Origin of the sequence: Streptomyces sp. NPDC086023 (genome assembly GCF_044540325.1) — a bacterium.
Taxonomy (GTDB): domain Bacteria; phylum Actinomycetota; class Actinomycetes; order Streptomycetales; family Streptomycetaceae; genus Streptomyces.
The window spans coordinates 378-56674 of the sequence record NZ_JBITRX010000003.1; the positions used below are offsets into that span (position 1 = coordinate 378).

Genomic DNA, 56297 nt, shown 5'->3' on the forward strand with positions numbered 1-56297 from the left:
GTTTTCCCCGTGCTGGTGGGTGTTTCATGCGGGTCCGAGCCCTGCCGGCGTCTGGGCCCGCGGATGACCTGTCGACAGTTCCGCTCAGCGGACCTCAGGGCCCGGGAGGTGCCGGTTCGCTGGTGCCGGGAGGCCGCGGCGGGGTTTTCCCCGTGCTGGTGGGTCTTTCATGCGGGTCCGAGCCCTTCCGGCGTCTGGGCCCGCGGATCACCCGTCGACAGTTCTGCTCAGCGGGTCTTGCGGGGCGGTCGGTGCCCGGCTGCCCGTTGGGGTGGCGCAAGGTGCCCGTGATCGGGGTGATCCGTTGTCGTCCGGGCACGGCGTGAGCCGGTGTCTTCGGTGGTCGTTTCGGGTGGGGCCGGGCAGGCGTTGGTGCAGGCAGTGGCGGTCGGGTGGGCGGGGTTCGTGCGGGGCGCGGGTCGGTAGGACTTGCGGCCGTCCGGGTGGCGTACAGAATGGTCCGCAGGAGTGAAGAAGTCCGGTTTGTCCCCCCAGGGGCCCGTCTGGAAGACCGAATCCTCCGCCTGGGAAGAAGAGCCCGTGACCACACAACCCTCCGGCCGGCCGTCTTCCGGCCGTCCCTCAGGTCCCCCTTCAGGTCCGCTCTCCGGACCCTCGCAAGGGGGCGCCGCCACGCCTCCTCCCGGCACCCCGCCCGGACCGCCCCCTTCGGGGCCTTCCGGGCCGTCCGGTCCGTCCGGCGGCGGGGAACCCGGAGGGAAGCCCTGGTGGAAGTCGGTGCCGCGGATCGCCACCGCCGCCGTCGCCGTGGTCGCGGCGGCCGTGCTGGCGATCGTGCTCACCCGTCCCGACGGCGGCGGGGGCGACACCCCGCAGGCCAGTGGCGAGGTCTTCCTGGAGCCTGCGGCCTCGGCCGGTGAGGCGCCCTTCACCGAGTCCACGGCCCAGGGCTCCGTCATCCCGGAGTCCCAGGGCACACAGACCACGCAGCCCGCCTCCCCGACCGCCACCGGCCAGACCACGGCCACCCGCAGCGTCAGCGGCTCCGCGCCCGGCCTGTACGGCGGCACCCAGAACGTGGCCGCCTGCGACGTCGAGAAGCAGATCACCTCCCTCACCTCGCAGCCCCCGAAGAACGAGGCGTTCGCCTCCGCCCTCGGCATCCAGTCCTCGGACGTCCCCGACTACCTGCGCTCCCTCACCCCGCTCCAGCTGCGCAGCGACACCCGGGTGACCAACCACGGCTACGAGAACGGCAAGGCCACCGCCTACCAGGCCGTGCTCCAGGCCGGCACCGCGGTGCTCGTCGACGACCGCGGCGTGCCCCGGGTGCGCTGCGCCTGCGGCAACCCGCTCGGCCAGCCGGTGCCGCTCCAGGTCGACCCGAAGCGGTACGGCGAGCCCTGGGCGGCGTACCAGCCGCAGAAGGTCGTCGTGATCGCGCCGTCCACGACCGTGGTCTACAAGTTCGTGATCTACGACCACAAGGACCGCAAGTGGTTCGAGCGGGAGCACGGTGGCCACGGCAAGCACGACCGTCCGGTCCCGCCGCCGAAGCCGTCTCCGACCGTCACTCCGACGAGCACCTCGCCGTCCGTGTCGCCGTCGGTGTCCCCCTCGGTGTCCCCCTCGGTCTCGCCTTCGGTGTCGCCGTCGGAGTCCACGTCCGGCTACCCGTCCGGGTCGACCTCCGTCTCGTCGCCCCCGACGCCCACGCCCAAGCCGTGCCCGTCCCTCGACGGCACCGTCATCGTGACCCCGTCGCTGAAGCCCGGGGAGACGCCGCCGACGCCCTGTCCGCCGCTGAAGCCGCCGCCGGGCGAGACGACACCGGCCTCGCCGGACTCGCCCGTCCCCTACTCGGAGACCCCGGCGCAGTCATCGGCGCCCGCCCCGCCGGCCGAGCAGCGGCCCCTGTCGCAGCCGCCGGCCTCCACCTCCACCCCGCCGGCCCCGCAGAGCTCCTCCGTGCCGGCACCCGCCGAGCAGCCCGGCTACTGAACCACCGAAGGGCCCGGGGCGTCCCGGAGGCCAAGCGCCGGCCTCCGGGACGCCCTCGCGTGTGGCGAGCGCGCCGGATGCTCCGGGGGCCCTACGCCGTGCGGCCCTCGACGTGTGCGGCCACGTCCGCCAGGTCCTTCTCGATGGCCTTCGCCACCGCCCGCCGGCCCAGCCCGCCCAGCAGGCGCGCGAGCAGCGGCATCCTGTGGCCCTCCCGAGGACGGGCGGAGAAGACCATCCGGATGTTGGTCCGGCCCGGTCCCGTCTCCGTCAGCACGAACTCCGACACGTAGTGCATCCCGGAGTTGTCCGCCTCGGCCACATAGCGGGTGGGGGCCTCACAGGCCGTCACCCACATCTCCTCCGTGGCCTCCCTGCCGAACATCCGCCGGGTCTCCCGCCATCGGGTGCCCAGGCCGAAGGGGCCCGGTGTGAGCACCTCCACGCCTTCCACGCCGCTCAGCCGGGCCGGCATGGACTCCAGGTCGGTCATGGCCCGCCAGACGCGCTCCAGCGGTGCGTGGACCTGCCGGTCCACCGAGACTTCAGGGTTTCCCATGAACCGGATTGTCTCCCTCCGCTCGGCCCCCCGCGCAGCGCCGATCGGTGAGACAGTTGCTGCATGGCCGAAAGGGGACTGCCCCGGACCGCCGTGCCGGCACCGGACGAGTGGCCCGCCCGGCCGGAACAGAGCCTCGCGCTCACCGGTCTGGGCACCTTCGACTGGAACCTCGACAGCGGACAGATGCACCTCGATCCCACCGCGCTCGAGGTGTTCGACCTGCGCCCGTACGAGTGGGGCGGCACGGCCGGCTCCCTGCGCCAGCGCATCCCGCCCGGCGAGGACGCCCGGCTCGACGCCCGTATCGCGCAGGCGCTCAAGAACGGCCGTGCCGAGTACGGGGCCTACTTCCGCATCCGGCTCCGCGACGGCAGCCCCCGCTGGACCCACACGCAGGGCCACATCCTGCGGCACGCCGACGGCCGTCCGTTCCGCATCATCGGCATCGTCCGGGACGCCTCGCTCGACCCCCGCCACCCGGGCGCCCGCACGGAGCTGGACGAGGGCCGGCGCCGGATGACCGGGGTCGTCGAGCGCACGACCGCGATCCTCGCCCACGCCCGTACGGTCAACGACGTCACCGACATCCTCAAGGACCCCGAGGCCCTGGGGCACCTGGGCGCGGTCAGCGTGATGCTGGGCGTCGTCGACGGCGGCCGGATCCACCTCGTGGCCGAGGGGCAGCTCGGCTCGTACGTGCCGGAGATCGAGTACACCCGGATCGACGCCGAGTTCCCGATGAGCGAGGCGGTGCGCACCATGCGGCCGGTGCTGATCACCTCGCGGGAGGAGTTCCAGGTCCGCTTCCCGATGCTGTGGCCGTACATCGCGCCGCTGGAGGTGTGCAGCGGCGCCTACCTGCCGCTGATCGCCCAGGGCCGGCCGATCGGCGCGCTGGGGCTGCTGTACGTGCGCGACGGCGAGTTCACCGCCGAGGAGCGGAACCTGCTGGTCGCGCTGAGCAGCGGCATCGCGCAGAGCCTGCAGCGCGCGATCCTCTTCGAACAGGAACACGACCTCGCCGAGGGCCTCCAGCGGGCCATGCTGCCCCGCAGCATCCCCACCGTGCCGGGTGCGCAGATCGCCGTGCGCTACCGGGCGGCCCGGATGGGCCGGAACATCGGCGGTGACTGGTACGACGTGATCCCGCTGCCGGACGGCCGCGTCGGCGTGATGATCGGGGACGTGGAGGGCCACGACACGGACGCCGCCGCCGTGATGGGCCAGTTGCGGATCGTCCTGCGCGCGTACATCACCGAGGGCCACACCCCGGGCACCGCGATGGCCCGGGCCTCGGCCTTCCTGCGTGAACTCGACACCGAACGCTTCGCCACCTGCACGTATGCGGAGGCCGACCTGAACACGGGCCTGCTCCAGCTGGTGCGCGCCGGGCACCTGGACCCGGTGGTGCGGCGCGGCGACGGCAGCTGCCACCGCGTCGTGGTGGCCGGTGGTCTGCCGCTGGGCCTTGCGCACAAGGAGGGCCGGCCCCCCGGCGACGGCTACCCGGTGACTGCGCTCGAACTCCACCCCGGGGAGACGCTGCTGCTCTGCACCGACGGGCTGATCGAACGCCCCGGCCTCGACCCGGACGTCGGCATGCGGGAGTTCATGGCCGCCGTGCGCGACGGGCCCACGGACCTGGAGGAGCTGGCGGACCGGGTGTCCGACCTGGTCGGAGATGCCGGCGGCGGGGACGACATGGCCCTGCTCCTGCTGCGCCGGCACGGCACAGCGGGCCCGCGCGGCGGCGGACCGCTGCGCCAGCACCTGACGCCGGGGGACGCGGACGCCCCGGCCAGTGCCCGGCACCTGATCCGGGCCGCGGCAGCCGCCTGGGGTGCCTGGGAACGCGCCGACGAGATCGAGCTGGCCGCCGACGAGCTGATGACCAATGCCCTGGTCCACACCGACGGCGGGGGCACGGTGACCCTCCGGCTGACGGCCGAGGGCCGCATCCGCGTGGAGGTGGAGGACACCTCCAGCGCGCTGCCGCGCCGCCGCGAGGCCGACGACTTCGCCGTGTCCGGGCGCGGGTTGATGCTGGTGGACGGGCTGTCTGACGCGTGGGGCGTGGAACCGCGGGGCGGCGGCAAGTGCGTGTGGTGCGAGTTCGCCGTACCGGCCGCCGGCTAACCCGGCTGACGCGCGGTCAGGCCGCGGCGACGGGCCCTTCGGTGGCCTTGCGGTGCTGCATGGCCGTCAGCTTCCGTACGAAGAGCAGCGCGAGGACGGCGGCGACGGCGTCGAGCAGGTCGCCGGCGATGACCAGGCGCACGCCGGACACGACCTCGTCGGCCGTCTCGGCGGCCTCGTACGCGCGCACGGCGAACCGGGCGAAGAGCAGCCCCCCGACGTACACCGCCCACCAGGCGTTCACCGGCGCGGCCGACACGTGGCGGTACTGGCCGCCGGGGGCGGCCTGGGTGCTGGCGCCCCAGATGTCGACGGCGTTCTGGTACGGCAGCCAGAGGTTGGCGATCGGGATGAACCAGCAGCCGACGGACCACCCCGGCCGCATCCGCAGCCCGCCGGGCAGGAACACCTCGGCGTTCCCGCGCACCCGCCTGAACCAGACGATGAACACCACGCCCGTGACGAGGAAGGCCAGCATCTGGGGGCCGCCGGAGAACGAGTGCAGCGTCTGCGCCCGCGTCGCCTCGGCGTCGCCGACCGCCGGCGACGAGTACGCGAAGTGGACGTTGAGCCCCGCGGCGACCGCCAGCAGGTCCGTCATGATCACGACGGCGAACAGGACGGTGAGCGCCGTCGCCAGACCGGCGGGCGACTTCAGCCGCGCCGGTGCCGGTGGCGTGTAGGCGGGCAGGTGTGAGGCGTTGAAGGACACGACGAAGGACCCCCCCCGGGCCGGAAGACGGGAAACCGCCCGTGGAGCGTGGGCGCCGGAGGAACATACGTCAGCCGGGCGGCGGCCGTCCACAGCAATCACTGCAGGTCCGAGGGGTGGCAGGGGGAGGGCCCGGCCGCGCGGCAGGCGCGGCCGGGCCCGGTCAGGGGAGGGGATGGGCGGGGTGCCGGATCAGCACTCGCCGCGCCAGCGGACTCCGGTCAGGGTGATGTTGTCCCAGTTCGCCTTGTACTCACCGGGGCCGGGGTTGTAGTGCATGCACGCGGTGTAGGCGCCGGTGCGCCAGCGGTAGGACTGGTCCACGTGGTCCGCCCCGGCGTCGGGGAGGCCGTTGTTGAAGGTCGACTTGACGTTCGGGATCCACCCCGACCAGTTGCCCCAGGTCTTCAGCAGCAGCGTCCCGGACTGGTCGTATCCGGAGTACGCGCAGAAGTAGCCCTTGGGACAGCCGGGCGGGTCCCCCTCGGCGGAGGCCGACGGGGCGGTTGCCATGACACCGGCGAACGCGGCGGTGGCCGCGAGGACGCCGAGGACACGAGTGCGCACGATGAAGTTCCCCCTTCTGGTGCGGCGTGCTCGGTCGAGCGCCTTCGACGCTAGCGGGGTCCGTGAGCGCTTCTCGGGGGTTTGCGAACGAATGGCCGAAGCCGCACCCCCGTGGGGTTTTGCGCTCTTGTGTCCCGGGCCGGCAGCCGTTCCGGGACGGGGTACGCCCTGCCGCGGCCGCGCCGCTACAGCGCGACCAGGGTGACCTCGGTGGCCTTCACGCTGGTCCACACGTCCGTGCCCTCCACCAGTCCGAGTTCGGCCGCCGCGGCCGGCGTGACCTCGGCGACCAGGTCCGGCGCCTCGGCGGAGGCGACCAGCACGCGCAGCCTGCTGCCCACGGCGGTGACCTCGCGGACCGTGCCGGACCAGACGTTGCGGGGGCTCCCGCCGGGCTTCTCGCGGTGCAGGGCGACCGCCTCCGGCGCGATGATCGCCAGCGCCCGGCCGCCCTCCGGGGCCCGGTCGGCCACGATCAGCCGGCCGCCGCCCTCCAGGGCCAGACCGTCCCCGCGGAAGGTGCCGGGCCAGGCGTTGCGCCCGAGCATCCGGGCCACCCAGGGCGACCTGGGGTGCCGGGTGACCTCGGGCGGCGGCGCGTCCTGGAGGGCCCGGCCGCCGTCGAGTACGAGGACCCGGTCGGCGAGCGAGACCGCCTCCACCGGGTCGTGGGTGACGATCAGGCAGACGCCCCCGAAGCCGTCCAGGTGCGTGCGCAGCATGTGGCGGACGTGGGCCCGCGTGGTCTGGTCGAGGGCGGCCAGCGGCTCGTCGAGCAGCAGCAGCCGGGGCCGGGCGGCCAGCGCCCGGGCGAGGGCCACCCGCTGCGCCTGCCCGCCGGACAGCTGGGCGGGCTTGCGGTGGGCCAGGTGGCCGACGCCGAGCCGGTCCAGCCAGTCCTGCGCGGCCTTCCGGGCACCGGCCCGGGGCACTCCGCGGGCGCGCAGTCCGTACGCCGTGTTGGCCAGGGCGGTCAGGTGCGGGAAGAGGGCGCCGTCCTGCGGCACCCAGGCCACGCCGCGCCGGTGCGGCGGCAGCGCGGTGACGTCGGTGTCGCCCAGGCGCAGCACGGCGTGGGCGCGGGGGGTGAGGCCCAGCAGGGCCCGGAGCAGCGTGGTCTTGCCCGCGCCGTTCTCGCCGACGACAGCGATGGTGGTGCCCGGATCCGCGTCCAGGGTCAGCCGGTTGAAGCCGGTGACCTCGGCGTGCAGCGGCCAGGACCCGTCGGTGCTGGGCACGGGCGCGGGCTCGGGTACGGGCTCGGGTACGGGCGCCGCGGCGGGCCGGTCGCCCGTACCTGCGCCGGAAACGGCGACGGGGGACTCCGGTTCTTCCGCCACCACCTGTTCCCCCGCCCGCCCCGCGAGCGGCGTGCCGGTCCAGCGGCCGCGCAGCGCGATCAGCACCGCCATGGCGATGGCGAGCAGCAGCAGGGAAAGGGAGGTCGCCGCCTCGGGCTGGTCCTGCAGCAGCAGGTACACCTGGAGCGGGAGGGTCTGGGTGGTGCCGGGCAGGTTGCCGGCGAAGGTGATGGTCGCGCCGAACTCGCCCAGGGCGCGGGCCCAGGTGAGCGCGGCACCGGCGACCAGGCCGGGCGCGACCATCGGGAGGGTGACCGTGAAGAAGACCCGTACCGGCGAGGCGCCGAGGGAGGCGGCCGTCTCCTCGTAGCTCACGCGGAGACCGCCGAGCGCGCCTTCCAGGCTGATGACGAGGAAGGGCATGGCGACGAAGGTGGCCGCGACCACCGCGCCCGAGGTGTGGAACGGCAGGGTCACCCCGAAGGTGTCCTCCAGCCAGGGGCCGAGCAGGCCGCGCCGGCCGAAGCCGAGCAGCAGGGCCACACCGCCGACGGTGGGCGGCAGCACCATCGGCAGCAGCACCAGCGAGCGCACCACCGCCTTGCCCGGGAAGTGCACCCGCGCCAGCAGCCAGGCCAGCGGCACGCCCAGCAGCAGCGACAGCACCAGTGCCCAGAAGGAGACCAGCAGCGACAGCTTGAGGGCCTCGACCACGCCGGGGCTGCTCAGGTGCGCGCCCAGCTCGTCCCACTCGGTGCGGGCCAGGATGCCGATCAGCGGCAGCAGCAGGAACGCCACGGCCAGCAGGGCGGGCAGCGCCAGGGCCAGCGGGGCACGGGGGCGGCCCGGGGTGCGGGTGCGGAGGGGGTTCATGTGGCGGGTCGTTCCTGGTCGGCGCCGGGGGCTGGGGGACGTACGGGGGCAGCGTAGGCACACGGCGGGTCTGCCCGTCCCCCCGGTCCGGGCAGACCCGCTCCCCCTCCTCGGGACTACGGCTTCTGGAAGCCCGCGTCCCGGAGGATCTTCTGCGCCTCGGGGGAGCTCAGCCACGCGACGAACGCGGCGGCGGCCTCGGAGTTCTCGGAGCCCTTCAGCGTGGCGGCCGGGTACGAGGCCACGGCGTTCTGGTCGTCCGGGATCTCGACGGCGTCGACCTTGTCCGCGGCGGAGGTGACGTCCGTCTTGTAGACGAGGCCGGCGTCGGCCTCACCGAGCTCGACCTTGCTCAGCACGGCGCGGACGTTCGGCTCCTGCGAGACCGGCTTCACGACGATCTTCTGCGCGTCGAGGATCTTCTTGCTGTAGCGGCCGACCGGCACCTCCGGCGCGGCCAGCACGACCTTCAGCCCGGTGTCGGCGAGGTCCTTCAGGGCGCCCACCTTGTGCGGGTTGCCCTTGCCCGTGGCGATGACCAGGCGGTTCCTGGCGATGACGGCCGGCGTGCCGGTCTCCGCCGCCAGGCCGTCCATCGTCTTGGTGTCGGCGGTGACCAGGGCGTCGGCCGGGGCGCCCTGCCTGACCTGCGCGGCCAGCTCCTGCGAGCCGGCGAAGGAGAAGGTGATCCGCGTGCCCGGGTGGGACTTCTCGTAGGACGCCTTGGCCTTCTCGAAGACGTTCGTCAGCGAGGACGCGGCGAGGACGGTGAGCTTCGCGCCCTTCGCCTCGGCCGACGGGGACGTGGTGGAGTCCTTCGCGGCGTCCTTGCCGCCGTCACTTCCACAGGCGCCGAGCGGCAGGATCAGCGCGGCGCCGAGCAGGGCGGCGGTGGCACGGCGGCGGGTCGTCGTCGGGGACATGAGGGTGGCTCCTCGGAGGTTGCGGCCGGTGCGTGCCGGTCCGCGCAGCGGGTGAACCCCGCCGGTGACGGGCGGCGCGGGCTCTTCATGACCGAGCGGGTGGTACGGCGTGTCGCCGCACCTGCGACAAGTTAGGGGGATGGTCGCTGCATTTGCAATTCTGTCTTGTAGATATACATGGCAGATGCTGTCCACTTGGTTAATCCCACGAAGGCCGGGACGATCCGGGCTAGAGTCGCCGCATGTCCGCACAGACCTCCTCCGCCGCCCCCGACCAGGGCGGCACCGCGCGCGTCGACGCCTGGATCTGGTCCGTACGCCTGACGAAGACCCGGTCCGCCGCGGCCTCCGCCTGCCGGGCCGGCCACGTCAGGGTCAACGGCGACCGCGCCAAGCCCGCCCAGACCGTGAAGCCTGGCGACGAGGTCCGGCTCTTCCACGAGGGCCGTGAGCGCATCGTCATCGTCCAGCGGGTGATCACCAAGCGGGTGGGCGCGCCGGTCGCCGCCGAGTGCCTCATCGACAAGAGCCCGCCGCCCCCGACCCGGGTCGAGGCCGGTGCGACAGGTCTGCGCGACCGCGGCGCCGGACGCCCCACCAAGCGCGAACGCCGCGACCTCGACCAGCTCCGCGGGCGGTAGACACGTCGCCGGGCCCGCGCGCTCGGCGGGCGGCCCGTACGACAAGAGCCCGGCACCCCCTCGGGAGGGCGCCGGGCTCACGTCGTGGGCGGGGGAGGCGGTCAGATCTTCCGGTACGCGTACGCCTCGGCCGCCGAGGCGGCCACCGCCTCGACGCCGGCGCCGGCCGAGGCCGTGACGACCGCCGAGACGGCGCCCTCGACGAACGGCGCGTCCACCAGCACGGTCCCCTCGGGCAGTTCGCCCTCCTCGGCCAGCAGGGCCTTGACGGTCAGTACGGAACTGCCGAGGTCGGCCAGGAGCGCGACGCCCGCCCCCCGGTCCACCGACCGGGCGGCGGCCACGATCAGTTCCGCGCTCGTGCCCAGGCCGCCGTCCAGCGTGCCGCCCGCCGTCGCCAGCGGTACCGGCGGACCGCCCGCCGCGAGCCCCCGGGCCAGCTCCGCCACCGATTCGGCCACCTGTGCGCTGTGCGAGACCAGCACGATCCCGACCTGTGCCTCCGTGCTCACGCGCCGCCCTCCCCGTCACCGGCCGCCTCGGCGGCCTCGGCCAGCGCCGCCAGCAGCAGCGCCGAGGAGGTGGCCCCGGGGTCCTGGTGCCCGATGCTCCGCTCGCCCAGGTAGCTGGCCCGGCCCTTGCGGGCCTGGAGGGGTACGGTCGCCAGCGCGCCGTTCTCCGCCGCGTTCCCGGCGGCCCGGTACGAGGTGCTCAGCGCGGCCACCCCGGGCACCAGCGCGTCCAGCATGGTCTTGTCGCCCGGCGCGGCCCCGCCCAGCTGGGCCACCGCGCCGACCCCCGTGTACAGGGCCTTCCGCACCTGATCGTCGGAGACCTCCGCGGCCTCCCCGAGCTCCTTGCCGGCCCGCCGCAGCAGCGTGCCGTACAGCGGTCCCGACGCGCCGCCCACGGTGGAGATCAGGGTGCGTCCGGCGAGCTGCAGCACCTCACCCGGCCGGTCCGGCCGCTCCGACTCCAGCGCCGCCGTCACGGCCGTGAACCCGCGCAGGAGGTTGCTGCCGTGGTCGGCGTCGCCGATGGGGGAGTCCAGCTCGGTCAGCCGGTCCGCCTCCCGCTCCACGGCCGCCGCCGTCGCCGCCATCCAGCGGCGGAAGAACTCCGCGTCGCGCACCCGGCCACCTCCGTCGTCCGTCGTCGCCGCCCAGCCTACGGACTCGGGCCGCTCACCGCCCCCAGCGCAGCGCCGGGGTGGACACCGGCGCGTCCCACAGCCGCAGCAGCTCCTCGTCGACCGCGCACAGGGTGACCGAACAGCCCGCCATGTCCAGGGCGGTGACGTAGTTGCCGACCAGGGTGCGGACCACCGGCACGCCGCGCTCGCCGAGCACGCGCTGCACCTCCGCGTTGAACCCGTACAGCTCCAGCAGCGGGGTGGCGCCCATGCCGTTGACGAGGGCGATCACCGGCCCGCGGGGCTCCAGGTCGTCCAGGACGGCGTGCACGGCGAAGTCCGCGATCTCGCCCGAGGTCATCATCGGGCGACGCTCCCGGCCGGGCTCGCCGTGGATGCCGACGCCCAGCTCCAGTTCCCCCGCGGGGAGTTCGAAGGTGGGGCTGCCCTTGGCGGGCGTGGTGCAGGGGGACAGCGCCACGCCGAAGCTGCGGGAGGATTCGTTGACCCGGCGGGCGACGGCCGCGACGTGGTCGAGCGGCGCGCCCTCCTCGGCCGCCGCGCCGGCGATCTTCTCGACGAACAGGGTGGCGCCCGTGCCGCGCCGGCCGGCGGTGTACAGGCTGTCGGTGACGGCCACGTCGTCGTTGACGAGCACCCGCTGGACCCGGATGCCCTCCTCCTCGGCGAGTTCGGCGGCCATCTCGAAGTTCAGCACGTCGCCGGTGTAGTTCTTGACGACGAAGAGCACGCCCTCCCCGCTGTCCACGGCTGCCGCTGCCCGCACCATCTGGTCCGGCACGGGCGAGGTGAACACCTCACCGGGGCAGGCCGCCGCCAGCATGCCGGGCCCCACGAACCCGGCGTGCAGCGGCTCGTGCCCGGAGCCCCCGCCGGAGACGAGCGCCACCCGCCCCGCCACGGGCGCGTCGCGGCGCACCACCAGCCGGCGCTCGACGTCCACGGTGAGCTCGGGGTGCGCGGCGGCCATGCCGCGCAGTGCGTCGGCGACGACGGTCTCCGGAACGTTGATCAGCATCTTCACGGACGTCTCCTCAACGGGTGTGCGGGGCACCTGCCGCCGACTGTACTGAGGATCCGTCAGCGCGCGTACCGCAACCGGCCGGTCGGCCGGTCGGCCGGGTGGCCCCGGTGCGCGGCCGGATGCGGCGCCGCCGCCGTCCCCGGGCGAGGGGCGGCGGCGGGCCGGGGTACGCGGGGCGGGGTCAGCAGATCCCGCGGGCGTAGTCGTACGTGGCCGTGGCGGCGGAGTACCGCCACTGCGGGGCCAGCAGGTCCGTACGCAGCTGGGCCGCGGCCCGCGGGCTCTCGACGACGTAGCCGAAGTCCTGCAGCCAGGACGGGTAGAGGTTCTTCGAGCCGATGTAGAAGGCCGAGTCGTCGACCGAGACCAGCTTGTGGTGCTGGGCGTACGGGCGGCCGTCCGCCCAGCGCGGCGCGTCCGCGGCGCGGAAGGTCGCCAGCTGCAGGTTGGCGCACATCGCGGCGCGCGCGGCGGGCTCCCCGCCGGGCAGCAGCGCGAGCCGGCCGCGCAGCGCGTCGCTCACCTCGGACAGCGACTTGATCTGCGAGTAGCCGTTGCTGCCGACCGCACCCCGGTTCGCCGGGTCGCTGACCACGATGCGGACCTTCACGCCCGCCGCCAGCTTGGCGGCGAGGGTGTCGTACAGGCGGATGTCGTAGCGGGGCAGCGGCGGGCAGGTGGCGTTGACGTCCTGCTGGGAGATCTCGACGTGGCTGCGGGCGCTCGCGACGAGCGCGCGCAGGGCGCTCTCCTCAGGGTTGACCGTGTCGTAGTCGCGGTCGGCATTGGTGTTGTCGTGCAGGCCGACCGTGCACTTGGTGTCGGGCGCGGTGGGCAGCGTGGGGCGGAACGCCGAGGCCGGGTCCACGGACTTGATGCCGACGCCGAGGCCGCCGACCGCGATGACCGGTACGTCGCCCTCGCTCCCCGCGGAGGCGGTACGGGCGGCCGTCCCCAGCGTCGGCATGCAGCCGGCGCCGTTGGTCGAGGCGAACCAGACGCTCATGAAGTTGGACTTGTTCTGGCAGGTCCAGGCCCACAGGGTGTCGAGGTAGCGGCTCGCGGAGCCGGCCGCGGGGCCGGTGAGGGCCAGGTCGACGTCGGCCACCGGGTGGGTGGTGTCGAGGTAGTCGTCCTTCCAGCTGTTGATCCCGCCGGTGATCACGGAGCGGCCGTCGACCACCACCAGCTTGGAGTGGTTCCAGGAGAAGGCCGTCTTGGACGTGGTCATCGAGGCGACGTTGAGGGTGACGGACGGGGCCGCCGCGCCCAGGTCGGCCACCAGCTCGTCGCGGTACTTCGAGGGCACCACGTTGGCGTGGTAGAGCGGCGCGGCACCGACCATGATCCGGACGACCGGCTTGTTGCCCTTGGCCACCGAGGCCTTCAGGCCCGCGACGATCGCCTCCTTGAAGGCGCCGTTGGGGAAGGGGGCCAGGGTCGATATGTCGACGGTGCGGGTCGCGGCGGCGATGTTCTCCGTCGTCTTCGCCAGCAGCCGCCGGGTGCCCGGGCGGTCGGCGCAGGTGGCGTCGCCCCAGCAGCCGGGCGTCTGGAGCAGCCAGTCCGCACCCTCGGGGGCGGTGGAGTCCAGGCGGTTGCCCGCGGTGCGCTCCCAGACCTGGCCCTCCAGGCCGGGGGAGACCTGGCGCAGCACCTGCTCGATGCCGTCGAGGTACGGGGTGGGAGTGCCGGAGTCGGCGGCGGCGGGGTGCGCCGGGAGGGCGAGCACGGTGGCGAGGGAGAGGGCGGTGACCGCGGTGCGGGCGGCGGGGTTGGTGCGGCGGAGCCGGTGGGCAGCCAAGGGAGCTTCCTTGCGTGAGGGGTTTCCGGGCGCGCGCGAGAGCCGCCCGGCAAGATCGAACAACGGAAGCTACCAGTGGGTAGAAAGGGTTCCGAAAGGCTCCGAAAGGTTTCGGCCACCCCGCATTTCCCCTGCGTACGGCCGGGGTTCAGGCGGTAGCGGCGAACGGCGGACCGGCGTCGGCGGCCCGTGTGAGTGCCGCGCAAGGCCTGGATTGAAGCACTGAATCAATGCTTCAATCCTTCGTATGCCCTACCGCAGGACCCCCGCCGTCCAGGCCCGCCTCGACGCACGCCGCGACCAGGTGCTCGAAGCCGCCGTCCGCCTGCTCTCCCGGGAGGGGTACGCCGGCTGCTCCGTCGCCGCCATCGCGGCCGAAACCGGCATCGCCACCGGCAGCGTCTACCAGTCCTTCGCCGGCAAGTCCGAGCTGGCCACCGCCCTCTTCCGGACCCTGGCCGCCCGCGAGGTCGAGGCGGTCGCCCAGGCCGCCGCCCGCCCCGGCACCGCCGCCGAACGCACCGCCGCGGCCGTGGAGACCTTCGCCACCCGCGCCCTGGCCGCGCCCCGCCGCGCCTTCGCGCTGCTCGCCGAGCCCGTGGACCCGGCCGTCGACACCGAGCGCCTGGTCTTCCGCCGCGCCTTCCGCGACGTGTACGCCGGCCTGGTCGCCGAGGGCGTCGCCTCCGGCGAACTCCCGCCCCAGTCACCCGAACTGACCGCCGCCGCCCTCGTCGGCGCCGTCGCCGAGGCCCTCGTCGGCCCCCTCGCCGACGGCGACGCCGCGGCCGGGGAGCTCGTACCCGCCCTGCTCACCTTCACCCAGCGCGCCCTTGGAGGACACGTTGCCCAGCACGCATGAGGTCACCAACCAGGTCCCCCCGCACCACGGGTACGACGCCGCCGCGGACCCCGCGCTCGTCGAGGCCCTGCACCGCGAGGGAGCCGGCTGGGCCGCCGGCGAGGTCCACGAGCTGGGCGTGCTCGCCGGCTCCGAGGAGGCCGCCGAGTGGGGCCGCCTGGCCAACGAGAACCCGCCCGTGCTGCGCACCCACGACCGCTACGGCCACCGCGTCGACGAGGTCGAGTTCCACCCGTACTGGCACGAGCTGATGGACGTCGCCGTCGGCCACGGCCTCCACGCCGCCCCCTGGCAGGAGGCCGGCCCCGGCGCCCACGTCGCCCGCGCCGCCAAGTTCTACGTCTGGGGCCAGGCCGAGGCCGGCCACTCCTGTCCCGTCTCGATGACCTACGCGGCCGTGCCCGCCCTGCGCACCACGCCCGAACTCGCCTCGTGGCTGGAGCCGCTGCTCGCCTCCCGCACCTACGACTTCGGGCTGCGCGACCCCCGTACCAAGCGGGGCCTCATCGCCGGCATGTCGATGACCGAGAAGCAGGGCGGCTCCGACGTACGGGCCAACACCACCAAGGCCGTGCCCGCAGGCGACGGCACGTACCGGCTCACCGGCCACAAGTGGTTCACCTCCGCCCCCATGTCGGACGTGTTCCTCACCCTCGCCCAGGCGCCCGGCGGCCTCTCCTGCTTCCTCCTGCCGCGGGTGCTGCCCGACGGCACCCTCAACGCCCTGCGCCTCCAGCGCCTCAAGGACAAGCTGGGCAACCGGTCGAACGCCTCCGCCGAGATCGAGTACGAGCAGGCGTACGGGCTGCTCGTCGGCGAGGAGGGCAGGGGCGTCGCCACCATCATCGAGATGGTCAACATGACCCGGCTCGACTGCGCGCTCGGCGGCGCCTCCGGCATGCGCCTGGGCCTGGTCCGCGCGGTCCACCACGCCACCCACCGCCGCGCCTTCGGCAGGGCACTCGTCGACCAGCCGCTGATGCGCAACGTGCTCGCCGACCTCGCCCTGGAGTCCGAGGCCGCCACCGCCGTCGCGCTGCGGCTGGCCGGCGCCACCGACCGGGCCGTCGCCGGCGACGAGGGCGAGGCGCTCTTCCGCCGCCTCGGGCTCGCCGTCACCAAGTACTGGATCTGCAAGCGCGCCCCGATGCACGCGGCCGAGGCGCTGGAATGCCTCGGCGGCAACGGCTACATCGAGGACTCGGGCATGCCCCGGCTCTACCGTGAGGCGCCGCTCTCCTCGATCTGGGAGGGCTCCGGGAACGTCGCCGCGCTGGACACGCTGCGGGCGATGGGCCGGTCGCCCGAGTCCGTGGAGGCCTTCTTCGGCGAGGTCGAGCTGGCCGCGGGCGCCGACCGGCACCTCGACACCGCCGTGGCGGAGCTGCGCAAGGAGCTCGCCGACCCGGCCGGGGCCGAGTACCGGGCCCGGCGGATCACCGAGTCGATGGCGCTGGTCCTCCAGGGCTCCCTGCTCCAGCGGCACGCGCCGGCCGCGGTGGCCGACGCCTTCTGCGCCGGCCGCCTCGGCGGCGACCACGGCGGCGCCTTCGGCACCCTGCCGCCCGGCGTCGACACGGCCACCCTCATCGACCGCTCGCGGACGATCCCGGCCTGAGCCCCGGGTGCGGGCCCGGCTCGCATGGGCGGGCCCGCACCCCGCGCCGTGGCTCTGCCCGCACCTTGCCGCCTGGCCGCCCCCTGCACCCCGCGCCGTGGCACCGCCGCCCGCCCCCTGCACCCGCGCCGTGGCACCGCCGCCCCCGCGCCGTGCTCCGCCCCTCAGATCGCGCCGCGCCAGCCGCCCGTCGCCGCGCCGCGCTTCTCGATGAACGTACGGAACGCCTCCAGGTCCACCTTGATCCGGCGCTGCACCACGCCCAGCAGCGCCGCGGTCCGCTCCGCCGGCCCCGAGGGGTGGAAGTCCAGCTGCACCACCAGTCGGCAGTCCGTGTCGCCCAGCGGGTGGAAGGTCACCGAACCCGAGTGGCTGACCTCCCCGCCGACCGTCGTCCAGGCCACCCGCTCGTCCGGGCTCTGCTGGGTGATCCGCGCGTCGAAGGTCCGCCGGACGCCCTGGAGGTCGACCACCCAGCGGGTGAGGTCCGGGGCGCGCTGCGTCACGCTCTCCACGCCCGGCATGAACAGGGGGAACTCCTCGAACTGCGTCCACTGGTCGTAGGCGGTGCGGACGGACACGGCGACCTCCACCGCCACCAGCACGTGTGCCATGCCCTCCGGCTGCCCGGGGCGGGGGTACGTAAACGGTGCCGCGCCGGGCAGGGGCGGGGGGACACGGAGGACGCGGGCGAGAGGAGTGGTGACGATGAAGGGTCTCGACGGCATGCGGGTGGCGTTCCTGTGCGCCCCCGAGGGCGTGGAGCAGGTCGAGCTGACCGAACCGTGGCGTGCGGTCACCGAAGCGGGCGGCCGGCCGGAGCTGCTCTCCACGGAGAGCGGGAGGGTGCAGGCCTTCCGCCACCTGGACCGGGCCGACACCTTCCCGGTGGACGCGCTGGTGGCGGAGAGCTCGGCGGAGCACTACGACGCCCTGGTCCTCCCGGGCGGTGTGGCCAACCCGGACTTCCTCCGCACGGACCGGTACGCCGTCGGCTTCGCCCGGCACTTCTTCGGGCTGGGCAAGCCGGTCGCGGCCATCTGCCACGCGCCCTGGCTGCTGGTCGAGGCGGACGTGGTCCGCGGCCGCACCCTGACCTCCTGGCCGAGCCTGCGCACGGACATCCGCAACGCGGGCGGCACCTGGGAGGACGAGGAGTCGGTCGTCTGCCACGCGGCTCCCGGCCCGCTGATCACCAGCCGCAAGCCGAAGGACCTGGAGGCCTTCTGCGCGGCCTTCCTCACCGAATTCGGCGCGGCGCGGCGCGGCTCTCTGGCCGCCTGACCCCCTGGCGGAATCGGTGGCCGGCCGGACGGCCGCAGGGCCGGGAACGGCCCGCGCCGGCCGGGCGCGGACCCGGCAAGCACGTCCGAGGGGTAAAACCGCGGGCAGAGTGACCCGGTGCGTTGGTTACGATGGCGGCGGCCGCCCGACACGGCCCGTCACCCCCTTATGCGAAATGGAGCATCCCAGGATGGCTCGACACTTGGTCACCAGCGCGCTTCCCTACATCAACGGGATCAAGCACCTGGGCAACATGGTCGGGTCGATGCTTCCCGCTGACGTCTACGCGCGGTACCTGCGCCAGCGCGGCCACGACGTGCTGTACATCTGCGCCACCGACGAGCACGGCACCCCCGCCGAGCTGGCCGCCAAGGAGGCCGGGCTCTCGGTCTCCGAGTTCTGCGCCCAGGCCCACGACGCGCAGAAGGCCGTCTACGAGGGCTTCCGGCTCTCCTTCGACCACTTCGGCCGCAGCTCCTCGGAGCAGAACCGCGAGATCACCCAGCACTTCGCCCGCCAGCTGCACGCGAACGGGTTCATCGAGGAGCGGGCGATCCGCCAGGTCTACTCGCCCGTCGACGGCCGCTTCCTGCCGGACCGCTACGTCGAGGGCACCTGCCCGCACTGCGGCTACGACAAGGCCCGCGGCGACCAGTGCGAGAACTGCACCCGCGTGCTGGACCCGACCGACCTGGTGAACCCGCGCAGCGCCATCTCCGGCTCCACCGAGCTGGAGGTCCGCGAGACCAAGCACCTCTTCCTGCTGCAGTCCAAGCTCCAGCACGAGGTCGAGGACTGGGTCTCCCGCCACGAGGACCAGTGGCCGCAGCTGTCCTCCTCCATCGCCCGCAAGTGGCTGACGGAAGGTCTGCACGACCGCGCCATCACCCGCGACCTCGACTGGGGCGTGCCGGTCCCGGCCGACACCTGGCCCGAGCTGGCTGCCGAGGGCAAGGTCTTCTACGTCTGGTTCGACGCCCCGATCGAGTACATCGGCGCCACCAAGGAGTGGGCGGACGCCGCCGGCGACGGCGAGGCCCGCGACTGGAAGTCCTGGTGGTACGAGGCCGACGACTCCGTCCGCTACACGCAGTTCATGGCCAAGGACAACGTCCCCTTCCACACCGTGATGTTCCCCGCCACCGAGCTGGGCGTGCGCGAGCCGTGGAAGAAGGTCGACGTCGTCAAGGGCTTCAACTGGCTGACGTACTACGGCGGCAAGTTCTCCACCTCCCAGAAGCGCGGTGTCTTCACCGACCAGGCGCTGGAGATCCTGCCCGCCGACTACTGGCGCTACTTCCTCATCGCCAACGCCCCGGAGTCCGACGATTCGTCGTTCACGTGGGAGCACTTCACCGCCACCGTCAACAAGGACCTGGCCGACACCCTCGGCAACTTCGTCAACCGCGTGCTGTCCTTCTCGCGGAAGCGGTTCGGCGACGAGGTCCCGGCCGGCAACGCGGCCGGAGAGGCCGAGACCCGTCTCGGCGAGGAGATCGCCCGGCTGCTCGCCGAGTACGAGGAGCACCTGGACGCCCTCCAGTTCCGCAAGGCCGCGGCCGCGCTGCGCGCCCTGTGGTCCGCGGGCAACTCCTACCTGGAGGAGAAGGCCCCCTGGCTGGAGATCAAGACCGACCCCGAGGGCGCCGCGCTGACCCTGCGCACCGCGATGAACCTCATCCACCTGTACGCGGTGGTCTCCGAGCCCTTCATCCCGGCCTCGGCCGCGGCCATGCGCGGTGCGTTCTCCCTCACGGACGACACCGCGACCTGGATCACCGCCGAGCAGGCCAAGGCCCTGGACGCGGTGCCGGCCGGCACGCCGTTCACCGTCCCGCCGGTGCTCTTCGCGAAGATCGCGGAGGAGGACCTGGAGGCGTACCGCGCCCGCTTCGGCGGCGTCGACGCCTGATCCCTCCGGGGGAGCCGTACACCCACGACCGCCCGCCCCGCCGCCCTGCGCGGCGCGGCGGGCGGTCGTCGTCAGGGGGCGGGCGGCGGGGGAGCGGGGGCCGGAGGGCCGTCGTGCCACCGGCAACAGGCCGGTCGGCCATCAGGCTGCCGTGCGGACCAGGTTCACCAGGCGGCGGCGGGCCTCGCGCCCCTCCGGGACCGGGAGCAGCGGGTACACGTGCGGGAGGCCCTCGGCCTCGTGGAGGTCGACCTCCACGCCGGCCGCGCGGGCCCGGTTCACCAGCTCCCGGGCGTCCGTGCCGAGCACGTCCCTCGTGCCGGTGAACACCGTCATCGGTGCCAGCCCCGCGAAGTCGCCGTGCAGGGGGCTCACCCGCGGGTCGGCCGCCGACAGCGTCCCCGCGTACAGCCGGCCCGCCTCCAGCAGCCCCGCCCTCGCCAGCATCGGGTCCCTGGCCTCTATCGCCACCTGCTCCGGATGGCTCATCGACACGTCCAGCCAGGGCGAGATCAGCACGATCCGCGACGGCTGCGCCCCGGTGCGCTCCCGCAGGCGCTGCGCGGCAGCCAGCGCCAGCCCGGCGCCCGCGGAGTCGCCCACCAGCACGGTGCCGCCGGCCCCGCCGCTCTCGATCAGCCCGCTCAGCAGGTCCGCGGCGACCGGCACGGTACGGTCCGCCGTGCCCCGTGGTGCCAGCGTGTACGCCGGCACCACGCACTGCGCGCCCGCTTCCGTCACCAGCGTGCGGACCAGGGACCAGTGCTGCCGGCGCAGCTCGTGGATGAACCCCCCGCCGTGCAGGTACAGCACCCTGGCCGTGGGCTCCACGCCCAGCGGCGCCGCGTCGTACACGGGCCAGGCGCCGACGATCGTCCGCGACAGCTCGGCCACCCGCCCCAGGGCCCTGGGGGGCAGGTGGGAGGCCGGACGGCGCGCGCTGGCCGCCACCACCTCACGTACCGCCTCCGCGCTCGACCACCGCCTGCGACGGCCCGAGGCCATCAGTGCAGCGGACAGCGCACGGCTGCGCAGGCTCGGCACGTCCTTCTCCTCCCCAACCACCCCTGGCGACGTCACGTACGGAGCATAGGCGTGAAGTTCTGCTGTCGACCCGCTTAAGAAATCCTCGATGGACTGAAACCTTCCCCTGTCGGCAGATTGGTCCCGTCACGCGATCGCGTCACACCCGCACCGCGCGCCCCACCAGGCGCGCGCCCGCACGCATGCATGGAGCCGCACCCATGAAGGCACTCGTCAAGCACCAGGCCGAACCCGGACTCTGGCTCATGGACGTGCCCGAGCCCGAGTACGGCCCCGGCGACGTGCTCATCAAGGTGCTGCGCACCGGCATCTGCGGCACCGACCTGCACATCCGCAGCTGGGACGGCTGGGCGCAGGGCGCGGTGCGGACGCCGCTGGTGCTGGGCCACGAGTTCGTCGGCGAGGTCGCCGCGACCGGCCAGGACGTGCGGGACATCGCCGTCGGCGACCTCGTGAGCGGCGAGGGCCACCTCGTGTGCGGCAAGTGCCGCAACTGCCTGGCCGGCCGCCGCCACCTGTGCCGCTCCACCATCGGCCTGGGCGTCGGCCGCGACGGCGCCTTCGCCGAGTACGTCGCCCTGCCGGCGTCCAACGTGTGGGTGCACCGCACCCGGGTCGACCTCGACGTGGCCGCGATCTTCGACCCGTTCGGCAACGCCGTGCACACCGCGCTGTCCTTCCCGCTGGTCGGCGAGGACGTGCTGATCACCGGCGCGGGCCCGATCGGCATCATGGCCGCGGCCGTCGCCAAGCACGCCGGCGCCCGCAACGTGGTCATCACCGACGTGAGCCCCGAACGGCTGGAACTGGCCCGCAAGGCCGGCGCCACCCTCGCGGTGAACGTGGCCGAGTCCTCCATCGCCGACGCTCAGCGGCAGCTGGGCCTGCGCGAGGGCTTCGACATCGGCCTGGAGATGTCCGGCCGCGGCGAGGCCATGCGCGACATGATCGACAACATGACCCACGGCGGCCGCATCGCCATGCTGGGCCTCCCGGCGCAGGAGTTCCCGGTCGACTGGGCGAAGGTCGTCACCTCGATGATCACCATCAAGGGCATCTACGGGCGCGAGATGTTCGAGACCTGGTACGCGATGACCGTCCTCCTGGAGGGCGGCCTCGACCTCACCCCCGTGATCACCGGCAAGTACGCCTACCAGGACTTCGAGGCCGCCTTCGACGAGGCCGCCACGGCCCGCAGCGGCAAGATCATCCTCGACTGGACCGCGTAAGCGGTCCGGTCCTCTCGGACCACCCTCCCCGGCCGGGTCCCGCCCGACCCTCCCCCTCCCGCGGGACCCGGCCCCCCGCCGTCACCAGTCAGCCGCACTCCGCCGCACAAGGAGCCCAGAGCCGCATGTTCGAGTCCGTACGCGCCGACCTCCGCAGCACCCTCGACGAGATCCGCGACGCCGGCCTGCACAAGCCCGAGCGCGTCATCGGCACCCCGCAGAGCGCCTCCGTCGCCGTCACCGCCGGCGGGGTGCCCGGTGAGGTGCTGAACTTCTGCGCCAACAACTACCTCGGCCTCGCCGACCACCCCGAGGTCGTCGCCGCCGCCAAGGACGCGCTGGACCGCTGGGGCTACGGCATGGCGTCCGTACGTTTCATCTGCGGCACCCAGGAGGTCCACAAGGAGCTGGAGGCCCGTCTCTCCGGCTTCCTCGGCCAGGAGGACACGATCCTCTACTCCTCCTGCTTCGACGCCAACGGCGGCGTCTTCGAGACCCTCCTCGGCGCCGAGGACGCGGTGATCTCCGACGCCCTGAACCACGCGTCGATCATCGACGGCATCCGCCTGTCCAAGGCCCGCCGCTTCCGCTACGCCAACCGCGACATGGCCGACCTGGAGGCCCAGCTCAAGGCCGCGGTCGAGGGCGGCGCCCGGCGCAAGCTGATCGTCACCGACGGCGTCTTCTCCATGGACGGCTACGTCGCGCCGCTGACCGAGATCTGCGACCTGGCCGACCGCTACGACGCCATGGTCATGGTCGACGACTCCCACGCGGTGGGCTTCGTCGGCGCCGGCGGCCGCGGCACCCCCGAGCTGCACGGCGTCATGGACCGGATCGACATCATCACCGGCACCCTCGGCAAGGCCCTCGGCGGCGCCTCCGGCGGCTACGTCGCCGCCCGCACCGAGATCGTCGAGCTGCTGCGCCAGCGCTCGCGCCCGTACCTGTTCTCCAACTCCCTCGCCCCGGTCATCGCCGCCGCCTCCCTCAAGGTCCTGGACCTGCTGGAGTCCGCCGGCGACCTGCGCGAGCGGCTGGCGGACAACACCAGGCTGTTCCGCACCAAGATGACCGAGGCCGGCTTCGAGATCCTCCCCGGCGACCACGCCATCGCCCCGGTGATGATCGGCGACGCCGCCGAGGCCGCCCGCATGGCGGAGCTCCTGCTGGAGCGCGGCGTGTACGTGATCGGCTTCTCGTACCCGGTCGTGCCCATGGGCCAGGCCCGCATCCGCGTGCAGCTGTCCGCGGCCCACTCGACCGAGGACGTCGAGCGCGCCGTCGCCGCCTTCACCGACGCCCGCGCCGCCCTCCAGGGCTGATCACGGGCCCGGCCCGGGAGACCCCCGGGCCGCGCCCGCCGGACACCGCCGGCCCGACCGGGCCGGCGTGTCCCTCCGGAACCGCAGGCGAGACGCGGGGGTACGGACCCCCGCGTCCCGCCTGTCACAATGGCGGAGTGATCGACCCACGGCGGCTGCGCATCCTGCGCGCCGTGGCGGACCACCGCACGGTGACCGCTGCGGCAGCCGCGCTCTACCTGACCCCGTCCGCCGTCTCCCAGCAGCTCGCCGCGCTGGAACAGGAGACGGGCCACGCCCTGCTCTCCCGCAGCGGGCGCGGCGTACGCCTGACCGCGGCCGGCGAGATCCTCCTCGCCCACGCCCACGAGGTCCAGGCCCAGCTGGAGCGCGCCGAGGCCGAACTCGCCGCCTACGCGGGCGGCGCGGCCGGCGAGGTCACCGTCGCCGCCTTCGCCACCGGCATCGCCGAGGTGCTGGCCCCCGCCATCGCCCGGCTCGCCCACGAGTGCCCCGGCATACGCGTCCGGGTCCGCGACGCCGAGGGCGACCAGAGCCTCCCCCTGCTGCTCGACGGCGAGGCCGACCTGGCCCTGGCCGTGGAGTACCGGGGCGGCCCGGCCCCCGACGACGGCCGGCTGTCCCTCGTACCGCTGTACGCCGAGCCGTTCGACGCCGTCCTGCCGGCCTCGCACCCGCTGAGCATCCACCCCGCCGTCGCCCTCGCCGAGCTGGCCGACAGCGACTGGATCAGCCCCTACCCGGGCAACCCCTGCCACGACGTGATGGTCACCGCTTGCGAACAGGCCGGTTTCCAGCCCCGGCTGGCCCACTCCTCCGACGACTTCCGGGCGGTGGTCGCCCTCGCGGGCGCGGGCGCCGGCGTCGCGCTCGTACCCCGCTCGGCACTGCGCGGCATGGAGCTCAAGGACACCGTGGTCCGCCCCGTCACCGGCCCCGCCGCCACCCGTCGCGTCTTCGCGGCCACCCGGCGCGGCGCCGAGGCCCACCCGCTGCTGCGCCCGGTGCTGGACGCGCTGCGGCGGGAGGCCGGGAACCTGTCCACGTCGCGCTGAGCGCGGAGGTCCCGGTCCGGGCCGCTCGGCGCTACGCGGTTCCGGGCCGGCCCCGGGTCAGGCCATCGACTGGGGTGCGGGCCGGTCGCCGTCCGCCGCCCCGCCGCCGGAGCGCTCGTACCGCTCGACCACATACTCCACCGCCCCCATGAAGGCCCGGAGCAGCGGCGTCTCGGCGCCCGCCCGCCAGACCAGCCCCCACTCCAGCGGCGGGGCGTCCGCGATCGGTACGTACGCGATGTCCGAGCGCTGGTAGAAGCGCGTCACCTGGGCACCCACCGGGAAGGCCCCCTTGCCGGCCGCGATCAGCGCCAGCCCCTCCTGGAGCGATGCGATCTGCGGCCCGGGCGGGGGCGGCGGCTCTGAGCCCGCCTCCTCCCGGAGCGTCCGCTCCCGCGCCCAGTAGTCCGGCATCGTCGGTGTGCTCAGCATCGTCACCCGGGCCATCTCGGCGGGCGTCACCTCCGGCTGCGCGGCGAGCGGGTGCCGTGCGGAGACGGCCAGCAGCCGGGGCTCGCGCACCAGGGGCTCGCTGGTGGCCACGTCGTCCTCGCGGACCGGGAAGCTCGCGTTGATCAGGTCCAGCTCCCCCTCGCGCACCGGGTCCTGCGCGACGCCGAAGGGGACGTCCGACAGCCGCACCTCGCAGTCGGGGTGCGTGGTGCGGAAGTGGTCGGCGGCGCAGACGAAGATCTGGCCCCAGAGGGCGCCCACGAAGCCCACGCGGAGGGTGCCGGTGGTCCCGTGCGCGGTGGCGATGGCCCGGCGCACCGCCTCCAGGATCGCCCGGTGGTGCGGGGCCAGGTCCTCCAGGAGCTGCCGGCCGAGCGGGGTCAGGGCCACGGTGCGGCTGGTGCGGAGGAAGAGCGGGGCGCCGATCCGCCGCTCCAGCTTCTTGATCGTCTGGCTGACGTGGGCGCGCGAGACCCGGAGCCGGTCGGCGGCCCGGCCGAAGTGCAGCTCCTCGGACAGCACGAGGAAGGCGTCCATCTCGTGGCGCTCCAGCACCGCGTCTCCTATCGGTAATCCTGGGTGACCGATTGTTGCAGCTTTTGGCGTTGTTCCTGGTCGGGGGCTTGATCCATCCTCTAGGAGGACGCGAGGTGACACCCGGCGCCGTCTCGTACGGGGGTTCAGACGGACCGGCCGCGTCCGCGCCGCAGAACCGCGTTCTGGGACGCGAAGGGCCCCGGAACCGGTTCCGGGGCCCTCGGCGCGTTCGGGGCCGTGATGCGCTGAAGCGGTCAGACCTGGGCCCCGGGGGCCGGCGAGGACGTGGAGTGCGGGCGGAGGACCATCAGCGAGTCCTCCGGGGACGCCACCATGGCGAAGGGGAACCGGTCGAGCTCCAGGCACAGGGCGACGTCGTCGGGATGGACGCCTTGGCGCACGCCCTGCGCCAGTTCGGCGGCGGCGCGCGACGCCCCGGCTCGGCGGAGGAACGGGGCGGCGTCCGTCCGGGCCCCGGTGGCCCGCCGGGCGATGTACTGGGCGCACGCCAGGTCCTCCTCGGCCCGCCCGTCCTCGCCGGTGACCACGAACGTGACGCTGTCGGCCGCGCGTGACCGCAGGAGCCGGGCCGTCGCCTCCGCCACCGCGAACGAGGCGCACAGCACCAGCGACGCCTCCTTGACCGCGAGGGCGCCGACCGTCCCCGCGGTGGTCTTCTGGACGACCGTGCGGCCGCCGAGGTCGGCGGACCGCAGCAGGCCCGGCGAGTTGACGTGGTCGAATCCGGCCGAGGGCGGACCGTCCTTGAGGGCCGCCCAGGACGGGTGGCGGGCCTTGAGCGCCAGGGCCTCGTCGAGCGACTCGGCGAGAACGATCTTCTCCGCCCCTCGGGCGAAGGCCCAGGCGGCCACCGTGAAGGCGCGCATGACGTCGACCACGACCGCCACGGGCGGGACGTCGGCCAGTTCGTCGATCGCGAGGAAGTGGGTGTCCATCCGCTCATGGTCGGGCACCTCCGGGCCCGGACCTGCCGGGCGTTGGCGCGCATCACGTCGACGGGCGCGGAGTGGCGCGCTCCGTTCGGGCCGGGGCGCCCCTGCACCGCTCCGGCGCAAGCCGGTCAGACGGCGATCACCTCGACCCCCGCCTCGCGGAACCGCTCCGCCGTCTCCGCCGGCACGGCCGCGTCCGTGACCAGTACGTCCACCTGCTCCGTGGGGCACATGGCGGCGAAGGCCCGCCGGCCGAGCTTGCTGGAGTCCGTCACCACCACGACCCGCCGGGCCCGCTCGCACAGCAGCCGGTTGATGGCCGCCTCGTCCTGGTCGTGCGCGGCGGTGCCGTGCTCGGGGTCGAAGGCGTCCACGCCGACCAGTGCGGTGTCCAGGGTGATCTGCCCCAGGACGCCGTCCGCGAGCGGGCCGATCAGCTCGTACGTCTGCGGGCGGGCCACCCCGCCGGTCACCACGATCTTGAACTGGGGGCGGATGGCCAGCTCGGCGGCGATGTTGAGGGCGTTGGTCACCACCGTGAGCGCGGGCGAGCCCTCGGCCAGCTCCGGGCGGGCGGCGAGCGCGCGGGCCACCTCCGTGGTCGTCGTACCGCCCGTCAGGCCCACCACCTCGCCGGGCGCGACCAGCTCCGCGACCGCCGCGCTGATCCGCTGCTTCTCGGCGGCCCGGCGCGAGCCGCGGTAGCGCAGGGGGAGTTCGTACGAGACGCCGTGGAGCACCGCACCGCCGCGGGTGCGGACCAGCAGCTGTTGCTCCGCGAGCTGGTCGAAGTCCCGCCGGATCGTGGCCGCGGACACCCCGAGCGCCTCCGCGGCGGCCTCCACGTCGAGGCGCCCCCGCTCCACGAGCAGGTCCAGCAGTGTCTTCCAGCGCGCGTCGCGGGACATGGAGGCGGCTCCCAACCTCTCGGGGGACGAGTCTTGGGACGGCGTCCGGCCGTACCGCCTGCACCCTATCCCGACAATCGCGCGGCCAGATGCTTGAAGTTGCTCGAAACCACGCGCTAACTTGCAAGAACGAGCATCTCGAAGGAGTCCGTCGGAATGAGCGCAGACGTGAGCGCAGGAACCAGCAGTACGGAAACCAAGGGCGCCCGCCGCCAGGCGGCCGGCGCGAGCGCCGCCGGCCCCGGCCGCACCGCCGCCGGCCACGCCGCGGCCACCAGCCACGCCGCCCGTGAACTGGCCACCCAGCCCGAGTGCTGGCAGCGCGCCGCCGACCTCGCGCCGGGCCACCGCGACCGCCTCCCGGCCCCCGGCGAGCGCGTCGCGATCACCGGCTGCGGCACCTCCTACTACATGGCCAAGGCCGCCGCCGTGCTGCGCGAGCGCGCCGGGCTGGGGGAGACGGACGCCTTCCCCGCCTCCGAGTTCCCCGTCGGCCGCCGCTACGACCGGGTGGTCGCCCTGACCCGCTCCGGCACCACCACCGAGGTACTGGACCTCCTCGCCCGGCTGCGGGGCGCCATCCGCACCACCGCGGTCATCGGGGACGCGGACACCCCCGTCGTCGACCTGGCCGACGACCTCGTCGTACTCGACTTCGCCGACGAGTCCTCCGTCGTCCAGACCCGCTTCGCCACCACGGCCCTCACCCTGCTCCGCGCCCACCTGGGCCTGAACCCGGAGTGGCTGGTCGAGGACGCCCGCACCGCTCTCGCCGAGCCCCTCCCGCCCGGCCTCGCCGCCTGCGGCCAGTTCACCTTCCTCGGCCGCGGCTGGACCACCGGCCTCGCCGAGGAGGCGGCGCTCAAGATGCGCGAGGCCTCCCTCTCCTGGGCCGAGGCCTACCCGGCCATGGAGTACCGGCACGGCCCGATCAGCGTCACCACCTCGGGCGGCGCCACCGTGATGCTCGGCCAGGCGCCGTACGGGCTGGAGGAGCAGGTGCGCGCCACCGGCGCCCGCTGGGTGAACGTCACGCTCGACCCGCTCGCCGGCCTGGTCGTCGCGCAGCGCCTCGCGCTCGCCGTCGCCGCCGCCCGGGGCCTCGACCCGGACCGGCCGCGCCACCTCACCCGTTCCGTCGTCCTGGAGGATGAGCACTGATGGCCCTGGTCAACACCGGTGACCTGGTCGCGGAGGCCGCCGCGACCGGCGGTGCCGTCGCCGCCTTCAACATCATCACCCTGGAGCACGCGGAGGCCGTGGTCACCGGCGCCGAGGCCGTCGGCTCGCCCGTCGTCCTCCAGATCAGCGAGAACGCCGTCAAGTACCGGCACGGCCGGGTGCTTCCGCTGGCCCGCGCCGCCGCTGCGGCCGCGGCCGCAGCCACCGTGCCGGTCGGCCTCCACCTCGACCACGTGAAGAGCCCCGAACTGCTCCGCCAGGCCGCCGACGCCGGGTTCGGCTCCGTCATGTTCGACGCGGCCCACCTGCCGTACGCGGAGAACCTGGCCGCCACCCGCGCCGCCGCCGAGTGGGCCCACGCCGGCGGCCTCTGGATCGAGGCGGAACTGGGCGAGGTGGGTGGCAAGAACGGTGCCGCCCCGCTCGACCCGCACGCCCCGGGTGCCCGCACCGACCCCGAGGAGGCCCGCGAGTTCGTCGAGGCCTCCGGTGTGGACGCCCTCGCCGTCGCGGTCGGCTCCAGCCACGCGATGACCACCCGCACCGCGGCCCTCGACCACGGCCTGCTGGCCCGGCTCTCCACGGCGCTGAGCGTGCCGCTGGTCCTGCACGGCTCCTCCGGCCTGCCCGACGCCGAACTCGCCGCCGCCGTCGCCGGCGGCATCAGCAAGGTCAACATCGGCACCGCCCTCAACCTCGCCATGACCGACGCCATCCGCGCGTACCTCACCGCCCACCCCAGCGCGGTGGACAGCCGCGCGTACCTCTCCGAGGGCCGGGCCGCCATGGTCCGCACCGCCGCCGCCCTGATCACCGCCCTCCGGGCCGGAGTGCCGGCCGGCGCCCGGATCTGACGGCACGTCACGGCCCTTCCGGAATCCTGGAACAGGTTCTAGTCTGTGCGCCGCGCAGTGGACGGAACAGTTCGCCACGGGAGACTCCTGGAGGGGCCGTGCACCTCGAATACACGCCTGAGCAGCAGCAACTGCGCGCCGAACTGCGCGCCTACTTCGCCCAGCTGATCCCCGAGGACGTCCACGCCCGCTACCAGGACCCGGCCGCCCAGAAGCGCTACTACCGCGAGACCATCCGCCGCCTGGGCACCGACGGCTGGCTCGGGGTGGGCTGGCCGAAGGAGTACGGCGGCCGCGGCATGTCCCCGATGGACCAGTTCATCTTCTTCGACGAGGCCGCCCAGGCCGTGGTGCCGCTGCCGCTGATGGCGCTCAACACCGTCGGCCCCACGATCATGCAGTTCGGCACCGAGGAGCAGAAGGCCTACTTCCTGCCGCGGATCCTGTCCGGCGAGATCGACTTCGCCATCGGCTACAGCGAGCCCGACGCCGGCACCGACCTCGCGGCCCTCAAGTGCAAGGCGGTACGGGAGGGCGACGAGGAGACCGGCACGTACGTGGTCAACGGCCAGAAGATCTGGACCACCAACGGCGACACCGCCGACTGGGTCTGGCTCGCCGTGCGCACCGACCCGGACGCCCCGGCCCACAAGGGCATCACCATGCTGCTCGTCCCCACCAGCGACCCCGGCTACAGCTGCACGCTCATCAACACCCTCGCCTCGCACGACACCACCGCCAGCTACTACGAGGACATCCGCGTCCCCGCCTCGCGCCGGGTCGGCCGGGAGAACAAGGGCTGGCGCCTGATCACCAACCAGCTCAACCACGAGCGGGTCACCCTCGCCGCCCACGGCACCATGGCCATCCGCGCCCTGCACGACGTACAGCGCTGGGCGTCGGCGACCAAGCTCGCCGACGGCCGCCGCGTCATCGACCTCGGCTGGGTCCGCGGCCGCCTGGCCCGCACCCACGCCCGCCTGGACGCGATGAAGCTGCTCAACTGGCAGATGGTCAACGCCGTCCAGGACGGCACGCTCACCCCCCAGGACGCCTCGGCCGTGAAGGTCTACGGCTCCGAGGCCCGCCGTGACGCGTACGCCTGGCTGATGGAGGTGGTGGCCGCGGCCGGCCCCCTCAAGGAGGGCTCGGCCGGCGCGGTCCTGCACGGCGAACTCGAACGCGGCTACCGCTCCGCGGTCATCTTCACCTTCGGCGGCGGCAACAACGAGATCCAGCGCGAGATCATCTCGTGGATCGGCCTGGGCATGCCCCGCGTCCGCCGCTGACACGCGGGCCCTCCCGGGGCCGGGTCAGCGGACCAGCACGGCCTCACCGGACCTGGGCACGACCGCCGTCCAGCCCAGCTGCCGGTCGATGCGGTCCCGCAGGGCCGCGGAGGCGCTCTCTTCGCCGTGGACCAGGTAGGTGGTGTGCGGGGCGGGGGCGCCGCGCAGCCAGTCGATGATCTGGTCCGCGTCGGCGTGTGCGGAGAAGTGCGGTACGTCGGCGACCTCGGCGCGGACGGGCACGTACTCGCCGAACATCTTGAGCACCCGGGCGCCGTCGACGAGGTCGCGGGCGCGGGTGCCCGCGGCGGCGAAGCCGACGATGACGACGGCGTTGCGGGGGTCGGGCAGCGTGCGGTGCAGGTGGTGCAGGACGCGGCCGCCGGTGGCCATGCCGGCGGAGGAGACGACGACCGCGGGTCCGGTGGTGTTGTTGATGTCGATCGACTCCTGGACGGTGCGGGCGGCCAGGAAGGGTTCGGGGCTGAGCGCCGCCTCGCCGCGGGCCACGACCTCGGGGCGCAGCTCGGGGGAGCGGGCGCGCAGGGCGTCGCGGTAGACGTCGAGGGCGGCCAGGGCCATGGGGCTGTCGACGTACACCGGTACGCCGGGCGGGAGGGTGCCCTCGGCGCGGAGGGCGGCCAGTTCGTGGAGGACGACCTCGGTCCGGTCGATCGCGAAGGCCGGGACGACCACGGTGCCGCCGCGGGCCAGGGTGCGGGCGATGACGGAGGCGAATGCGCGCCGTGCGCTCTCGTGGTCGTGGCGGCGGTCGCCGTACGTGGATTCCATGAGGAGGACGTCGGCCCCCGAGAACGGCTCGGGGGGCAGGAGGAGCGGGTGGCCGGGCCGGCCGAGGTCGCCGCTGAAGGCGAGGGTGTGGCCGTCTTCCAGGGTCAGGCGGGCCCAGGTGGAGCCGAGGATGTGCCCGCCGTGGTGGAGGACGAGTCTCGTCCCGCCGACGATCTCGACCTCGCCGCCGACGGGGACCGGGTCGAAGAACTTGATCGTCTGCTCGACGTCGGCGTCGTCGTAGAGGGGCTTGGCCGGCCGGTGCTTCGACCAGCCGTGGTCGTTCGCGTGCTCGGCCGCCTCCATCTGCAGGCGGGCGCTGTCGCGGAGCACGATCTCGGCCAGCCGCGCGGTGGCGGTGCTCATGAGGACGGGGCCGCGGAAGCCGTGCCGGACCAGGCGCGGAAGGTACCCGCAGTGGTCGAGGTGGGCGTGGGTGACGACCACGGCGTGGATGTCGGAGGGATCGACACCGGGCTTCTCCCAGTTGCGGCGTCGCAGGTCCGCGACCCCCTGGAAGAGCCCGCAGTCGACGAGCAGCCGGGCGCGGTCGCCCTCGACCAGGAACTTGCTGCCCGTGACGGTCCGCACGCCGCCGAGGAACCGGAGCAGGGCCGGCCGCGCGGGCGGGGCGGTGGGCGCGGGGGTCGTCTCGGACATGGCTGCGGCCCTCCTTCCGGGGAAGGTGTCCCCGGTCTCCACCGTCCCACCCGCCGGCGCGGGCCGGAGGAGCCCGTTCGGTCCCCGACGGGGACCGAACGGCCCAAGCGCCGCCGACCGCCGGGGCTCGACATTGGAACCGGAAACCGTCCGGGGCGCCTGCCGGCCGCCCGGACCGGCCGGAGCATCCCCGTCGTACGCGGCGGTGCCGATGCCACGGAGGGAGAGTGTCATGAACACCAAGCGGGTCCTGGTGGCCTACGGAACCAGGCACGGCGCGACGGCGGGGATCGCCGAGGAGATCGGCAGGACCCTCCGCGAGGACGGCCTCGACGCGGTCGTCCTGCCCGCCGACGACGTGGCCGACGTACGCAGCTTCGACGCCGTCGTGCTCGGCGGGTCCCTGTACGCCGGGCACTGGAGCGGCAAGGCGAAGCGCTGCGCCGAACGCAACGAGCAGTACCTCAGGCACCGCCCCGTCTGGCTGTTCAGCAGCGGGCCGGTCGACAGCTCCGCGGAGCAGCACGAGATCCCGCCGGTCAAGGCCGTGGCACGGCAGATGGAACGGCTCGGCGCGCGCGAGCACATGACCTTCGGCGGCAGCATCACCGACAGCACCCCCGGTTTCATCGCCAAGGCGATGGTCCGCCAGGGCAAGGGAGGCGACTTCCGCAACCCCGAGCGGATCCAGACCTGGGCCCACCACATCGGCCGGGAACTGACCGCCGCCTGAGGAGCGGTCGCAGGAGCGGTCGGCGCCGGCCCTGGTGCGCCGACCGTTCTGTGTGCCGACCGCCCTGTGCGGCGCCCACCTCTCCGTGCGCCGACCGCCCTGTGCGGCGCCCACCTCCCTGTGCGCCGGGGGCGGTTCACCTGTGCCCGCGCCGGGTGCTGCCTGTGCCCGCGCCGGGTGGAGGCGCACGCCCTTTCCCGAGGGCCGGGCCCTCACCGCACTTCGAGGACTTCGGCGGCGGGGCGGCGTGGCGTGGGGGCGCCGGGTGGCCCGTAGCCGAGGCGGAGGACCATCTGGACGTGCCCCCTGCCCGCGAGGGGGTCGCGGGCGGTCCAGCGCAGCTCCGGCCATTCCAGGGGTTGCGAGGTCATGGACGTGGCCAGTCCGTCGGCCGTGGCCCGGAGCAGGACGCGCTGGAGGGCCTGGCCGGCGCGCAGCCAGTCGGCCGGCCCGTCGCCGTCGGTGGTCAGGAGGGCGAGCCGGGGGTCCTTCTCGAACGTCGCCCAGGCCTGTCCGCGTACGGGGCGGACGCGGCCGAAGTCGCGGACGGTGGCGGTGCCCGCGGTGGCGTGCGGGCCGAACGCGGTCACCGGGATGCCGTCCGTGCGGCCTCCCGTGCCGGGCCCGGTGTGCACCCAGGCGGCCGTCTCGGCGCGTGCGGCCGGGTCGGTCTCCTCGCGGTGCTCGGCGTCCCGGGCGAGCCCCAGGACCGTCCGGACGTGCCACGGCTCGGGGAACGTGAGACGGCAGCCCTCGGTCCGGGCGGCGGCGGTGAGCCCTGCCAGGACGGCGGGCGGCACGGCTTCGTCGCGGAAGGGGAAGCGGCTGGTGTGGCGGCGGCGGAGGGCGGGATGGAGACCGGCGAGCGCCGGATCGGCTGCGGGGGCCGTGGTGAAGCCGACGGTGGCGTACCACCACGGGTCGGCGGGGTGGGGACCGGTCGGCACCTGTGCCAGGAGGCCGCGGTGGGCGGCCGAGACGCGCAGGTCGAACAGGGCGGCGCCGCAGCCGATGCGGAGGGCCCGGTGGTCGGGGTCGGCGTGGGCCATGGAACGGCCCGGGTCGCCGTACAGCTCGATCGTGCCGGTGCCCGTGCGCAGGACGAAGCGCCAGGGCTGGGCGTTGTGCATCGAAGGGGCGGTGACGGCGTCGTCGACGAGCCGGACGGCGGTCAGGGGGTCGAGGAGGAGACGAGCGGGCATGGGAGTGTCCTGTCGGGGCTCACCACGGCATCGCGTGGCGAGAAGCTTCGGGGGAAGCGGTGGGAGCGTCGTCGGTGCGGGCGGTGACCCGGGAGGCCACCGCGACGACCCCGTCGAGCCGTTCGACCAGGTTCTGCAGGACGGGGAGCTGGCTCGTACGGTCCAGGCGGCCGGACAGCGTGACGATGCCGTCGACGACGTGCACCTCGACCGAGTCCGCGGGCGCGCCCAGGACACCCGCGAGGACGTCGTGCTCGACCCGGTGCCGGATCTCCTCGTCCGGCCGGAGGAACAGGCGGAGCAGGTCGCGGCGCGTGACGATGCCCACGATCCGGTCCTCCACGTCCACGACGGGCAGCCGCTCGACCCCCCGGCGGGCCATCAGCCGCGCCGCATCGGCGGCCGGCTCGTCGGCGTGCACGGTGACCGCGGGAGCGGACATCACCTCCCCCGCCGTCCCGCGGGACGGGACCGCGGCCCGACCCGGGGCGACGGCCCGCGGGCCCGGTCGGCCCGGCAGCTGCCGGAGCCCGGCGGGGTCCTCCTCCGCGCCGGCCGGCGGAGCCGTCTGCGCCAGAAGATCGGTCTGCGAGACGACGCCGAGAACCCGGTCCTCCTCGTCGAGCACGGGAACACCCGTGATGTCGTGCTGGACCAGGAGCTTGGCGACGTCCTTGAAGGGGGTGGCCGGAACGACGGACACCACCTCTCCCGTCATCAGCTCCGCGACCTTCACATGCCGCATGGGGCACCTCCCGCCGTCGGCGCGCCCCGTCTCCCCGGACGCGCGGCTCAGATGTCCACCGTCCACCCGGAGCGCCCGGCGGGGGAGGGCCGAACGGTCCCGTCGCGTGCCCGGCCGGGCCCCGCGGCCCGCCATCCGGCCCCTCCCGTACGGATCGGGACCTCCGGACCCGCACCAGGACCTGGGCGGCCCTACCGCCGGACGGGCCGGCACCGCGTGCACCAGGAGGGGAGTGGTCATGCCGCCGCTGCTCGTGCGCCCGGCGCGTGTACGTCCGGGGTTGCGCTCGAAGGGGGAGCGGCGTGACCGGCCCGCCCCGTGGGACGTACCGGTCCCCGATGGGGACCGTTCGGCCCTCCCCGGTCCGCCGGCCCGCCTGGAGCATGAGCGCATGGACACCGATCGGCCGCTCCTCGCCGCCACCGGAGTACGGAAGGTCTACCGGACCGGCTCGGTGGCCGTCACCGCCCTCGCCGGCCTGGACCTCACCGTGAGCGCCGGCGAGATGGTGGGGGTCATGGGCCCGTCCGGCTCCGGCAAGACCACCCTGCTGAACTGCCTCTCGGGCCTGGACGACATCGACGACGGCCGGGTCCTGATCGACGGCCACGACCTCTTCGCCATGTCCGACGCCGCGCGGACCCGGCACCGCGCGCACAGCATGGGCTTCGTCTTCCAGGCCTTCAACCTCATCCCGGTGTTCTCCGCGGTGGAGAACGTGGAGCTCCCCCTGCTGCTCGTGGGCACCCGGCCGTCCGAGGCCCGCAGCAGGGCCCTGGCCATGCTCGACCGGGTCGGCCTCGGACACCGGGTCGACCACCGGCCGAGCGAGATGTCCGGCGGCGAGCAGCAGCGCGTGACCATCGCCCGCGCACTCGCCGGACGCCCGGCGATCGTCTGGGCGGACGAACCCACCGGCAACCTGGACAGCACCATGGCCGGCCAGGTGATGGACCTCCTGTGCGAACTCAACCGGGACGAGGGCCAGACGATCGTCCTGGTCACCCACGACGGCGCCATCGGCGCCCGCGTTCCGCGCCTGATCCGCATGCGGGACGGACGACTGGCCGGAGACGTCCGCCAGGACGCGGAGGCCCCACGCGTGGGCACCGACGTACCCCTGGGATGAGCCATGTACCCCGACCTGCTGGCACCGCTGCTCGTCACCCTCGCCCTCGCCCTCGTCGCGCTCGCGGTGGTGGCCGTCCGCCAGCCGGTCTCGCGGCGGCTCGCCTCCCGGCAGCTCGCCCGCCGGCCCACCGAGGCGGCGCTGGTGATCGGCGGCTCGGTCCTGGGCACGGCCATCATCGTCGGGGCACTGGTCGTCGGCGACACCCTCAACTTCTCGGTACGGCAGGAGGCGTACCGGAGCCTGGGACCGGTGGACGAACGCGTGGTCGCCCCGCCGGGCGCGGCCGGCCGCGCCGTCACCGAGCGGCTGGGGGCACTGGCCCGCGACCCCGACGTCGACGGCGTACTGACCGCCCAGGTCACGCAGGCCTCGGCCGTGAGCCGGCCCGGCGGCCGGCCCGCCGCCGAACCCCGCGTCCTCGCCTGGCAACTGGACTTCGCCGAGGCGTCCCGCTTCGGCGCAGGGCACGGCGACCCGGGCCTCGGCGGACGCCCGCCCCTGCGGGACCGGGTCGTGCTCAACGAGCCACTGGCCCGCTCGCTGCGCGTGGGCGCCGGGGACACCGTCACGCTCTACCTCTTCGGGACGCCCGGGACGTACCGCGTGGACCGGGTCGTGCCCGAACAGGGGCTGGCCGGCGTGGGGCTGGGCGGCCGGATGAACCGCGACGCCTTCCTGGCCCCCGGGACCCTGGAAGCCGCCGCCCGGGCCGCCGGGACCGAGCCGCGCTCCGTCACGTTCGTGTCCAACCGCGGCGGTGTCGAAGGCGGCGACGCCCTGACCGAGCAGGTCGGCGCGGACATCCGCCGGGCTCTGGGACCGCTCGCCGGCCAGGCCGCCGTGGAGACGCCCAAGCACACCGTGCTCCGCGAAGCCGAGCAGGCCGGGGACTCCCTCGGCGCGCTGTTCCTCATGATCGGCAGCTTCAGCATCATCGCCGGCGCCCTCCTGCTGGTGAACATCTTCGTCATGCTCGGCGAGGAGCGGAAGCCGCAGATGGGAATGGTCCGGGCGGTCGGGATGAAGCGGTCCCACCTGGTGGGGTCCTTCACACTCGAAGGCACCTCCTACGCCCTGCTGTCCGTACTGCCGGGCGTGGCGATCGGCGTCGGCGTCGGCTGGGCCGTCGCGGTGGTGGCCGCGGAGATCTTCCGCGGCTGGTCCGTGGGAGGCAGCGGCATCCGCATCGCCTTCGACGTGACACCCACCAGCATCCTCAACGGCGCCGCCATGGGCCTGCTCATCGCCTTCGCGGCCATCCTGGCGACCAGCGTGCGCATCAGCAGGTTCAACATCATCGCCGCCATCCGGGACCTGCCCGCGACACCGGCGCAGCGCACGCGCCGCCTGCTGCTCGCCGTCTCCACCGCGCTGGCGGTGCTCTGCGCGCTGGCCGCCGTGCCCGCGGTGGCCCGGAGCCAGCCGGACGCGACCTACCTCCTGCCCGCCCTCGCCCTCGCCTTCGCCGCCCCGCTGCTGACGCGCCTGCTGCCCCGCCACACCGCGACCACGCTCGTCGCGGGAGCGGTGCTCGCCTGGACGCTGCTGGCGCCCGTCCTGCGCCCCGACGTCTTCGACACGCCGTCCATGTCGGTCTACGTCATCCAGGGTGCCCTCGGCGCCTTCTCCGCGGTCGTGCTCGTCAGCAACAACCAGCGGGCCGTACTGCGGCCCGTGCGGCGGTTCCTGGACCGCCCTTCGGAAGCGGGACTGGCAGCGCGACTGGCCGTCACCTACCCGCTGGCCAAGCGGTTCAGGACCGGCGCCACCCTGGTGATGTACACGCTCATCGTGTTCGTCCTCGTCCTGCTGACCGAGATCTCGGGCATCCTCAACGCCGGCGTCGACGGCGTCGTCGCCGACGCCACGGCCGGGTACTCGCTGCGCCTGGACTACAACCCGCAGGCCGCCCGTGAAGGGCTCCCCGCCGAGCTGCGCGACGGCGCGCACGGCGCGGACATCGCGGCCGTCACCCCGCTGCTCAACGCCACCGGCCGGGCCGGCGACCCGGGCGGCCGCACCGCCCAGCCCCTCGACGCGGCCGTCGTCGGGGTGCCCGACGGGGCCGTCAGCCGCATCACCTTCCGCGAACGGCTGGCCGGCCTGGAGGACGACCCGGCGGTGTGGCGGGCACTCGCCGAGGACCCCCGCTACGTCGTGATCGACGGGTTCTTCGGCAGTACGGGCGGCCCGGCCGGCGACTACTACGACCCCGGCGACACGCTCACCCTGACGGACCCGCGGACGGGCCGCAGCGAACGCAAGACCATCGCCGGAGTCCTCAGCAACGGCCTGCTCTTCTACCCGGGCACCGGTTCGAGTTCGACGGTCTACCCCGTCGTCATGGGCGAACGCGGCCTCCGCAACCTCTTCGGCGCCCAGGCCCAGAACGCGTCCGCACTGGTCAGCACCCGGCCCGGCGCCTCACCCGACGTCCTGGCGAGCCGACTTCAGGGAGAGCACCTGTCCGCCAGCCTGGTCGCCACCCCGATCGCATCCGACATCCGCCGCCAGTTCGACGCCAGCACCGCCTTCTTCCGCCTCATGCAGGGCTTCCTCGCACTCGGCCTGCTGGTCGGCATCACCGGCCTCGGCGTCGTCATGGTCCGGGCCGTCCGCGAACGCCGGCGCACCATCGGGATCCTGCGGGCGCTGGGCTTCCGCGCCCGCACGGTCCAGCGGTCCTTCCTCTGGGAGAGCGCCTTCATCACCCTGGAGGGCATCGCGCTCGGCACCCTCCTGGGGGTGCTCACGACCTGGCTGATGTACGGCAACAGCGCCGCCTTCGAGGGCCTCGAAGGCGGGTTCCCGGTCGAGTGGACCAGCATCGCCACCCTCGCCGCCGTCACCTTCGCCGCTTCGCTCCTGGCCACCTTCGGGCCGGCCCGGCGCGCGGCCGCCATCCGCCCGGCCCTCGCCGTACGCACCACCGACTGACGGCCGCCCGCGGCCGGACCCGGCCGGTCCCGATCCGGAAGGGCGCGGTCTACGCCCCCGCCGCGCGCATCCCCCTGGCGCGCGCGGCCTCCGACGCCGTCGCCGAGCCGAGGAAGTCGAGGACGCCGCGGGCGGCGTCCGGCCGGGACGCGGTGGCCAGGACGCCTCCGGTGAACGTGGAGCTGATGGCCGCGTCCCCCGGCAGCGCGCCGACGACCACCACACCCGGCAGGTCCATCAGTTCGCTGTGCTGCTGGAACGCCAGGTCGGCCCGGCCGGAGGACAGCAGGCTCCCGGCGGGCACCCCCGGCGGTGCCTGGACGAGCCGGTCCGCGAGCGCGTCGGCGAGGCCCAGCCGCCCGATCAGGTCGACCAGCGCGGTCCCGCTCGGCCCGGTGGAGTAGGCGATCCGCTCCGCCGCCTCCAGGACGGACCGCAGGTCGGACGCCGACCCGAGCGCAGGAACCGGGGCCCCGTCCGGCACGGCGGCCACGACCTGGGAGATCCACAGCGGCCGTACCGTACCCGCCACGAGGTGCCCCTCCCGCTCCAGCGCGCGCATCGCGCCGTCGGCGAGTACGAGCAGGTCGGCCTCGGCGCCCGCGCGCACCCGGCGCGCCACCTCGACCCCGCCCGCCGCCTCGAAGCGCACCGCAGGTCCGCCGGCGCGCCGGAACCGCCCGGACAGATCGGCCAGTACCGGCCGTGTCGCCATCGAGGAGAGCCCGACGATCTCCTGGTTCACATTGCCTCCTTGGTGTGCCGCAGATCGTACGGCGCTCGACGCGGGGCCCCGAAAGAGGTCTGCGACACTGACCGCGTGAGCACAACCCGCAGCACTGCAGCTGGAAAAGTACTGGAGGTCCTCGCGGCCTTCGACCGCGAACACCCGTCGCAGACGCTGTCGGAGATCGCCCAGCGCACCGGCCTGGCCCTCAGCACCACGCACCGGGTCGTCGCGGAACTGGCGGACTGGGGAGCACTGGAGCGCGGCGAGGACGGGGCCTGGCACGTCGGCCTGCGGCTCTGGGAGATCGCCGCGGGCTGCCCGCGCACCCAGATCCTGCGGGACGTCGCGCTGCCCTTCATGCAGGACCTCTACGAGGCGACCCACGAGAACGTCCAGCTCGCGGTGCGCGAGGGTACGGAGCTCGTGTTCGTCGAGCGGATCGCCGGGCACCGGTCGGTCGAACTGCTCACGTCCGTGGGGACCCGGTTCCCCATCGGCTCCACCGGGATGGGGCGGGTGCTGCTCGCGCACGCGCCGGTCGACATCCAGGACGAGGTGCTCCAGTCGCCGATGCGGGCCTGGACCCCGCACACCGTCACCGACCCGAGGACGCTCCGCGCCCAGCTGGACCGCATCCGCCGCGAGCAGGTCTTCGTCAGCGACCGGCAGCTCTCGGAGAGCACGGTCGCGGTGGCCGCACCGGTGCGGACCGGCCGGAGCGGGCCGGTCGGTGCCGCGCTCGGCATCGTGATCGCCACGCGCAGCGCGAACCGTGCGCGCGGCCTGCGCGAGCCGCTGCTGCGGGCCGTGCACGGGATCTCCGACGAGCTGGGCCGCCGTACCCGCCCGACCGACTGACCTCCGCGGCCCATCCGCCCGCCGCCCGGGCACGCTTTCCCCGGCGTCCTGGCATGCCCTTGCGTCCGGGCGGGCTTCCGCCTGACGGAAACGCCGCTGACCGGCCGCGGCCCCTGCTGCCAACGTTCGACGTGTTCCCCACGTCCCCCGTTGCTCAGGAGATGCCATGGCCGACGCCGTCGTCGACACCGTTGCCTCGGTCCCCGTCGCCGTGATCGGCGCAGGTCCGGCCGGCCTGATGCTGGCGCACCTGCTGGGGCGCGCCGGAGTCGAGACGGCCGTCGTCGACACGCGCACGCGCCACGAGATCGAGACCACCCAGCGGGCCGGAATCCTGGAAGCCGATGCCGCCCGGGACCTCGTCGACACCGGCGTGTCCGACCGGGTCCTGCGCGAGGGCCACCAACACGAGGGCGTGGAGCTCCGCTTCGGCGGCCGCCCCCACCGCCTCGACTTCCAGGACCTGGTCGGCGCGTCGGTCTGGCTCTACCCGCAGACAGACGTGTTCACCGACCTGGCCGACGCCCGGGACCGGGACGGCGGCACGGTCCGCTTCGGCGTCCGGGACACCGAGGTCCTCGACGTCACCAACCGCGCCCCGCGGGTCCGCTACACCACCCCCGACGGAGCCCGGCACGAGATCCGGGCCCGGTACGTGGTCGGCGCGGACGGATCGCGCAGCATGTGCCGCAACCTCGTCCCCGAGGACCGGCGGGTCCGAGTCGGCAAGGAGTACCCGTTCGCCTGGTTCGGCATCATGGCCGAGGCGCCGGCCAGCGCACCCGAGCTGGTCTACGCCCACTCGGAACACGGCTTCGCACTGATCAGCCAGCGCACCGAGACCGTGCAGCGCATGTACTTCCAGTGCTCCCCGGACGAGTCCGCCGACGCCTGGCCGGACGACCGGATCTGGGAGACGCTCCAGGCCCGGGTGGCCGGGGAGGACGGCTTCCGCCTCAACGAGGGACCGATCCTGGAGAAGACGGTCCTGCGCTTCCGCTCGTTCGTCCAGGAACCCATGCGCTGGGGCTCGATGACGCTCGCCGGAGACGCCGCGCACACCGTCCCGCCGACCGGCGCCCGCGGGCTCAACCTCGCGCTGCACGACGTGAAGGTGCTGGCCGGCGTCCTGCTCCGGGCACTCGGCCCGGCGGGGGAGGCCGCGCTGGACGACTACCAGCCGCGGGCGCTCCAACGGATCTGGCGGGCGCAGAACTTCTCCCACTGGATGACCCAGCTGCTCCACACCCCGCCCGGCGGCTCGCCGTTCGACCTGCGACGCCAGCTCGGCGAACTCGACAACGTCGTGGGCACGCGCGCCGGCCGCAGCTACCTCGCCGAGCAGTACACCGGCTGGCCCGTCGCCTCCCAGGGCTGACCGACCCTGGCCGACCCCGACGCCCCCAGGAGACATCCCATGATCATCGACTGTCACGGCCACTTCACCACCGCACCGCCGCAGTTGGCCGAGTGGCGCGAGCGGCAGATTGCGGCGGCCGACGGCCGCGCCCCCTTCCCGGACCCCGACGAGCTGGTCATCACCGACGACGACCTGCGCCGGGCGGTCGGGGCCAACCAGCTGCGCCTCATGGACGAGCGCGGCAGCGACCTGACCGTCTTCTCGCCCCGGGCCAGCTTCATGGCCCACCACATCGGCGACTTCCGGGTCTCCGCCATGTGGGCCCGGATCTGCAACGACCTGGTCCACCGCGTCAGCACGCTCCACCCCGACCGCTTCGCGATGGGCGCGATGCTGCCGCAGTCGCCCGGCGCCGACCCCGCCACCTGCCTGCCCGAGCTGCGCCGGGCGGTCGAGGAACTGGGCGCGGTGACGGTCAACCTCAACCCCGACCCGTCCGGCGGCAGCTGGACCGCCCCGCCCCTGACGGACCGCAGCTGGTACCCGCTCTACGAGGCGATGGCCGAGTACGACGTCCCCGCCATGATCCACGTCAGCACCTCCTGCAACCCGGCCTTCCACACGACCGGCGCCCACTACCTGAACGCCGACACCACGGCCTTCATGCAGCTGGTCCAGGGCGACCTGTTCGCCGACTTCCCCACGCTGCGGTTCGTGATCCCGCACGGCGGCGGGGCCGTTCCCTACCACTGGGGCCGGTTCCGCGGCCTGGCGATGGCACTGGGCCGGCCGGACCCCGAAACGCTGCTGGACAACGTCTTCTTCGACACCTGCGTGTACCACCAGCCCGGCATCGACCTGCTCACGCAGGTGGTGCCCGCCCGGTCCCTGCTCTTCGCCAGCGAGATGATCGGCGCCGTCCGCGACGTCGACCCGCGCACCGGCCGCCACTTCGACGACACCCGGCGGTACGTCGAGGCCACCCCGCACCTCACCGACGACGACCGGGCCGCCGTCTACTCCGGCAACGCCTTGCGCGTCTACCCCCGGCTCGCCGCCCGCCTCGCCTCTCGCCCGGCCTCCCGCCCCGCCGGCCGGTCCGCCGGCCCGGCGAGTGCCGCCCACCCCGCCGCCGTCGCCCACTGACCCCAGGAGAAGCCCCATGGAGCACACCGAGATCGGTGTCGTCCACACCTCCGTCACCCGCGCCGCCCCCGAGGACGTCGCCGCACTGTCGGCGTTCGGCGTGGCCACCCTCCACGAAGCCATGGGCCGGACCGGGCTGATGCGCCCGTACCTGACCCCCGTCTACCCCGGTGCCCGGCTGTGCGGCACCGCCGTGACCGTGCTGCTCCAGCCCGGCGACAACTGGATGCTCCACGTCGCCGCCGAGCAGATCCGGGAGGGTGACGTCGTGGTCGCCGCCTGCACCACCGAGAGCGAGGACGGCTTCTTCGGCGAGCTGCTCGCCACCTCGTTCCGCGCCCGCGGCTGTCGGGGCCTGGTCATCGACGGCGGCGTACGGGACGTGGCAGACCTGGCGGAGATGGACTTCCCCGTCTTCTCCCGCGCGGTCAACGCCAAGGGCACCGTCAAGGCCACGCTCGGCTCGGTCAACGTCCCGGTCGTCTGCGCCAACGCCCTGGTCAGGCCGGGGGACGTGGTCGTGGCCGACCGCGACGGCGTCGTGGTGGTGCCCCGCGAGCGGGCTGCCGAGGTCGCCGCGGCAGCGGCCCGGCGCGAGGCCGGCGAGGCCGACAAGCGCACGCGGTTCCGCGCCGGCGAACTCGGCCTGGACATGTACGCGATGCGCGGCCCCCTGGCCGAGCTCGGACTCCGGTACGAGGACTGACGATGACCACGAGCTTCGAGAAGACCCCCGGCTGGCTGGACTGGCACCCCGCGCCGAGCCGGCCCCGGTTCCGGATGCCCGAGGGCGCCGTCGACGCGCACTGCCACGTCTTCGGCCCCGGGGCTGAGTTCCCGTACGCCCCCGAGCGCAAGTACACCCCCTGCGACGCGTCCAGGGACCGGCTCTTCGCGCTGCGCGACCGGCTGGGCTTCGCCCGCAACGTCGTGGTGCAGGCGACCTGCCACGGCGCCGACAACAGCGCGATGACCGACGCGCTGCGGGCCTCCGGGGGCCTGGCCCGGGGCGTCGCCACCGTACGGCCCGGCATCACGGACGCGGCGGTGCGCGAGCTCCACGACGCGGGCGTCCGCGGCGTGCGGTTCAACTTCGTCAGGCGGCTCGTCGACACGGCCCCGCGCCAGGACCTCTGGGACGTCGTCAAGCGGATCGAGCCCTACGGATGGCACGTCGTCGTCTACTTCGAAGCGGCCGACCTCGCCGGAATCCGCGACTTCCTCCTCTCCCTCCCCGTGCCGCTGGTCGTCGACCACATGGGCCGGCCCGACGTCACCCGGGACCCGCACGGCCCGGAGTTCGAGGCGTTCCTCGACTTCATGCGGGCCCGGCCCGACATCTGGTGCAAGGTGACCTGCCCGGAGCGGCTGTCGGTCACCGGCCCGCCCGCCCTCGACGGCGAGCAGCACGCGTACCGCGACGTCGTGCCGTTCGCCCGCCGCGTCGTCGAGGAGTTCCCCGACCGGGTGCTGTGGGGCACCGACTGGCCGCACCCGAACCTCACCGGCCACATGCCCGACGACGGCCTGCTCGTCGACTTCGTCCCGCACATCGCCCCGACCGCGCTGCTCCAGCGCAAGCTCCTCGTCGACAACCCGATGCGCCTGTACTGGCCCGACGCCGGCTGACCGCCCGCCCACGATTGGAGCACCACCGTGTCACTGGACAAGACCTACAGGCTGGTTCCGGGTACGACCGTCTTCGACGCCGAGCAGTCCGCCAAGGGCTACCACCTCAACCAGTTCTGCATGTCGCTGATGACGGCGGAGAACCGCGCCGCCTACCTCGCCGACGAGCGCGCCTACCTCGACGCGTGGCCGCTGCGCGAGGCACAGAAGCGGGCCCTGCTCGACCGCGACCTCAACGCCGCGATGCGCGAGGGCGGCAACATCTACTTCCTCGCCAAGTGGGGCGCGGCGCTCGGCCTGTCGTTCCAGCAGATGGCGGGCTCGATGACCGGCATGACCGAGCAGGAGTACCGCGACATGATGGTGGGCGGCGGCCGCCCGGTCGAGGGCAACCGGATCGACCACGCCGTCCTGGAGGCCGCGTACGCCGACACCGTGCCGCCCGCCGAGCACGCCGTGATCACCGGCGCGGTCTTCACCTCGCACGTACCCGCGATCGGCGCGGCGATGGACCACGGCAAGACCGAAGAGCCCTACTGGCGGCCGGTCTTCGAGGGCTACGAGTTCTCCCGGCAGTGGGAGCGGGAGAACCTCCCCGACGTGGTCTTCCTGGTCTACAACGACCACGCCACCACCTTCGACCTCTCGCTGATACCCACCTTCGTCCTCGGCACCGGGGCGGCCTACCCCACCGCCGACGAGGGCTACGGCCCCCGCCCGGTCCCCGGCATCGAGGGCGACCCCGACCTGGCCGCGCACATCGCCCACTCCCTCATCAGGGACGACTTCGACCTCACCCTCGTCAACGAGATGACCGTCGACCACGGCCTGACCGTCCCGCTGTCCCTGATGTTCGGGGACGTCGAGGAGTGGCCGTGCAAGGTGATCCCGTTCCACGTCAACGTGGTGCAGTACCCCGTCCCCTCGGGCGCCCGCTGCTTCGCACTCGGCCGGGCCCTGCGCCGGGCGATCGAGTCCTACGACCGGCCGCTGAAGGTCCAGGTGTGGGGCACCGGCGGCATGAGCCACCAGCTCCAGGGCCCGCGCGCCGGCCTCATCAACCGCGAGTGGGACAACGCCTTCCTCGACCGGCTCGTCGACGACCCGGCCGGCCTGGCAGAGGTGCCGCACCTGGAGTACGTCGAGGAGGCGGGCTCGGAGGGCATCGAGCTGGTGATGTGGCTGATCGCCCGCGGGGCGATGGGCGACCTCGACGGATCGGGCGATGTCGAGGTCAGGCACCGCTTCTACCACGTGCCGGCGTCCAACACCGCCGTCGGCCACCTGATCCTCGAAAACCACCCCCGGGCCCAGGAGCCCGCCGAAGGAGTGAACTGACATGACCCACCACCGCACCCTCAGGGTGGCCCTCGCCGGCGGCGGCGCCTTCGGCACCAAGCACGCGGCCGCGCTCCGCCGGATCGAGGGCGTCGAGGTGACCGCCGTCGTGAGCAGCAGCCTCGAAAGCGCGCAGAAGTTCGCCGCGGAACAGGGCGTCGGCCGGGGCGTCGCGTCCCTGGACGACATACTGGCCATGGACGACGTCGACGCCGTCATCCTCGCCACGCCCACCCCGATGCACGCCGAGCAGACGCTGGCCTGCCTCGACGCCGGCAAGCACGTCCAGACCGAGATCCCCCTCGCCTCCTCCCTGGCGGACGCCGAGGCGTGCCTGGCGGCCCAGCAGCGCACCGGGCTGGTCGCGATGGTGGGACACACCCGGCGCTTCAACCCCAGCCACCAGTGGGTGCGCCGGCAGATCCGGGCCGGGGACTACCGCATCCAGCAGATGGACGTACAGACGTACTTCTTCCGCCGTACGAACCTCAACGCCCTGGGACAGCCGCGCTCCTGGACCGACCACCTGCTGTGGCACCACGCGGCCCACACCGTCGACCTGTTCGCCTACCAGACCGGCTCCCCGATCGTGCAGGCCAACGCCCTCCAGGGTCCGGTCCACCCGGAGCTCGGCATCGCGATGGACATGTCGATCCAGCTGCGCGCGGAGAACGGCGCCCTCTGCACCCTGTCCCTGTCGTTCAACAACGACGGCCCGCTCGGCACGTTCTTCCGCTACATCGGCGACTCGGGCACGTACCTCGCCCGCTACGACGACCTGGTCACCGGCAAGGACGAGCCGATCGACGTGAGCGGGGTGGACGTCTCGATGGACGGCATCGAACTCCAGGACCGCGAGTTCGTCGCCGCCATCCGCGAGGGCCGCGAGCCGAACGCCTCCATCGCCCAGGTCCTGCCCTGCTACCGCACCCTGGCGGCCCTGGAGGAGCAGCTGAACGCGCCCGCCGGCGGCTGAACGCGGCCTCCGGCAGGTGATCCGCGGCACCGTGCCACCGGGTGGCCGTGGCGGAAACGGACAGGAGCCGGGGGCGGTGCCGACCCAGTGGTCGGCGCCGCCCCCGGCTCCGTTCGTGCGGGGCGTCAGGCGTAGTGGCGGTAGACGGCCTCGGCCACACAGGCCGGCTTGTCGGTGCCCTCGACCTCGACGGTGAACGTCAGCGGCATCTGGACGCCGTTGCCCTTGACCTCCTCCACGGTGCCGACCGCACCGTGCAGGCGGATCCTGGCACCGACCGGCACGGGGCTGGGGAAGCGGACCTTCTCCAGGCCGTAGTTGACGCTCATCGTGGTCCCGGCGATCTCCAGCAGCTCTCCGAAGAGCGGGATGACGAGCGAGAGGGTGAGGTAGCCGTGGGCGATCGGGCGGCCGAAGGGCCCGTCCTTGGCCTTCTCCGGGTCCGTGTGGATCCACTGGTGGTCGCCGGTGGCGTCGGCGAAGGTGTTCACCCGCTGCTGGGTGATGTCGAGCCAGCCGGTGCGGCCGAGGTCGGCCCCGGTGAGGGCCTTGAGCTCGTCGAGGCCGTGGGCGGTGGTGGGCATGGAAGTTCCTTCCGGTGGCGCGGGCGGCGGTGGACGCCGCCCGCGGAAGACGGGTTTCGGGTGGTGGCAAAGGGGGTCAGGCGGGCGGACGGCCGTCCGGGCCTTCCGCGTACGCGTCGCGCACGGCGGGCTTGAGGATCTTCCCGGAGGCCGTGCGGGGCAGGTCCCCGGTCAGCACGAGGGACTTGGGGATCTTGTACTTGGCGAGCCGGCCCCGCAGGTGGCCGAGCAGCCCGGCCTCGTCGGCCCGGGCGCCGGGCCGCAGGACGACGACGGCGCGGCCGACCTCGCCCCAGAGCGGGTCGGGTACGCCGAAGACGGCGCACTCGGCGACGTCGGGGTGCGTGAGGAGAGCGTCCTCGACCTCGGCCGGGTACACGTTCTCGCCGCCCGAGACGAACATGTCCTTGACCCGGTCGACGACGTACGCGTAGCCGTCCTCGTCCAGCCGGGCGACGTCGCCGGTGCGCAGCCAGCGTCCGGCGCTGCCGGCGCCGTCGCCCTCGGCGGTGAACGCGGCCTCGGTGTCCCCGGGCCGCCCCCAGTAGCCGGTCATGACGTTCGGGCCCTGGACCAGGATCTCGCCGGGCTCGCCCGGCCCGGCGTCCCGGCCGTCCGGGAGCACGATCCGGGTGTCGGTGAAGAAGTGCGGCACCCCGGCGGAGCCCGCCTTGGCCGAGGCCTGCTCCCGGTCCAGGAAGAGGATCCCGGGGGACGCCTCGGTCATGCCGTAGCCCTGGCTGAAGGCGAGGCCCCGGTCCAGGTACGCGGCGATGGTGCGGGCGGGCACGGGAGCGCCGCCGCAGTTGAGGGTGCGCAGGCTGGACAGATCCGCGGTGGCCCACCGGGGCCGGGCGGCCATGGCGTCGTACATGGTGGGGACGCCGAACATGTACGTCACGCCCAGCTCCTCGACCAGTTCCAGCACCCGGTCGGCGTCGAAGGCGCCGAGGAGCACCACCCGGCCGCCCTTGAGCAGGGTCGGCAGGCAGGTCATGTTGAGGCCCGCGGTGTGGAACAGCGGGGCCGCGACGAGGGTCACCTCGTCGCCCGCCAGGTCGGTGTCGACCAGGACGTTGACGCAGTTCCAGGTGAGGTTGGCGTGGGAGAGGACGGCGCCCTTGGGCCGGCCGGTGGTCCCCGAGGTGTACATGATCATGCACGGGTCCCCGGGCGCCACGGGCTCGTCCAGTGGGCGGGGCCCGGCCGCCCCGGCGCCGGCGAGGAGCTCCTCGTACCCGAGCGCCCCGTCCCCGGCCCGCTCGGCGACCACGATCCGGTGCCGGACACCCGCCCCGGCCGCCGCGGTCCGGGCCGCCTCGGTGTGCTCGGGGGCGTGGACGAGGACGGTGCTGCCCGAGTCGGCCAGGTTGTAGGCCAGTTCCGGTGCGGCGAGCCGGGTGTTGAGCGGCACGAAGACCGCTCCCAGTGTCCCGGCGGCGAACAGGGTCTCCAGGAAAGCCGGATGGTTGGGGCCGAGGTAGGCGATCCGGTCTCCCCGTGCCACCCCCAGCGTGCGCAGGGCGTGGGCGAGGCACAGCACCCGCCCGTGGAGCTCGCGGTAGGTCGACGTCCGGCTGTCGTGGACGACGGCCGGACGGTCGGGGGTCTTGCGGGCCCGGCGTGCGGGCCAGGAGCCGATGCCTTGGTTCAACACGAGCGGTTCCTACAGTCGGCGCGGAGCCCGAGCAGCCGGGCGGCGTTCTCCTTGAGGATCTTCGGCCGGACCTCGGGCCTGATGTCGAGCGCCGCGAAGTCGGCGAGCCACCGGTCCGGGGTGATGACGGGGTAGTCGGACCCGAAGAGGACCTTGTCCTGGAGGAGGGTGTTGGCGTACCGGACGAGCTGCGGCGGGAAGTACTTCGGGGACCAGCCGGACAGGTCGATGTAGACGTGCGGCTTGTGGGTGGCCACCGCCAGGGCCTCGTCCTGCCAGGGGAAGGACGGGTGGGCGAGGATGATCCGCAGCTCCGGGAAGTCGACGGCGACGTCGTCGACCAGCATGGGGTTCGAGTACCGCAGCCGGATGCCCCCGCCGCCCGGGACGCCGGCGCCGATGCCGGTCTGGCCGGTGTGGAACAGGGCGGGCACGCCGAGCTCCTCGATGGCCTCGTACAGGGGATAGGCGAGCGGGTCGTTCGGCGAGAACGCCTGGATGCTGGGGTGGAACTTGAAGCCGCGGACCCCGTGCTCCTCCACCAGCCGCCGTGCTTCGCGCACGCCCGCCCGGCCCTTGTGGGGGTCGATGCTGGCGAACGGGATCAGCACGTCGGCGTGGGCGGCGCAGCTTTCGGCGATCTCCTCGTTGGCGATCCGCGGATGACCGGTGGCGTGCTCGGCGTCGACGGTGAACACCACCGCCGCCATGCCGCGCTCCCGGTAGTGGGCGGCCATCTCCTCGATGGTCGGCTGCCGGTGGCCGTGGGCCTTGAAGTACTTCTCGGAGGCGCCGAACAGCTCCGGGCTCAGCGCCCCGTGGCCGTCCTTGGAGACCTCGGCGTGCGTGTGCACGTCGATGGCGGTGATCCGGTCCAGGTCGAGGACGAGGTCGGGGCCAGGGCTGGGGTTGGGGCTGGGGCCAGGGTCGAGGGTGCGGTCGTGCGCGAGGCCGGCCACGTCACGCCTCCGGAGCCTGGGGTGCGGGGATGCCGTACGTCTCGGGCTCGGCGCCGACGCCGGCCGGCCACTCGGCGGCGATGGCGCCGGCGCTCCAGCCGCCGTCGGCGAAGGCGACGGCCTTCTCCTTGGGGTGCGCCCACAGGGCGAGGCGGTCGCCGCCGATGCCGATGGCCTGCCCGGTCACCCCGGCGGAGTCGTCCGAGGCCAGGAAGGTGATCAGCGCGGCGACGTCCTCGACGGTGCCCAGGCCCTCGCTCTTGCGCAGCCAGTCCGGCAGCGGCTCGCCCGTGCGCTCCGACTCCTCGATGACGGGCGCGAACGCCGGGATGGTCCTGGTCATCTCGGTGGCGGCGACGGGGACGACGGCGTTGACGGTGATGCCGGCCCGGCCCAGTTCCATGGCCCAGGTACGCGCCATGGCGACGATGCCGGCCTTGGCGGCGGCGTAGTTGGTCTGGCCGAAGTTGCCGCGCTGTCCGGCGGGGGAGGAGATGAGGACGAGCCGGCCGCCGGTGCCCTGTTCGCGCATGCGGACGGCCGCCGCGCGGGCGCAGGTGAAGGTGCCGCGGAGGTGGACGCGGACCACGTCGTCGAAGTCGTCGTCGGTCATCTTCCACAGCACGCGGTCGCGCAGGATGCCGGCGTTGGTGACGAGCACGTCCAGGCGTCCGTACGTGCCGACGGCGGCGTCCACCAGCTGCTGGGCCGCCTCGGCGTCGCCCACCGCGGCGACGACGCCGGTGGCCGTGCCGCCCCGGGACGTGATCGAGGCGACGGCGGCGTCGACGACGGCCCGGTCGACGTCGTTGACCACGACGGCGGCACCGGCGGCGGCGAGGGCCTGCGCGTATGCCAGCCCGAGACCGCGCCCGCTGCCGGTGACGACGGCGACCTTGCCCTGAAGATCCATGAGGGGTACCTCGCGTAAAGGGGGAGGGGGCCTGCCGGAGCGCGCCGGCCCGCGGCGCGATCGACAGGAATCCTGATGAACGTCAGTCTGGGTAATCAACAGGATTCCTGTCAATGGCCTAAGGTGGGGGCGTGCCGCCGCCGCGGTGGCGCGCGCTGCGGCGGCCGCACGGTCGCCCGCCGCGGACCGCCGACACGGGAGGACGGACGTGAGCACCTCGCTGCTCTACCTGGTCAAGAGGACCGAACTGGCAGTGCGCGCCCGGCTCGACGAGCTGCTCAGGCCCGCCGGGATCACGGCGCTGCAGTACACCGCCCTGACCGTGCTGGAGCGGCACGACGGCATCTCCGCCGCCCAGCTCGCCCGCGACTCGTTCGTCACCGCCCAGTCGATGGCGGACATGGTCCGGGCGCTGGAGAGCCGCGGCCTGATCCGCCGCGAGCCCAACCCGGCCAACCGCCGGGAACGCCTCATCCTGCTCGCCGAACCGGGGCGCGCCCTGCTGGCCGAGTACGCCGGCCCGGCCCGCGCGCTGGAGCGGCGGATGGTCGCCGACCTGACCGCCGACCAGACCGCTGCGTTCCGCGAAGCCCTGGTCGTGGCATGGCGGGCCCTGTCGTGAGCCGGGGTCCGGTCGTGCCGACGGCCCCGGCCCTCTGAGGGCCGGGGCCGCCGCCGGTCACACGTCGGAGCGCCCGCAGACGTGTCCGCGCCGCACCCGGGAGCGCGCTCCGGCCCGCACGGGCCGGGGGGCCCAGCGGCCGCGGTGCGTCCGGCGCGCCGGCGGGCCGTACGGCGACTGCCAGGCCGGCCGGCCGGAGTGACGCGGGCCGTCCGCGCGCTGAAGCCGCTCCGCGCAGCCCGGGCAGCGGCGGAGGGCGAAGGAGAAGGAGCTGGGGAGGAAGGTGGCGACCGCCACCCGGTTCTGCGACAAGGAGATGCACCGGTTCCAGTGAGAAAGACCGCAGCGGAAAGGGGCACGGCGCACCGGCGGTGCGACGCGCGACGGATCAGCGCTCAGGGGGTCTCACACGGAGTACAACGGCATCTCCTCCAAAGGGTGTTGCGGGCGGGAGCACGCTAACCGCACCCGGGAGCCCGGCTCCACCGGTTTTCGGCCGGGCTCTTCCCGCGCCCCGGCCGGGTCCTTCCCGCGCCCCGGCCGGGCTCGTCCCGCGCCCCGGCCGGGCTCGTCCCGCGCCCCGGCCGGGCTCGTCCCGCGCCCCGGCCGGGTCCTTCCCGCACCCCGGCCGGGTCCTTCCCGCACCCCGGCCGGGCTCGTCCCGCGCCCTATCCGCCCGTGGCGCGGTAGCGGTCGACGGTGATGCCCACCGGGCCGTCGTCCGGGTCCGCCGCGAGCACGCGCGGTCAGGTCCCGGCCGCCGTCCCCGCGGACGCAGAAGGACCGGCCGGCCAGCTCCGCGAGGTCCAGGGTGGTGACCGGCCGGGTGTCCAGGCCTTCCAGGCAGGCGGCCGGGGTGAGGCGGGCGTCCGGCGCGGCGTACGCGTCGTTGTCGTCGGCCGGCACCAACTCGCCCTCGGACCGGCCGGGGAACCACTCCGCGGTCCCGTCGGGCACGACCCGCCCGGTCTCCAGGTCGAACTCGTAGCTCTGGTCGGGTGAGACCAGCCGCGTCCCCGCGTACACGGTGGTGGAGCCGGGCGGTGCCTCGGGTGCCCGGAGGGCGGTCCCCGAAGCGGCAGTGACCCGCCCGGCGCGACCCCGCGCGGCCCGGGCCGCGCGGCCCGGGCCGCGCCCGGGGGCCGCCGATGAGGACCTTCGGCCCCCGCGGCGGCCCCGGGCGGCCCTCCCCGGCCGGGACCCCCGGTGACAGCGTGGGAGGTGTCCCCCCATCGGACCCTCGGTTGGGAGTAGCCGTGGAAAGCACCCTCCGCACCCCGGACACCAGCTCCGTCGTCGTCGGCGTGGACGGCTCGGGACCGGCCCGCACGGCCGCCCTCTGGGCCGCAGGCGAGGCCGTACGACGCGATCGCCCCCTGCACGTCGTCCACGCGGCCGACACCGACTTCAGAGGCTCCTACCTGTCCGCAGCCGCCGCCGAAGAGGTCCGCTCCGAGGGCCGGCAGCTGCTGGAGGAGACGGCGAAGGCCGTCGCCGCCGAACACCCCGGCGTCCACCTCACCACGGAGTTCAGCCAGGCCGACGCCGTCACCGCCCTCCACCGCGCGGCCGGCCCGCACGGCACCATCGTGGTCGGCAACCGCGGACGCGGCGGTTTCGCCTCCCTCCTGCTCGGCTCCGTCGGGCTGGACACCGCCGCAGCCGCCAGGACCCCGGTCGTCGTGGTCCGGGGCGCCGAGGCCACGGCGGAACACGAGACCGTCCTGGTCGCCGTACGGGACGCCGGTGACCTCCCCTGCGCCCGGTACGCCGCCCGCGAGGCCGAGCTGCGCAAGGGGTCCCTGCGCCTCCTGCACGTGTGGAACACGCTGCAGTCCGTGGGCCAGATGGTCACCATGCTCGACGGCATGGACGAGGCCGCCGCCCGGCACGTGGAGATCCTCATGGACGTCGCGGAGATCATCCGCGGTGAGTTCCCCGGCCTGACGGTCGAGGCCGACGCCGAGTCGAGCTCCTCCGTGGCGGGCGTCCTCGTCGAGGCCTCCGGGCGGGCGGGCCTGCTGGTCATGGGCGGCCGCCGGGCCTCGGCACGCCTCGGACTCGGCCGCAACCTCGGCCGGGTCACCCACAGCCTGGTCCACCACGCGCTCTGCCCGGTCATGCTCCTCCCGCGGTCCGGCGACGGCCCGCGCGACTCCTCGTAGCCCCACCGCACGGCCCGGCCCGTACCCGCCGCCGGCCCGCCGCCCGCCCGCAGCCCCTCACAGGTCCGGTCCCGCCGGACGGGAAAGCCCTCCCGCCGTGGCCACGGTGAAGGGGGCGACGCGCTCCACCACGGCCGGCCGGAGGCGGGAGACGGGCGCAGAGGGCGGGTCCGCTGCCAAGGACGTCACCGGCGCGGACATTGGGAGTGCTCCACCTGATCGGCCCCCCGCCGGCGAGCTGCGCGGCTCGCCCGCGCTGGGGGAGGGCGTCGAGGCCCACCGCGACCGACGCGCGGGTCACCGTACAGCCCGGGCGCTGGGCGGGCTTCGGCCCCACCGTCGCCGTCACCGTCGGTACGCAGGAGAGGCTCAGCGGCGTCATGATGCCGGCCCGCCGCCGGGGCCGGCCGCCCTTCGCCACCACACCGGTGGCCGACGGCGCCCTCACCGTCACCGTGACCGACGACGGCAGCGGCCTGCTCCCGGGCGGCCCGGCGGGGTGCAGAGGGCCCCGGCCGCGCTACCGGACGTGCCCGTGCTCGGGCCCTTCTCCGTGTCCCTGTCCCTGCCCCTGCGCGTGACCTTGGCCCCCGTGCCCAGGATCGTGGCCGTGGCCGTGCTCGTGGAGCACCTCGGCGGCGATCACGGCCGCCTGCACCCGCCGCTCGACGCCCAGCTTGCCCATCAGCCGCGAGATGTGGTTCTTCACGGTCTTCTCGGACAGGTACAGCCGCTGCGCGATCTCCCGGTTGGTCAGCCCCTCGCCGATCAGTTCCAGCACGTCCCGCTCCCGCTCCGAGAGCGGCGCCAGCCGCGCGTCCTCCGGTTCCCGCACCGCCTCCGGATCCCGCAGCGAGCGCATCAGCCGGGCGGTGGTGGCCGGGTCCAGCATCGACTGGCCGGCGGCGACCGTCCGTACCGCGGCGACCAGGTCGGAGCCCTTGATCTGCTTGAGGACGTACCCGGCAGCCCCGGCCATGATCGCGTCCAGCAGGGCGTCCTCGTCGTCGAACGAGGTCAGCATCAGACAGGCCAGCCCGGGCATCCGGGACCGCAGCTCCCGGCACACCGAGACGCCGTCCCCGTCGGGCAGCCGCACGTCGAGCACGGCCACGTCCGGGCGCAGCGCCGGGCCGCGGGCCAGCGCCTGCTGCGCCGTACCCGCCTCGCCGACCACACTGATGTCCGGCTCGGCGTCCAGCAGGTCCCGCAGCCCGCGCCGCACGATCTCGTGGTCGTCGAGCAGGAACACCCTGACCGGCGTCCCGGCGGAGACCTTCGGCTCGTCCGACATGATCTCCCCTGCCTCGGCCCGCGCTGTCCGCTTCCCTCCGCATTGTCCCAGGAACCCGCCCCACCGCGCCCCCAGGCCCCGCCGCCGGCCGGCAGATGTCCCGCGAGGGCGACCTCCTCCTCCGCGGCGCGGGGCGCCGTCGCAGGTCAGAGAAGACTGCCGCTGCCGTACGGCGCGTACAGGTCGAGCAGCCGCACCCGGGCCGCCTGCAGCCGGTGTGCCAGAACCTGGCCCACCCAGTGCCCGAGCGCCGAGCCGAAGGCGGTGTCGGCGTCCATCAGCCTCCGCACGGCCGCCGCGTCGAACTCGTACGCGCGGACGGGGGTCGCGGCCTCGGCGCCCAGCCGCCAGGTGTACGGCCGGAACAGCCACGAACAGCCGACCAGCTCGCCCGGGCCGAGGGTTTCGATGACGGCCGCGCGCCGGCCCGGCACGTGCACGTCGAGGGTCACGGTGCCGGTCCTGACGATCCAGAACCGGTCGGCCCGTCCGCCCTCGCGGAACAGCCGGGTGCCCTCGTCGAAGTTCACCTCGCGGGCCGCTTCCATCAGACGGGTGCGGAAGTCCGCGGGCAGCGCGGCGTTGATGCGGATGGGGGACGGAGTGCTCATGGCGGGCCTCCCGGGTTCGGGTCCGGTCTCCAGTCTTGGTCACGGCACCGCCCCGTGCATGGGCCCTCCGGCCCCGTCCGGGGACCCGATCGGCCCATGTCCCGGTACGACCGGGCACCGGGCACGCCGTGGGGGCAGCCGGGCCCGCGCCGCCGGGGGCACCATGGTGCGGCACCCGCCCGCGAACCACCCGGAAATCGACCCGGAAACCCGACCGGAAGCCCGATCGGTAATCCGGCCAAGAACCCCAACCGGAACCCCAACCGGAACCCCGACCGGAAGTCCGGCCGCGAACCCCGCCCGGAACCCGCCCGCGAACCCCGGAGGTGCCATGCCCGTGCCCGGACGGACCAGGACCACCGCCGTCCCACCCGCCTTCCGCGGCTACCGGAAGGCCTGGCTGCGCGGCGACCTGCTCGCCGGAACCACCGTCGCCGCCTACCTCGTCCCCCAGGTCATGGCCTACGCGGCGGTGGCGGGCCTGCCGCCCGTCGCCGGCCTGTGGGCCGCACTCCCCGCGCTCGTCCTCTACGCCCTGAGCGGCACCTCCCGGCTGCTGTCCGTCGGCCCGGAGTCCACCACCGCCCTCATGACCGCCGTCGCCGTGGGCCCCCTGGCCGCCGGCGATCCCGGGCGCTACGCGGCCCTCGCCGCCGCCCTGGCGGTCGTCGTCGGCCTGCTCTGCCTGGCCGCCTGGGCCGTCCGCCTCGGCTTCCTCGCCGACCTGCTCTCCCGGCCGGTCCTCGTGGGCTACCTGACCGGGCTCGCCTTCATCATGATCGTCGACCAGCTGCCCCGCCTCACCGGGACGGAGGGCGGCGGATCCGGCTTCTTCCCCCAGCTGCTCGGGTTCCTCGGCCGGCTCGACGAGGCGCACCCGGCCACCCTCGCCCTGTCCGCCGGGTGCCTGCTCCTGCTGTTCACCCTGCCCCTGCTCCGGCGCGGGCTCCCCGGTCCGCTCCTCGTCCTCGTCCTCGCCACCGCCGCGGTGGCCGCCTTCGGCCTCGACGAGGGCCCGGACGGCGTCGCCGTCATCGGCGCCGTCCCGGCCGGCCTGCCCGGCTTCGCCCTGCCAGCTCCGGAGGACGTCG

The 56297-nt window shown here is 74.1% G+C and carries 50 protein-coding genes (1 of these 50 only partly in view); 26 read left to right on the plus strand and 24 right to left on the minus strand.

Features of this window, described 5'->3' with window-relative positions; genetic code table 11:
• The first annotated feature begins 540 nt into the window (after window positions 1-540).
• On the plus strand, window positions 541-1962 hold the full coding sequence (locus ACIF6F_RS06670; RefSeq protein WP_399942220.1) for a DUF6777 domain-containing protein: 1422 nt from the start codon (window positions 541-543) through the stop codon (window positions 1960-1962).
• Between the two features lie 91 nt (window positions 1963-2053).
• On the opposite strand, the gene ACIF6F_RS06675 is transcribed toward ACIF6F_RS06670, so the two are convergent.
• Complete coding sequence (locus tag ACIF6F_RS06675; protein WP_399942222.1) at window positions 2054-2521, minus strand: SRPBCC family protein; 468 nt, start codon at window positions 2519-2521, stop codon at window positions 2054-2056.
• 63 nt (window positions 2522-2584) lie between these two features.
• Here ACIF6F_RS06675 and ACIF6F_RS06680 point away from each other — a divergent pair, with 63 nt between their 5' ends.
• Window positions 2585-4660, plus strand: a complete 2076-nt coding sequence (locus tag ACIF6F_RS06680) for a SpoIIE family protein phosphatase (protein WP_399942225.1) — start codon at window positions 2585-2587, stop codon at window positions 4658-4660.
• A 16-nt stretch (window positions 4661-4676) separates the two neighbouring features.
• Here the strand turns inward: ACIF6F_RS06680 and ACIF6F_RS06685 are convergent, their stop codons facing one another.
• The 4 genes from ACIF6F_RS06685 to modA all read right to left on the minus strand — a co-directional run bounded on the left by ACIF6F_RS06685 (window position 4677) and on the right by modA (window position 9036).
• Entirely contained in the window at window positions 4677-5372 is a 696-nt protein-coding gene (locus ACIF6F_RS06685; RefSeq protein ID WP_399942227.1) for a DUF4328 domain-containing protein, read from the minus strand.
• A 192-nt stretch (window positions 5373-5564) separates the two neighbouring features.
• Window positions 5565-5939 carry a peptidase inhibitor family I36 protein gene (locus ACIF6F_RS06690; RefSeq protein WP_399942230.1) on the minus strand — a complete coding sequence of 125 codons (375 nt, stop codon included), beginning with the start codon at window positions 5937-5939 and terminating at the stop codon, window positions 5565-5567.
• A 185-nt stretch (window positions 5940-6124) separates the two neighbouring features.
• A complete protein-coding gene (locus ACIF6F_RS06695) occupies window positions 6125-8113 on the minus strand; it encodes an ABC transporter permease (protein ID WP_399942233.1) in 1989 nt (662 codons plus the stop codon).
• 116 nt (window positions 8114-8229) lie between these two features.
• Window positions 8230-9036 carry a molybdate ABC transporter substrate-binding protein gene (gene modA, locus ACIF6F_RS06700; RefSeq protein ID WP_399942236.1) on the minus strand — a complete coding sequence of 269 codons (807 nt, stop codon included), beginning with the start codon at window positions 9034-9036 and terminating at the stop codon, window positions 8230-8232.
• 242 nt (window positions 9037-9278) lie between these two features.
• Between modA and ACIF6F_RS06705 the strand changes: the two genes are divergently transcribed.
• A complete protein-coding gene (locus tag ACIF6F_RS06705) occupies window positions 9279-9677 on the plus strand; it encodes an RNA-binding S4 domain-containing protein (RefSeq protein WP_399942239.1) in 399 nt (132 codons plus the stop codon).
• Between the two features lie 101 nt (window positions 9678-9778).
• Here the strand turns inward: ACIF6F_RS06705 and ACIF6F_RS06710 are convergent, their stop codons facing one another.
• The 4 genes from ACIF6F_RS06710 to ACIF6F_RS06725 form a co-directional block, all read right to left on the minus strand.
• The gene (locus ACIF6F_RS06710) at window positions 9779-10189 is read right to left on the minus strand and encodes a PTS-dependent dihydroxyacetone kinase phosphotransferase subunit DhaM (protein ID WP_399942241.1); all 411 of its coding nucleotides are present in this window, start codon (window positions 10187-10189) and stop codon (window positions 9779-9781) included.
• Window positions 10186-10779, minus strand: coding sequence for a dihydroxyacetone kinase subunit DhaL (gene dhaL, locus ACIF6F_RS06715; RefSeq protein ID WP_399943429.1), 594 nt, complete (start codon window positions 10777-10779; stop codon window positions 10186-10188). Before dhaL ends, ACIF6F_RS06710 begins: the two co-directional genes overlap by 4 nt.
• 82 nt (window positions 10780-10861) lie before the next feature.
• Window positions 10862-11854 (minus strand): dihydroxyacetone kinase subunit DhaK, encoded by a 993-nt coding sequence (dhaK, locus tag ACIF6F_RS06720; protein WP_399942244.1) that lies wholly within the window; start codon window positions 11852-11854, stop codon window positions 10862-10864.
• Between the two features lie 181 nt (window positions 11855-12035).
• On the minus strand, window positions 12036-13658 hold the full coding sequence (locus ACIF6F_RS06725; RefSeq protein ID WP_399942247.1) for a phospholipase: 1623 nt from the start codon (window positions 13656-13658) through the stop codon (window positions 12036-12038).
• 247 nt (window positions 13659-13905) lie between these two features.
• On the opposite strand from ACIF6F_RS06725, the gene ACIF6F_RS06730 reads away from it, so the two are divergent.
• Together ACIF6F_RS06730 and ACIF6F_RS06735 are read left to right on the plus strand one after the other, a co-directional pair.
• Complete coding sequence (locus ACIF6F_RS06730; RefSeq protein ID WP_399942249.1) at window positions 13906-14520, plus strand: TetR/AcrR family transcriptional regulator; 615 nt, start codon at window positions 13906-13908, stop codon at window positions 14518-14520.
• Window positions 14504-16138 carry an isovaleryl-CoA dehydrogenase gene (locus tag ACIF6F_RS06735; RefSeq protein WP_399942252.1) on the plus strand — a complete coding sequence of 545 codons (1635 nt, stop codon included), beginning with the start codon at window positions 14504-14506 and terminating at the stop codon, window positions 16136-16138. Before ACIF6F_RS06730 ends, ACIF6F_RS06735 begins: the two co-directional genes overlap by 17 nt.
• Before the next feature lie 164 nt (window positions 16139-16302).
• On the opposite strand, the gene ACIF6F_RS06740 is transcribed toward ACIF6F_RS06735, so the two are convergent.
• A complete protein-coding gene (locus ACIF6F_RS06740; RefSeq protein WP_399942255.1) occupies window positions 16303-16752 on the minus strand; it encodes an SRPBCC family protein in 450 nt (149 codons plus the stop codon).
• 112 nt (window positions 16753-16864) lie between these two features.
• Between ACIF6F_RS06740 and ACIF6F_RS06745 the strand changes: the two genes are divergently transcribed.
• Window positions 16865-17422, plus strand: coding sequence for a type 1 glutamine amidotransferase domain-containing protein (locus ACIF6F_RS06745; RefSeq protein WP_399943432.1), 558 nt, complete (start codon window positions 16865-16867; stop codon window positions 17420-17422).
• Between the two features lie 190 nt (window positions 17423-17612).
• Window positions 17613-19334, plus strand: a complete 1722-nt coding sequence (metG, locus tag ACIF6F_RS06750) for a methionine--tRNA ligase (protein WP_399942258.1) — start codon at window positions 17613-17615, stop codon at window positions 19332-19334.
• 141 nt (window positions 19335-19475) lie between these two features.
• On the opposite strand, the gene ACIF6F_RS06755 is transcribed toward metG, so the two are convergent.
• A complete protein-coding gene (locus tag ACIF6F_RS06755) occupies window positions 19476-20414 on the minus strand; it encodes an alpha/beta hydrolase fold domain-containing protein (RefSeq protein ID WP_399942260.1) in 939 nt (312 codons plus the stop codon).
• 164 nt (window positions 20415-20578) lie between these two features.
• Here ACIF6F_RS06755 and tdh point away from each other — a divergent pair, with 164 nt between their 5' ends.
• The 3 genes from tdh (at window position 20579) to ACIF6F_RS06770 (ending at window position 23987) form a co-directional block, all read left to right on the plus strand.
• Complete coding sequence (gene tdh, locus ACIF6F_RS06760) at window positions 20579-21607, plus strand: L-threonine 3-dehydrogenase (RefSeq protein ID WP_399942262.1); 1029 nt, start codon at window positions 20579-20581, stop codon at window positions 21605-21607.
• A 125-nt stretch (window positions 21608-21732) separates the two neighbouring features.
• Complete coding sequence (locus tag ACIF6F_RS06765; protein ID WP_399942264.1) at window positions 21733-22932, plus strand: glycine C-acetyltransferase; 1200 nt, start codon at window positions 21733-21735, stop codon at window positions 22930-22932.
• Window positions 22933-23069: 137 nt separating this feature from the next.
• Complete coding sequence (locus ACIF6F_RS06770; protein ID WP_399942266.1) at window positions 23070-23987, plus strand: LysR substrate-binding domain-containing protein; 918 nt, start codon at window positions 23070-23072, stop codon at window positions 23985-23987.
• A gap of 57 nt (window positions 23988-24044) precedes the next feature.
• On the opposite strand, the gene ACIF6F_RS06775 is transcribed toward ACIF6F_RS06770, so the two are convergent.
• From ACIF6F_RS06775 to ACIF6F_RS06785, 3 genes are all read right to left on the minus strand, one after another.
• Window positions 24045-24995 carry a LysR family transcriptional regulator gene (locus ACIF6F_RS06775; RefSeq protein ID WP_399942269.1) on the minus strand — a complete coding sequence of 317 codons (951 nt, stop codon included), beginning with the start codon at window positions 24993-24995 and terminating at the stop codon, window positions 24045-24047.
• Between the two features lie 236 nt (window positions 24996-25231).
• Window positions 25232-25933, minus strand: a complete 702-nt coding sequence (locus ACIF6F_RS06780) for a 2-phosphosulfolactate phosphatase (protein ID WP_399942272.1) — start codon at window positions 25931-25933, stop codon at window positions 25232-25234.
• 125 nt (window positions 25934-26058) lie between these two features.
• The gene (locus ACIF6F_RS06785; RefSeq protein ID WP_399942275.1) at window positions 26059-26838 is read right to left on the minus strand and encodes a DeoR/GlpR family DNA-binding transcription regulator; all 780 of its coding nucleotides are present in this window, start codon (window positions 26836-26838) and stop codon (window positions 26059-26061) included.
• A gap of 156 nt (window positions 26839-26994) precedes the next feature.
• Between ACIF6F_RS06785 and ACIF6F_RS06790 the strand changes: the two genes are divergently transcribed.
• The 3 genes from ACIF6F_RS06790 (at window position 26995) to ACIF6F_RS06800 (ending at window position 30163) form a co-directional block, all read left to right on the plus strand.
• Window positions 26995-27999: an SIS domain-containing protein gene (locus ACIF6F_RS06790; RefSeq protein ID WP_399942278.1), complete on the plus strand. Its 1005-nt coding sequence runs from the start codon at window positions 26995-26997 to the stop codon at window positions 27997-27999.
• Complete coding sequence (locus ACIF6F_RS06795) at window positions 27999-28874, plus strand: ketose-bisphosphate aldolase (RefSeq protein WP_399942281.1); 876 nt, start codon at window positions 27999-28001, stop codon at window positions 28872-28874. Before ACIF6F_RS06790 ends, ACIF6F_RS06795 begins: the two co-directional genes overlap by 1 nt.
• A 98-nt stretch (window positions 28875-28972) precedes the next feature.
• Window positions 28973-30163: an acyl-CoA dehydrogenase family protein gene (locus ACIF6F_RS06800; RefSeq protein WP_399942284.1), complete on the plus strand. Its 1191-nt coding sequence runs from the start codon at window positions 28973-28975 to the stop codon at window positions 30161-30163.
• Between the two features lie 24 nt (window positions 30164-30187).
• Here ACIF6F_RS06800 and ACIF6F_RS06805 read toward each other — a convergent pair whose 3' ends face one another.
• Window positions 30188-31615: an MBL fold metallo-hydrolase RNA specificity domain-containing protein gene (locus tag ACIF6F_RS06805; protein ID WP_399942286.1), complete on the minus strand. Its 1428-nt coding sequence runs from the start codon at window positions 31613-31615 to the stop codon at window positions 30188-30190.
• A gap of 232 nt (window positions 31616-31847) precedes the next feature.
• Here ACIF6F_RS06805 and ACIF6F_RS06810 point away from each other — a divergent pair, with 232 nt between their 5' ends.
• On the plus strand, window positions 31848-32348 hold the full coding sequence (locus tag ACIF6F_RS06810) for a flavodoxin domain-containing protein (protein ID WP_399942289.1): 501 nt from the start codon (window positions 31848-31850) through the stop codon (window positions 32346-32348).
• Window positions 32349-32560: 212 nt separating this feature from the next.
• Here ACIF6F_RS06810 and ACIF6F_RS06815 read toward each other — a convergent pair whose 3' ends face one another.
• Together ACIF6F_RS06815 and ACIF6F_RS06820 are read right to left on the minus strand one after the other, a co-directional pair.
• Entirely contained in the window at window positions 32561-33550 is a 990-nt protein-coding gene (locus tag ACIF6F_RS06815; RefSeq protein WP_399942293.1) for an Acg family FMN-binding oxidoreductase, read from the minus strand.
• A gap of 19 nt (window positions 33551-33569) precedes the next feature.
• Window positions 33570-34295 carry a CBS domain-containing protein gene (locus ACIF6F_RS06820; protein WP_399942295.1) on the minus strand — a complete coding sequence of 242 codons (726 nt, stop codon included), beginning with the start codon at window positions 34293-34295 and terminating at the stop codon, window positions 33570-33572.
• A 391-nt stretch (window positions 34296-34686) separates the two neighbouring features.
• On the opposite strand from ACIF6F_RS06820, the gene ACIF6F_RS06825 reads away from it, so the two are divergent.
• Both ACIF6F_RS06825 and ACIF6F_RS06830 read left to right on the plus strand, forming a co-directional pair.
• Entirely contained in the window at window positions 34687-35424 is a 738-nt protein-coding gene (locus tag ACIF6F_RS06825; RefSeq protein ID WP_399942298.1) for an ABC transporter ATP-binding protein, read from the plus strand.
• Window positions 35425-35427: 3 nt separating this feature from the next.
• A complete protein-coding gene (locus ACIF6F_RS06830) occupies window positions 35428-38364 on the plus strand; it encodes an ABC transporter permease (RefSeq protein WP_399942301.1) in 2937 nt (978 codons plus the stop codon).
• A 49-nt stretch (window positions 38365-38413) separates the two neighbouring features.
• On the opposite strand, the gene ACIF6F_RS06835 is transcribed toward ACIF6F_RS06830, so the two are convergent.
• Window positions 38414-39109 (minus strand): substrate-binding domain-containing protein, encoded by a 696-nt coding sequence (locus tag ACIF6F_RS06835; RefSeq protein ID WP_399942304.1) that lies wholly within the window; start codon window positions 39107-39109, stop codon window positions 38414-38416.
• A gap of 75 nt (window positions 39110-39184) precedes the next feature.
• On the opposite strand from ACIF6F_RS06835, the gene ACIF6F_RS06840 reads away from it, so the two are divergent.
• The 7 genes from ACIF6F_RS06840 (at window position 39185) to ACIF6F_RS06870 (ending at window position 46401) form a co-directional block, all read left to right on the plus strand.
• Entirely contained in the window at window positions 39185-39952 is a 768-nt protein-coding gene (locus ACIF6F_RS06840; RefSeq protein ID WP_399942307.1) for an IclR family transcriptional regulator, read from the plus strand.
• A gap of 166 nt (window positions 39953-40118) precedes the next feature.
• The gene (locus ACIF6F_RS06845) at window positions 40119-41330 is read left to right on the plus strand and encodes a 4-hydroxybenzoate 3-monooxygenase (RefSeq protein WP_399942309.1); all 1212 of its coding nucleotides are present in this window, start codon (window positions 40119-40121) and stop codon (window positions 41328-41330) included.
• Window positions 41331-41369: 39 nt separating this feature from the next.
• The gene (locus ACIF6F_RS06850; protein ID WP_399942311.1) at window positions 41370-42458 is read left to right on the plus strand and encodes an amidohydrolase family protein; all 1089 of its coding nucleotides are present in this window, start codon (window positions 41370-41372) and stop codon (window positions 42456-42458) included.
• A 16-nt stretch (window positions 42459-42474) separates the two neighbouring features.
• Window positions 42475-43164 (plus strand): 4-carboxy-4-hydroxy-2-oxoadipate aldolase/oxaloacetate decarboxylase, encoded by a 690-nt coding sequence (ligK, locus tag ACIF6F_RS06855; protein ID WP_399942314.1) that lies wholly within the window; start codon window positions 42475-42477, stop codon window positions 43162-43164.
• A gap of 2 nt (window positions 43165-43166) precedes the next feature.
• Complete coding sequence (locus ACIF6F_RS06860) at window positions 43167-44087, plus strand: amidohydrolase family protein (RefSeq protein WP_399942317.1); 921 nt, start codon at window positions 43167-43169, stop codon at window positions 44085-44087.
• 27 nt (window positions 44088-44114) lie between these two features.
• Window positions 44115-45425 (plus strand): protocatechuate 4,5-dioxygenase subunit alpha, encoded by a 1311-nt coding sequence (gene ligA, locus ACIF6F_RS06865; RefSeq protein ID WP_399942319.1) that lies wholly within the window; start codon window positions 44115-44117, stop codon window positions 45423-45425.
• Between the two features lies 1 nt (window position 45426).
• Entirely contained in the window at window positions 45427-46401 is a 975-nt protein-coding gene (locus ACIF6F_RS06870; RefSeq protein ID WP_399942321.1) for a Gfo/Idh/MocA family oxidoreductase, read from the plus strand.
• Window positions 46402-46526: 125 nt separating this feature from the next.
• On the opposite strand, the gene ACIF6F_RS06875 is transcribed toward ACIF6F_RS06870, so the two are convergent.
• From ACIF6F_RS06875 to ACIF6F_RS06890, 4 genes are all read right to left on the minus strand, one after another.
• Window positions 46527-46985, minus strand: coding sequence for a MaoC family dehydratase (locus ACIF6F_RS06875; RefSeq protein WP_399942324.1), 459 nt, complete (start codon window positions 46983-46985; stop codon window positions 46527-46529).
• A gap of 76 nt (window positions 46986-47061) precedes the next feature.
• Window positions 47062-48642, minus strand: a complete 1581-nt coding sequence (locus ACIF6F_RS06880) for a long-chain fatty acid--CoA ligase (RefSeq protein WP_399942326.1) — start codon at window positions 48640-48642, stop codon at window positions 47062-47064.
• Window positions 48636-49520, minus strand: coding sequence for an amidohydrolase family protein (locus tag ACIF6F_RS06885; protein ID WP_399943434.1), 885 nt, complete (start codon window positions 49518-49520; stop codon window positions 48636-48638). The genes ACIF6F_RS06880 and ACIF6F_RS06885 overlap by 7 nt, the downstream gene beginning before the upstream one ends.
• Before the next feature lie 82 nt (window positions 49521-49602).
• Complete coding sequence (locus tag ACIF6F_RS06890) at window positions 49603-50514, minus strand: SDR family oxidoreductase (RefSeq protein WP_399942329.1); 912 nt, start codon at window positions 50512-50514, stop codon at window positions 49603-49605.
• Between the two features lie 208 nt (window positions 50515-50722).
• On the opposite strand from ACIF6F_RS06890, the gene ACIF6F_RS06895 reads away from it, so the two are divergent.
• On the plus strand, window positions 50723-51136 hold the full coding sequence (locus ACIF6F_RS06895) for a MarR family winged helix-turn-helix transcriptional regulator (protein ID WP_399942332.1): 414 nt from the start codon (window positions 50723-50725) through the stop codon (window positions 51134-51136).
• 1256 nt (window positions 51137-52392) lie between these two features.
• Window positions 52393-53301 carry a universal stress protein gene (locus ACIF6F_RS06900; RefSeq protein WP_399942335.1) on the plus strand — a complete coding sequence of 303 codons (909 nt, stop codon included), beginning with the start codon at window positions 52393-52395 and terminating at the stop codon, window positions 53299-53301.
• Window positions 53302-53821: 520 nt separating this feature from the next.
• On the opposite strand, the gene ACIF6F_RS06905 is transcribed toward ACIF6F_RS06900, so the two are convergent.
• Both ACIF6F_RS06905 and ACIF6F_RS06910 read right to left on the minus strand, forming a co-directional pair.
• Window positions 53822-54595 (minus strand): response regulator, encoded by a 774-nt coding sequence (locus ACIF6F_RS06905; RefSeq protein WP_399942338.1) that lies wholly within the window; start codon window positions 54593-54595, stop codon window positions 53822-53824.
• 146 nt (window positions 54596-54741) lie between these two features.
• Window positions 54742-55206, minus strand: a complete 465-nt coding sequence (locus ACIF6F_RS06910; RefSeq protein ID WP_399942341.1) for a Crp/Fnr family transcriptional regulator — start codon at window positions 55204-55206, stop codon at window positions 54742-54744.
• Window positions 55207-55537: 331 nt separating this feature from the next.
• Between ACIF6F_RS06910 and ACIF6F_RS06915 the strand changes: the two genes are divergently transcribed.
• Window positions 55538-56297, plus strand: partial view of a SulP family inorganic anion transporter gene (locus ACIF6F_RS06915; protein ID WP_399942344.1) — the 5' portion only. It continues 998 nt past the right edge of the window; the window shows 760 of its 1758 coding nt (coding positions 1-760); its start codon is at window positions 55538-55540; its stop codon lies off the right edge, out of view.

What these genes read in the sequence shown, in the direction of transcription:
- ACIF6F_RS06765 (WP_399942264.1), top strand. Translation starts at nt 21,733, where the DNA reads ATGTTCGAGTCCGTACGCGCCGACCTCCGCAGCACCCTCGACGAGATC.
- ACIF6F_RS06680 (WP_399942225.1), top strand. Translation starts at nt 2,585, where the DNA reads ATGGCCGAAAGGGGACTGCCCCGGACCGCCGTGCCGGCACCGGACGAG.
- dhaL (WP_399943429.1), bottom strand. Translation starts at nt 10,779, where the DNA reads ATGGCGGCGACGGCGGCGGCCGTGGAGCGGGAGGCGGACCGGCTGACC.
- modA (WP_399942236.1), bottom strand. Translation starts at nt 9,036, where the DNA reads ATGTCCCCGACGACGACCCGCCGCCGTGCCACCGCCGCCCTGCTCGGC.
- ACIF6F_RS06785 (WP_399942275.1), bottom strand. Translation starts at nt 26,838, where the DNA reads ATGTCCCGCGACGCGCGCTGGAAGACACTGCTGGACCTGCTCGTGGAG.
- ACIF6F_RS06695 (WP_399942233.1), bottom strand. Translation starts at nt 8,113, where the DNA reads ATGAACCCCCTCCGCACCCGCACCCCGGGCCGCCCCCGTGCCCCGCTG.
- ACIF6F_RS06745 (WP_399943432.1), top strand. Translation starts at nt 16,865, where the DNA reads ATGCGGGTGGCGTTCCTGTGCGCCCCCGAGGGCGTGGAGCAGGTCGAG.
- ACIF6F_RS06910 (WP_399942341.1), bottom strand. Translation starts at nt 55,206, where the DNA reads ATGAGCACTCCGTCCCCCATCCGCATCAACGCCGCGCTGCCCGCGGAC.
- ACIF6F_RS06830 (WP_399942301.1), top strand. Translation starts at nt 35,428, where the DNA reads ATGTACCCCGACCTGCTGGCACCGCTGCTCGTCACCCTCGCCCTCGCC.
- ACIF6F_RS06790 (WP_399942278.1), top strand. Translation starts at nt 26,995, where the DNA reads ATGAGCGCAGACGTGAGCGCAGGAACCAGCAGTACGGAAACCAAGGGC.
- ACIF6F_RS06905 (WP_399942338.1), bottom strand. Translation starts at nt 54,595, where the DNA reads ATGTCGGACGAGCCGAAGGTCTCCGCCGGGACGCCGGTCAGGGTGTTC.
- ACIF6F_RS06845 (WP_399942309.1), top strand. Translation starts at nt 40,119, where the DNA reads ATGGCCGACGCCGTCGTCGACACCGTTGCCTCGGTCCCCGTCGCCGTG.
- ligK (WP_399942314.1), top strand. Translation starts at nt 42,475, where the DNA reads ATGGAGCACACCGAGATCGGTGTCGTCCACACCTCCGTCACCCGCGCC.
- ACIF6F_RS06850 (WP_399942311.1), top strand. Translation starts at nt 41,370, where the DNA reads ATGATCATCGACTGTCACGGCCACTTCACCACCGCACCGCCGCAGTTG.
- ACIF6F_RS06870 (WP_399942321.1), top strand. Translation starts at nt 45,427, where the DNA reads ATGACCCACCACCGCACCCTCAGGGTGGCCCTCGCCGGCGGCGGCGCC.
- ACIF6F_RS06815 (WP_399942293.1), bottom strand. Translation starts at nt 33,550, where the DNA reads ATGCCCGCTCGTCTCCTCCTCGACCCCCTGACCGCCGTCCGGCTCGTC.
- ACIF6F_RS06780 (WP_399942272.1), bottom strand. Translation starts at nt 25,933, where the DNA reads ATGGACACCCACTTCCTCGCGATCGACGAACTGGCCGACGTCCCGCCC.
- ACIF6F_RS06675 (WP_399942222.1), bottom strand. Translation starts at nt 2,521, where the DNA reads ATGGGAAACCCTGAAGTCTCGGTGGACCGGCAGGTCCACGCACCGCTG.
- ACIF6F_RS06875 (WP_399942324.1), bottom strand. Translation starts at nt 46,985, where the DNA reads ATGCCCACCACCGCCCACGGCCTCGACGAGCTCAAGGCCCTCACCGGG.
- ACIF6F_RS06860 (WP_399942317.1), top strand. Translation starts at nt 43,167, where the DNA reads ATGACCACGAGCTTCGAGAAGACCCCCGGCTGGCTGGACTGGCACCCC.
- ACIF6F_RS06730 (WP_399942249.1), top strand. Translation starts at nt 13,906, where the DNA reads ATGCCCTACCGCAGGACCCCCGCCGTCCAGGCCCGCCTCGACGCACGC.
- ACIF6F_RS06740 (WP_399942255.1), bottom strand. Translation starts at nt 16,752, where the DNA reads ATGGCACACGTGCTGGTGGCGGTGGAGGTCGCCGTGTCCGTCCGCACC.
- ACIF6F_RS06705 (WP_399942239.1), top strand. Translation starts at nt 9,279, where the DNA reads ATGTCCGCACAGACCTCCTCCGCCGCCCCCGACCAGGGCGGCACCGCG.
- metG (WP_399942258.1), top strand. Translation starts at nt 17,613, where the DNA reads ATGGCTCGACACTTGGTCACCAGCGCGCTTCCCTACATCAACGGGATC.
- ACIF6F_RS06825 (WP_399942298.1), top strand. Translation starts at nt 34,687, where the DNA reads ATGGACACCGATCGGCCGCTCCTCGCCGCCACCGGAGTACGGAAGGTC.
- ACIF6F_RS06820 (WP_399942295.1), bottom strand. Translation starts at nt 34,295, where the DNA reads ATGCGGCATGTGAAGGTCGCGGAGCTGATGACGGGAGAGGTGGTGTCC.
- ACIF6F_RS06795 (WP_399942281.1), top strand. Translation starts at nt 27,999, where the DNA reads ATGGCCCTGGTCAACACCGGTGACCTGGTCGCGGAGGCCGCCGCGACC.
- tdh (WP_399942262.1), top strand. Translation starts at nt 20,579, where the DNA reads ATGAAGGCACTCGTCAAGCACCAGGCCGAACCCGGACTCTGGCTCATG.
- ACIF6F_RS06810 (WP_399942289.1), top strand. Translation starts at nt 31,848, where the DNA reads ATGAACACCAAGCGGGTCCTGGTGGCCTACGGAACCAGGCACGGCGCG.
- ACIF6F_RS06890 (WP_399942329.1), bottom strand. Translation starts at nt 50,514, where the DNA reads ATGGATCTTCAGGGCAAGGTCGCCGTCGTCACCGGCAGCGGGCGCGGT.
- ACIF6F_RS06805 (WP_399942286.1), bottom strand. Translation starts at nt 31,615, where the DNA reads ATGTCCGAGACGACCCCCGCGCCCACCGCCCCGCCCGCGCGGCCGGCC.